The organism is Streptomyces sp. NPDC028368 (assembly GCF_055565615.1).
In genome coordinates this window covers 111672-162281 of sequence record NZ_JBVHTY010000020.1, presented here as the reverse complement: position 1 = coordinate 162281, position 50610 = coordinate 111672, and the positions used below count along the sequence as shown (strand labels likewise).

Annotated in this window: 58 protein-coding genes, 4 tRNA genes and 1 pseudogene (1 of these 63 cut by a window edge); 6 read left to right on the top strand and 57 right to left on the bottom strand. The window is 67.2% G+C overall.

Going from position 1 to position 50610, the window contains the following annotated elements; translation table 11 throughout:
- From ACZ4S3_RS34935 to ACZ4S3_RS34715, 45 genes and pseudogenes are all read right to left on the bottom strand, one after another.
- A pseudogene (locus tag ACZ4S3_RS34935) lies at window positions 1–261 on the bottom strand (DNA-directed RNA polymerase subunit alpha); the annotation flags it as partial.
- Window positions 262–394: 133 nt separating this feature from the next.
- Window positions 395–1021, bottom strand: a complete 627-nt coding sequence (gene rpsD / locus ACZ4S3_RS34930; RefSeq protein WP_467941834.1) for a 30S ribosomal protein S4 — start codon at window positions 1019–1021, stop codon at window positions 395–397.
- 27 nt (window positions 1022–1048) lie between these two features.
- Window positions 1049–1453, bottom strand: coding sequence for a 30S ribosomal protein S11 (gene rpsK / locus ACZ4S3_RS34925; protein ID WP_004571845.1), 405 nt, complete (start codon window positions 1451–1453; stop codon window positions 1049–1051).
- A 63-nt stretch (window positions 1454–1516) separates the two neighbouring features.
- Window positions 1517–1897: a 30S ribosomal protein S13 gene (gene rpsM / locus ACZ4S3_RS34920; protein WP_006604894.1), complete on the bottom strand. Its 381-nt coding sequence runs from the start codon at window positions 1895–1897 to the stop codon at window positions 1517–1519.
- A gap of 199 nt (window positions 1898–2096) precedes the next feature.
- A complete protein-coding gene (gene rpmJ, locus ACZ4S3_RS34915) occupies window positions 2097–2210 on the bottom strand; it encodes a 50S ribosomal protein L36 (protein WP_003956441.1) in 114 nt (37 codons plus the stop codon).
- A 60-nt stretch (window positions 2211–2270) separates the two neighbouring features.
- A complete protein-coding gene (gene infA, locus ACZ4S3_RS34910; protein ID WP_014047798.1) occupies window positions 2271–2492 on the bottom strand; it encodes a translation initiation factor IF-1 in 222 nt (73 codons plus the stop codon).
- Window positions 2493–2643: 151 nt separating this feature from the next.
- Window positions 2644–3480 carry a type I methionyl aminopeptidase gene (gene map / locus ACZ4S3_RS34905; protein WP_467941830.1) on the bottom strand — a complete coding sequence of 279 codons (837 nt, stop codon included), beginning with the start codon at window positions 3478–3480 and terminating at the stop codon, window positions 2644–2646.
- Window positions 3481–3595: 115 nt separating this feature from the next.
- On the bottom strand, window positions 3596–4249 hold the full coding sequence (locus ACZ4S3_RS34900) for an adenylate kinase (RefSeq protein WP_467941828.1): 654 nt from the start codon (window positions 4247–4249) through the stop codon (window positions 3596–3598).
- On the bottom strand, window positions 4249–5562 hold the full coding sequence (gene secY / locus ACZ4S3_RS34895) for a preprotein translocase subunit SecY (RefSeq protein WP_467941826.1): 1314 nt from the start codon (window positions 5560–5562) through the stop codon (window positions 4249–4251). Before secY ends, ACZ4S3_RS34900 begins: the two co-directional genes overlap by 1 nt.
- 227 nt (window positions 5563–5789) lie before the next feature.
- The gene (gene rplO / locus ACZ4S3_RS34890) at window positions 5790–6245 is read right to left on the bottom strand and encodes a 50S ribosomal protein L15 (RefSeq protein WP_467941824.1); all 456 of its coding nucleotides are present in this window, start codon (window positions 6243–6245) and stop codon (window positions 5790–5792) included.
- A gap of 1 nt (window position 6246) precedes the next feature.
- Window positions 6247–6429, bottom strand: a complete 183-nt coding sequence (gene rpmD, locus ACZ4S3_RS34885; RefSeq protein ID WP_467941822.1) for a 50S ribosomal protein L30 — start codon at window positions 6427–6429, stop codon at window positions 6247–6249.
- The gene (rpsE, locus tag ACZ4S3_RS34880; RefSeq protein ID WP_381679244.1) at window positions 6429–7031 is read right to left on the bottom strand and encodes a 30S ribosomal protein S5; all 603 of its coding nucleotides are present in this window, start codon (window positions 7029–7031) and stop codon (window positions 6429–6431) included. The genes rpmD and rpsE overlap by 1 nt, the downstream gene beginning before the upstream one ends.
- A 46-nt stretch (window positions 7032–7077) precedes the next feature.
- Window positions 7078–7461, bottom strand: a complete 384-nt coding sequence (gene rplR / locus ACZ4S3_RS34875) for a 50S ribosomal protein L18 (protein WP_046927450.1) — start codon at window positions 7459–7461, stop codon at window positions 7078–7080.
- 3 nt (window positions 7462–7464) lie between these two features.
- Window positions 7465–8004: a 50S ribosomal protein L6 gene (gene rplF / locus ACZ4S3_RS34870; protein WP_467941819.1), complete on the bottom strand. Its 540-nt coding sequence runs from the start codon at window positions 8002–8004 to the stop codon at window positions 7465–7467.
- A 22-nt stretch (window positions 8005–8026) separates the two neighbouring features.
- Window positions 8027–8425 carry a 30S ribosomal protein S8 gene (gene rpsH, locus ACZ4S3_RS34865; RefSeq protein ID WP_467941817.1) on the bottom strand — a complete coding sequence of 133 codons (399 nt, stop codon included), beginning with the start codon at window positions 8423–8425 and terminating at the stop codon, window positions 8027–8029.
- 239 nt (window positions 8426–8664) lie between these two features.
- Window positions 8665–8850 (bottom strand): type Z 30S ribosomal protein S14, encoded by a 186-nt coding sequence (locus ACZ4S3_RS34860; protein ID WP_003956452.1) that lies wholly within the window; start codon window positions 8848–8850, stop codon window positions 8665–8667.
- Window positions 8851–8855: 5 nt separating this feature from the next.
- Complete coding sequence (rplE, locus tag ACZ4S3_RS34855) at window positions 8856–9416, bottom strand: 50S ribosomal protein L5 (protein ID WP_030062891.1); 561 nt, start codon at window positions 9414–9416, stop codon at window positions 8856–8858.
- On the bottom strand, window positions 9416–9739 hold the full coding sequence (gene rplX, locus ACZ4S3_RS34850) for a 50S ribosomal protein L24 (protein WP_382972592.1): 324 nt from the start codon (window positions 9737–9739) through the stop codon (window positions 9416–9418). Before rplX ends, rplE begins: the two co-directional genes overlap by 1 nt.
- A 3-nt stretch (window positions 9740–9742) precedes the next feature.
- Window positions 9743–10111 (bottom strand): 50S ribosomal protein L14, encoded by a 369-nt coding sequence (gene rplN, locus ACZ4S3_RS34845; protein ID WP_003998823.1) that lies wholly within the window; start codon window positions 10109–10111, stop codon window positions 9743–9745.
- Between the two features lie 103 nt (window positions 10112–10214).
- Window positions 10215–10496, bottom strand: coding sequence for a 30S ribosomal protein S17 (gene rpsQ, locus ACZ4S3_RS34840; protein WP_248865559.1), 282 nt, complete (start codon window positions 10494–10496; stop codon window positions 10215–10217).
- Window positions 10496–10720: a 50S ribosomal protein L29 gene (gene rpmC / locus ACZ4S3_RS34835; protein ID WP_397843743.1), complete on the bottom strand. Its 225-nt coding sequence runs from the start codon at window positions 10718–10720 to the stop codon at window positions 10496–10498. Before rpmC ends, rpsQ begins: the two co-directional genes overlap by 1 nt.
- Complete coding sequence (gene rplP, locus ACZ4S3_RS34830) at window positions 10720–11139, bottom strand: 50S ribosomal protein L16 (RefSeq protein ID WP_006604880.1); 420 nt, start codon at window positions 11137–11139, stop codon at window positions 10720–10722. Before rplP ends, rpmC begins: the two co-directional genes overlap by 1 nt.
- A gap of 5 nt (window positions 11140–11144) precedes the next feature.
- The gene (gene rpsC / locus ACZ4S3_RS34825) at window positions 11145–11975 is read right to left on the bottom strand and encodes a 30S ribosomal protein S3 (RefSeq protein ID WP_159481491.1); all 831 of its coding nucleotides are present in this window, start codon (window positions 11973–11975) and stop codon (window positions 11145–11147) included.
- Entirely contained in the window at window positions 11975–12322 is a 348-nt protein-coding gene (gene rplV, locus ACZ4S3_RS34820; RefSeq protein WP_006604878.1) for a 50S ribosomal protein L22, read from the bottom strand. The genes rpsC and rplV overlap by 1 nt, the downstream gene beginning before the upstream one ends.
- Before the next feature lie 43 nt (window positions 12323–12365).
- On the bottom strand, window positions 12366–12647 hold the full coding sequence (gene rpsS / locus ACZ4S3_RS34815) for a 30S ribosomal protein S19 (RefSeq protein ID WP_018090899.1): 282 nt from the start codon (window positions 12645–12647) through the stop codon (window positions 12366–12368).
- A gap of 12 nt (window positions 12648–12659) precedes the next feature.
- Window positions 12660–13496: a 50S ribosomal protein L2 gene (gene rplB, locus ACZ4S3_RS34810; RefSeq protein ID WP_006604876.1), complete on the bottom strand. Its 837-nt coding sequence runs from the start codon at window positions 13494–13496 to the stop codon at window positions 12660–12662.
- A 39-nt stretch (window positions 13497–13535) separates the two neighbouring features.
- Window positions 13536–13859, bottom strand: coding sequence for a 50S ribosomal protein L23 (rplW, locus tag ACZ4S3_RS34805; protein WP_467941813.1), 324 nt, complete (start codon window positions 13857–13859; stop codon window positions 13536–13538).
- A complete protein-coding gene (gene rplD / locus ACZ4S3_RS34800) occupies window positions 13859–14509 on the bottom strand; it encodes a 50S ribosomal protein L4 (RefSeq protein WP_467941811.1) in 651 nt (216 codons plus the stop codon). The genes rplW and rplD overlap by 1 nt, the downstream gene beginning before the upstream one ends.
- Before the next feature lie 8 nt (window positions 14510–14517).
- Window positions 14518–15162: a 50S ribosomal protein L3 gene (gene rplC / locus ACZ4S3_RS34795; RefSeq protein WP_030986140.1), complete on the bottom strand. Its 645-nt coding sequence runs from the start codon at window positions 15160–15162 to the stop codon at window positions 14518–14520.
- A gap of 14 nt (window positions 15163–15176) precedes the next feature.
- Complete coding sequence (gene rpsJ, locus ACZ4S3_RS34790; protein WP_004571821.1) at window positions 15177–15485, bottom strand: 30S ribosomal protein S10; 309 nt, start codon at window positions 15483–15485, stop codon at window positions 15177–15179.
- A gap of 420 nt (window positions 15486–15905) precedes the next feature.
- A complete protein-coding gene (tuf, locus tag ACZ4S3_RS34785) occupies window positions 15906–17099 on the bottom strand; it encodes an elongation factor Tu (RefSeq protein ID WP_052859607.1) in 1194 nt (397 codons plus the stop codon).
- A gap of 155 nt (window positions 17100–17254) precedes the next feature.
- Complete coding sequence (fusA, locus tag ACZ4S3_RS34780) at window positions 17255–19375, bottom strand: elongation factor G (RefSeq protein ID WP_467941808.1); 2121 nt, start codon at window positions 19373–19375, stop codon at window positions 17255–17257.
- Window positions 19376–19414: 39 nt separating this feature from the next.
- Window positions 19415–19885: a 30S ribosomal protein S7 gene (gene rpsG / locus ACZ4S3_RS34775; protein ID WP_467941806.1), complete on the bottom strand. Its 471-nt coding sequence runs from the start codon at window positions 19883–19885 to the stop codon at window positions 19415–19417.
- A 2-nt stretch (window positions 19886–19887) separates the two neighbouring features.
- The gene (gene rpsL / locus ACZ4S3_RS34770; protein WP_030062899.1) at window positions 19888–20259 is read right to left on the bottom strand and encodes a 30S ribosomal protein S12; all 372 of its coding nucleotides are present in this window, start codon (window positions 20257–20259) and stop codon (window positions 19888–19890) included.
- 374 nt (window positions 20260–20633) lie between these two features.
- Window positions 20634–21128 carry a DUF1707 and DUF4190 domain-containing protein gene (locus tag ACZ4S3_RS34765; protein ID WP_467941849.1) on the bottom strand — a complete coding sequence of 165 codons (495 nt, stop codon included), beginning with the start codon at window positions 21126–21128 and terminating at the stop codon, window positions 20634–20636.
- Window positions 21129–21372: 244 nt separating this feature from the next.
- Window positions 21373–25272, bottom strand: a complete 3900-nt coding sequence (locus ACZ4S3_RS34760) for a DNA-directed RNA polymerase subunit beta' (RefSeq protein ID WP_467941804.1) — start codon at window positions 25270–25272, stop codon at window positions 21373–21375.
- A gap of 106 nt (window positions 25273–25378) precedes the next feature.
- Complete coding sequence (gene rpoB / locus ACZ4S3_RS34755) at window positions 25379–28864, bottom strand: DNA-directed RNA polymerase subunit beta (protein WP_467941802.1); 3486 nt, start codon at window positions 28862–28864, stop codon at window positions 25379–25381.
- A gap of 629 nt (window positions 28865–29493) precedes the next feature.
- A complete protein-coding gene (rplL, locus tag ACZ4S3_RS34750; protein ID WP_467941800.1) occupies window positions 29494–29877 on the bottom strand; it encodes a 50S ribosomal protein L7/L12 in 384 nt (127 codons plus the stop codon).
- A gap of 81 nt (window positions 29878–29958) precedes the next feature.
- Window positions 29959–30510 carry a 50S ribosomal protein L10 gene (gene rplJ, locus ACZ4S3_RS34745; RefSeq protein ID WP_467941798.1) on the bottom strand — a complete coding sequence of 184 codons (552 nt, stop codon included), beginning with the start codon at window positions 30508–30510 and terminating at the stop codon, window positions 29959–29961.
- Between the two features lie 338 nt (window positions 30511–30848).
- Window positions 30849–31712, bottom strand: coding sequence for an SCO4651 family lipoprotein (locus ACZ4S3_RS34740; protein WP_467941796.1), 864 nt, complete (start codon window positions 31710–31712; stop codon window positions 30849–30851).
- Window positions 31713–31880: 168 nt separating this feature from the next.
- A complete protein-coding gene (gene rplA, locus ACZ4S3_RS34735; protein ID WP_467941794.1) occupies window positions 31881–32597 on the bottom strand; it encodes a 50S ribosomal protein L1 in 717 nt (238 codons plus the stop codon).
- 81 nt (window positions 32598–32678) lie between these two features.
- Window positions 32679–33113: a 50S ribosomal protein L11 gene (gene rplK / locus ACZ4S3_RS34730; protein ID WP_127151674.1), complete on the bottom strand. Its 435-nt coding sequence runs from the start codon at window positions 33111–33113 to the stop codon at window positions 32679–32681.
- 192 nt (window positions 33114–33305) lie between these two features.
- Entirely contained in the window at window positions 33306–34184 is an 879-nt protein-coding gene (gene nusG / locus ACZ4S3_RS34725) for a transcription termination/antitermination protein NusG (protein ID WP_467941792.1), read from the bottom strand.
- A gap of 72 nt (window positions 34185–34256) precedes the next feature.
- Window positions 34257–34553: a preprotein translocase subunit SecE gene (gene secE / locus ACZ4S3_RS34720; RefSeq protein ID WP_128507231.1), complete on the bottom strand. Its 297-nt coding sequence runs from the start codon at window positions 34551–34553 to the stop codon at window positions 34257–34259.
- 108 nt (window positions 34554–34661) lie between these two features.
- Window positions 34662–34734 (bottom strand) — tRNA-Trp (locus ACZ4S3_RS34715).
- Between the two features lie 183 nt (window positions 34735–34917).
- On the opposite strand from ACZ4S3_RS34715, the gene ACZ4S3_RS34710 reads away from it, so the two are divergent.
- Together ACZ4S3_RS34710 and ACZ4S3_RS34705 are read left to right on the top strand one after the other, a co-directional pair.
- Entirely contained in the window at window positions 34918–36153 is a 1236-nt protein-coding gene (locus tag ACZ4S3_RS34710) for a pyridoxal phosphate-dependent aminotransferase (protein ID WP_467941789.1), read from the top strand.
- 116 nt (window positions 36154–36269) lie between these two features.
- Complete coding sequence (locus ACZ4S3_RS34705) at window positions 36270–37289, top strand: adenosine deaminase (RefSeq protein WP_467941787.1); 1020 nt, start codon at window positions 36270–36272, stop codon at window positions 37287–37289.
- 75 nt (window positions 37290–37364) lie between these two features.
- Here the strand turns inward: ACZ4S3_RS34705 and ACZ4S3_RS34700 are convergent, their stop codons facing one another.
- The 6 genes from ACZ4S3_RS34700 to ACZ4S3_RS34675 all read right to left on the bottom strand — a co-directional run bounded on the left by ACZ4S3_RS34700 (window position 37365) and on the right by ACZ4S3_RS34675 (window position 39904).
- Window positions 37365–38420, bottom strand: coding sequence for a UDP-N-acetylmuramate dehydrogenase (locus ACZ4S3_RS34700; protein ID WP_467941785.1), 1056 nt, complete (start codon window positions 38418–38420; stop codon window positions 37365–37367).
- 59 nt (window positions 38421–38479) lie between these two features.
- On the bottom strand, window positions 38480–38914 hold the full coding sequence (locus ACZ4S3_RS34695; protein WP_467941783.1) for a MaoC family dehydratase: 435 nt from the start codon (window positions 38912–38914) through the stop codon (window positions 38480–38482).
- A gap of 1 nt (window position 38915) precedes the next feature.
- Entirely contained in the window at window positions 38916–39368 is a 453-nt protein-coding gene (locus tag ACZ4S3_RS34690; protein WP_467941781.1) for an FAS1-like dehydratase domain-containing protein, read from the bottom strand.
- A 90-nt stretch (window positions 39369–39458) separates the two neighbouring features.
- Window positions 39459–39623 carry a 50S ribosomal protein L33 gene (gene rpmG, locus ACZ4S3_RS34685; protein ID WP_030986111.1) on the bottom strand — a complete coding sequence of 55 codons (165 nt, stop codon included), beginning with the start codon at window positions 39621–39623 and terminating at the stop codon, window positions 39459–39461.
- An 89-nt stretch (window positions 39624–39712) separates the two neighbouring features.
- A tRNA-Met gene (locus ACZ4S3_RS34680) sits at window positions 39713–39785 on the bottom strand.
- A gap of 46 nt (window positions 39786–39831) precedes the next feature.
- Window positions 39832–39904, bottom strand: a tRNA-Thr gene (locus ACZ4S3_RS34675).
- Window positions 39905–40088: 184 nt separating this feature from the next.
- Here ACZ4S3_RS34675 and ACZ4S3_RS34670 point away from each other — a divergent pair.
- Together ACZ4S3_RS34670 and ACZ4S3_RS34665 are read left to right on the top strand one after the other, a co-directional pair.
- The gene (locus tag ACZ4S3_RS34670) at window positions 40089–41360 is read left to right on the top strand and encodes an amidohydrolase family protein (RefSeq protein ID WP_467941779.1); all 1272 of its coding nucleotides are present in this window, start codon (window positions 40089–40091) and stop codon (window positions 41358–41360) included.
- Window positions 41361–41425: 65 nt separating this feature from the next.
- Window positions 41426–42088 (top strand): NAD(P)H-binding protein, encoded by a 663-nt coding sequence (locus ACZ4S3_RS34665; protein ID WP_467941777.1) that lies wholly within the window; start codon window positions 41426–41428, stop codon window positions 42086–42088.
- A gap of 547 nt (window positions 42089–42635) precedes the next feature.
- Here the strand turns inward: ACZ4S3_RS34665 and ACZ4S3_RS34660 are convergent.
- Window positions 42636–42717 (bottom strand) — tRNA-Tyr (locus ACZ4S3_RS34660).
- A gap of 189 nt (window positions 42718–42906) precedes the next feature.
- On the opposite strand from ACZ4S3_RS34660, the gene ACZ4S3_RS34655 reads away from it, so the two are divergent.
- Both ACZ4S3_RS34655 and ACZ4S3_RS34650 read left to right on the top strand, forming a co-directional pair.
- The gene (locus ACZ4S3_RS34655) at window positions 42907–43395 is read left to right on the top strand and encodes a YajQ family cyclic di-GMP-binding protein (RefSeq protein ID WP_467941775.1); all 489 of its coding nucleotides are present in this window, start codon (window positions 42907–42909) and stop codon (window positions 43393–43395) included.
- Between the two features lie 133 nt (window positions 43396–43528).
- Window positions 43529–44257: an antibiotic biosynthesis monooxygenase gene (locus tag ACZ4S3_RS34650; protein WP_467941773.1), complete on the top strand. Its 729-nt coding sequence runs from the start codon at window positions 43529–43531 to the stop codon at window positions 44255–44257.
- Between the two features lie 15 nt (window positions 44258–44272).
- On the opposite strand, the gene ACZ4S3_RS34645 is transcribed toward ACZ4S3_RS34650, so the two are convergent.
- From ACZ4S3_RS34645 to ACZ4S3_RS34625, 5 genes are all read right to left on the bottom strand, one after another.
- Window positions 44273–44665, bottom strand: coding sequence for a YccF domain-containing protein (locus ACZ4S3_RS34645; RefSeq protein ID WP_467941771.1), 393 nt, complete (start codon window positions 44663–44665; stop codon window positions 44273–44275).
- Window positions 44666–44765: 100 nt separating this feature from the next.
- The gene (gene htpX, locus ACZ4S3_RS34640; protein WP_467941769.1) at window positions 44766–45629 is read right to left on the bottom strand and encodes a zinc metalloprotease HtpX; all 864 of its coding nucleotides are present in this window, start codon (window positions 45627–45629) and stop codon (window positions 44766–44768) included.
- Between the two features lie 250 nt (window positions 45630–45879).
- A complete protein-coding gene (locus ACZ4S3_RS34635) occupies window positions 45880–47418 on the bottom strand; it encodes an NADH-quinone oxidoreductase subunit N (RefSeq protein ID WP_467941767.1) in 1539 nt (512 codons plus the stop codon).
- On the bottom strand, window positions 47418–49013 hold the full coding sequence (locus tag ACZ4S3_RS34630) for a complex I subunit 4 family protein (protein ID WP_467941847.1): 1596 nt from the start codon (window positions 49011–49013) through the stop codon (window positions 47418–47420). The genes ACZ4S3_RS34635 and ACZ4S3_RS34630 overlap by 1 nt, the downstream gene beginning before the upstream one ends.
- Window positions 49014–49127: 114 nt before the next feature.
- On the bottom strand, window positions 49128–50610 hold the 3' portion of the coding sequence (locus tag ACZ4S3_RS34625) for an NADH-quinone oxidoreductase subunit 5 family protein (protein WP_467941765.1). It continues 515 nt past the right edge of the window; 1483 of the gene's 1998 nt are visible here — the last part of the coding sequence; the start codon falls outside the window, past its right edge; it ends in the stop codon at window positions 49128–49130.

Below are 50610 nucleotides of genomic sequence, written 5' to 3'. Positions count from 1 at the left end.
GGAGGACACGACCAGCTGCTTGATGTTGAGGATCAGGTCGGTGACGTCTTCCTTGACGCCCGGCACGGTGGTGAACTCGTGCAGGACACCGTCGATACGGATGGACGTGACCGCCGCACCCGGGATCGAGGACAGAAGAGTCCGACGCAGAGAGTTGCCGAGGGTGTAGCCGAAGCCCGGCTCCAGCGGCTCGATCACGAACCGGGAGCGGTATTCGTCGACGACCTCTTCGGTCAGAGAGGGACGCTGAGCGATCAGCATGGTGTTTGATCCTTCAGTCGTGGACGCCCGCTATTTGACGCCCGCTGTATTTCAAAGGGTACGGGCGGTACGGCGCCAATGGCTCCGTACCGCCCCCTGTTCCCTGTGCCGGCTTCGCCGGCGGGTTCAGCTCTTACTTGGAGTAGAGCTCAACGATCAGCTGCTCCTGCACCTGGGTGTCAATCACCTGGCGCTCCGGCATGCTGTGCACGAGGACACGCAGCTGCGAGGGGATCGCTTCCAGCCAAGCCGGAACGGTCTTCTCGCCGGCCTCGGCCTGAGCCACCTGGAAGGGGGTCAGGTTCCGGGACTTCTCGCGGACCTCGACGATGTCGTTCACGGACACGCGCGCCGACGGGATGTCGGTCTTGCGGCCGTTCACGTTGACATGTCCGTGACGGACCAGCTGACGAGCGTGGTCACGGGACTTGGCAAAGCCGGCCCGGTAGACCACGTTGTCGAGGCGGGTCTCAAGGATGCGCAGAAGGTTCTCACCGGTCTTGCCGGTCTTCTGGTTCGCTTCCTTGTAGTAGTTCACGAACTGCTTCTCAAGGACACCGTAGATGCGGCTGCACTTCTGCTTCTCACGAAGCTGGAGCAGGTACTCGCTGTCCTTGGTGCGCCCGCGACCGTGCTCACCCGGGGGGTAAGGACGGATCTCGATCGGGCACTTTGCGCTCTCGCACTTGCTGCCCTTGAGGAACAGCTTCTGCTTCTCCCGACGGCAACGCTTGCAGTCGGCCCCGGTGTAACGCGCCATTGTCTAGTTGTCTCCTACTTCAGGTGGTCAGACGCGGCGACGCTTGGGCGGGCGGCATCCGTTGTGCGGAGTGGGGGTGACGTCCTGGATCGAGCCGACCTCAAGACCGGTCGCCTGCAGCGAACGGATGGCCGTCTCGCGACCCGAACCCGGGCCCTTGACGAAGACGTCGACCTTGCGCATGCCGTGCTCCTGCGCGCGGCGGGCGGCCGACTCGGCGGCCATCTGCGCGGCGAAGGGGGTGGACTTGCGCGAGCCCTTGAAGCCGACATGGCCGGCAGAGGCCCAAGAGATCACGTTGCCCGTGGGGTCCGTGATCGAAACGATCGTGTTGTTGAACGTGCTCTTGATGTGAGCGTGCCCGTGGGCGACGTTCTTCTTCTCCTTGCGGCGCACCTTCTTGGCGCCGGCCGTACGGCCCTTCGGAGGCATGTATTTCTCCCGTGGAGGTGGTCGGTCCTACAGCGAAGACCGCTGATAAGCGTCCGCTGAGGACTACTTCTTGCCCGGCTTCTTCTTGCCGGCGATCGCGCGACGCGGACCCTTGCGGGTACGGGCGTTCGTGCTGGTGCGCTGACCGTGCACCGGCAGACCGCGACGGTGACGCAGACCCTGGTAGCAGCCGATCTCGACCTTGCGGCGGATGTCGGCCTGGATCTCGCGACGGAGGTCACCCTCGGTCTTGAGGTTGTTGTCCACGTACTCGCGGATCTTGACCAGGTCTTCCTCGGCCAGGTCGCGAACACGGGTGTCCGGGTTCACGCCGGTGGCGGCGAGGGTCTGCTGCGACAGCGTGCGCCCGATACCGAAGACGTAGGTGAGGGCGACCTCGACGCGCTTTTCGCGCGGGAGATCAACGCCTGCGAGGCGTGCCATTGATGTGGCTCCTGATGGCTATTCGGAGGTCTTCCACAGCACCGTTCCCGTAAGACTCTTCAGAATTACGAGCCGGGTCCCCGGCCTCCGAGCCGGGGGTATCGTCCCCACGCAAGTGATGCGGGGGTCGGGTGTCTGCGTATGTACGTTTTACGTGCGTCGCGCGAAAAACTGCGAAATGCAGGTTGGTCGGCGTGCGTCAGCCCTGGCGCTGCTTGTGGCGCAGGTTGTCGCAGATGACCATGACCCGGCCGTGGCGGCGGATCACCTTGCACTTGTCGCAGATCTTCTTGACGCTCGGCTTGACCTTCATGGGATGTGAGGTTCTCCGGGTCAGTGCCGTCACCCCACGGGAGCGGGGCGCCGACAAGATCTACTTGTAGCGGTAGACGATCCGGCCACGCGTCAGGTCGTACGGAGAGAGCTCCACCACGACCCGGTCATCCGGGAGGATACGGATGTAGTGCATCCGCATCTTGCCACTGATGTGCGCGAGGACCTTGTGACCGTTCTGGAGCTCTACTCGGAACATTGCGTTCGGCAGAGACTCGATCACGGTGCCCTCGATCTCGATGGCACCTTGCTTCTTGGCCACGCTTCGCCTTTCGAATCGGCTACCTTGATCGACACTCGTTATCACGGATGACACCTATCTGGGCACACGGATGCACGAGAGCCGACGCGTCAGTCTACGCCAGTGCCTGTGAAAAGACGAATCCAGGATTATTGCCCACCAGGCGTGATCCTTATGCCAGGGGGTCCGGCGCCGCCGTGATCCCCAGCTCCGCCAGCTTGGCCTTGCCGCCGTCCGGCGCGGTCAGCACCAGCGGGCCCTCCTCGGTCAGCGCGACCGAGTGCTCCCAGTGCGAGGACCAGCTGCCGTCGTTCGACTTGACCGTCCAGTCGTCCTCGAGGACGTGAGTCTTGGCGGTGCCGAGATTGACCATCGGCTCGATCGCGATGCAGAAGCCCGGCACCAGCTTGGGGCCGCGGCCGCGCTTGCGGTCGACGTAGTTCAGCAGATGCGGGTCCATGTGCATCTGCGAGCCGATGCCATGGCCGCCGTAGTCCTCGACGATGCCGTACTTACCGCTGGCGGGCCGGGGCTGGCGACGGATGTAGCCCTCGATCGCCTTGGAGATGTCGACCAGACGGTTGCCCTTGGCGACCGCGGCGATGCCCGCCCACATCGACTCCTCGGTGACGCGGCTGAGCTCGACCAGCTGCGCGGAGTGACCGGACCCGACGAAGGCGGTGTACGCGGCGTCGCCGTGCCAGCCGTCGATGATCGCGCCGCAGTCGATGGAGATGATGTCCCCGTCCTGGAGGACCGTCTCGGTGTCGGGGATGCCGTGGACCACGACGTCGTTCACCGAGGTGCAGATCGTCGCGGGGAACCCGCCGTAACCGAGGAAGTTCGACTTCGCGCCGTGCTCGGCCAGCACCTTGCGCGCCGCGTCGTCCAGGTCCTTGGTCGTGGCGCCGGGCACCGCAACCTTCCGGGTCGCCGCGTGAATGGCGGCGACCACCAGCCCCGCCTCGCGCATCTTCGCGATCTGGTCCGGGGTCTTGATCTCCACCATGGCCGTGTCTTCCGCCTTCGTTCTCGTCCGTCGGTCCGTGCTGCTCGAAACAACAGTACGGCCGCGGTGCCCACCAGGACACCGCGGCCGTACAGAGCTGCTGAGAGCTGCTGACTTACTCGCCGGCCTTCAGCGCGGCCATCGCCCGCTCCGTCACCTCGGACACCTTACCGAGCGCCGGGATCGTGACGACCAGATCCTGGGCCTTGTAGTAGTCGATGATCGGCTCGGTCTCCGTGTGGTAGACCTCCAGCCGCTTGCGGACGGTCTCCTCACGGTCGTCCTCGCGCTGGTACAGCTCGCCGCCGCAGGCGTCGCAGACACCCTCGGTCTTCGGCTTGTTGTACTCCGCGTGGAAGACGTGGCTGCTGTCCTTGCGGCAGATCCGCCGGCCCGCGATCCGCTTGACGACCTCGTCCTCGGGGACCTCAAGGTCCAGGACGGCGTCCAGCTTGAGGTTCTTGGCCTTGAGGTAGTCGTCCAGCGCCTGGGCCTGGCCCAGGTTGCGCGGGAAGCCGTCGAGCAGGAAGCCCTCGGTGGCGTCCTCGTGCTCCATGCGGTCCTCGGCCATGCCGATGGTCACCGAGTCCGGTACGAGGTTCCCCGCGTCCATGTAGGACTTCGCCTCGACACCCAATGGCGTGCCCTGGCTGATGTTCGCGCGGAACAGGTCCCCCGTGGAAATGTGCGGGATCCCGAGGTTCTTGGCGAGGTACGCGGCCTGCGTACCCTTCCCGGCCCCCGGAGGTCCGACGAGGACGATTCGCATCAGCGGAGGAACCCTTCGTAGTTGCGCTGCTGAAGCTGACTCTCGATCTGCTTAACGGTCTCCAGGCCCACACCCACGATGATCAGGATGCTCGTCCCGCCGAACGGGAAGTTCTGGTTCGCGTTGAACAGCACCAACGCCACTGTTGGTACGAGTGCGATCAGCCCCAGGTACAGCGAGCCCGGCCACGTGATCCGGTTGAGCACGTAGCTGAGGTACTCGGCCGTCGGGCGACCAGCCCGGATACCCGGGATGAAGCCACCATACTTCTTCATGTTGTCGGCAACTTCTTCGGGGTTGAAGCTGATGGCGACGTAGAAAAAGGCGAAGAAGACGATCAGCAGGAAGTACGTAACGATGTAAACCGGGTGATTTCCCTTGGTGAAGTTGGTGGCGATCCAGGTCGCCCATCCCGCCTTCGACCCGCTGAACTGTGCAATGAGGGCCGGAATGTAGAGCAGCGATGACGCGAAGATGACGGGAATCACACCCGCCTGATTCACCTTGAGCGGGATGTACGTGGACGTACCGCCATAGGACCGGCGGCCGATCATCCGCTTCGCGTACTGCACCGGAATGCGCCGCTGCGCCTGCTCGACGAAGACCACCAGGGCCACCATCGCCAGGCCCACGACGATCACGCCGAAGAACTCGATCCAGCCGTCGGCGAGCTTGCCGGTGAGCTTGATCTGCCACAGGGCACCAGGGAAGCCGGCAGCGATCGAGATGAACATCAGGATCGACATGCCGTTGCCGATACCGCGGTCGGTGACGAGCTCACCGAGCCACATGATCAGGCCCGTACCGGCGGTCATCGTGATGACCATCGTGATGGTGGTGAAGATGGAGTCGCTGGGCACGATCTCGCTGGCGACCGGGCAGTTCTGGAAGAGCGCGCCGCTGCGGGCGGTGGCCACCAGGCCGGTGCCCTGCATGATGGCGAGCGCCACGGTCAGATAGCGGGTGTACTGAGTGATCTTCGCCTGGCCGGACTGCCCCTCTTTCTTGAGGGCCTCCAGCCGCGGGATCACCACGGTCAGCAGCTGGAGGATGATGCTCGCCGTGATGTACGGCATGATCCCCAGCGCGAAGATCGTGATCTGGAGCAGCGCACCACCGCTGAACATGTTCACCAGGGCGAACAACCCGCTGTTGCCGCCGGCCTGCTTCATGCAGGTCTCGACGTTCGCGTAGTTCACCCCCGGGACCGGGACGTGCGCCCCGATCCGGTAGAGCACCACGATGCCCAACGTGAACAGCAGCTTCTTGCGCAGGTCGGGCGTCTTGAACGCTCGGGCGAACGCGGTGAGCACGGTGCCTCCTGCGCCTCCCGCCTCGTAAGCGAGAGGTGACGGTCTTGAGGATCGACGAATACTTGGCGGCCAAAACCACACAGGCGGGGCCCGCGCGGCGGGGGTCCGGGGCAAAGCCCCGGAAAACAACAGTGCCTGCCACCTTACCGGCGACCGTACCCCCCATGGAACGACCAACCGGGGATGCCCCAATCAATGGGCATCCCCGGTCAGTTGAACCAACGAACTCAGATGAGCTCGGTGACGGTGCCGCCGGCAGCGGCGATCTTCTCCTTGGCGGAGCCGGAAACGGCGTCAACCGTCACCTGCAGCGCCACGGAGACCTCGCCGGCGCCAAGCACCTTGACGAGCTCGTTCTTGCGCACCGCGCCCTTGGCGACCAGGTCGGCCACCGTAACCTCGCCACCCTGCGGGTAGAGCTCGGCCAGCTTGTCCAGGTTCACGACCTGGAACTGCTTGTGCGCGGGGTTCTTGAAGCCCTTCAGCTTCGGGAGGCGCATGTGGAGGGGCATCTGCCCGCCCTCGAAGCGCTCCGGAACCTGGTAACGGGCCTTCGTGCCCTTGGTACCACGACCAGCGGTCTTACCCTTGGACGCCTCACCACGACCGACACGGGTCTTGGCGGTCTTGGCGCCCGGGGCGGGCCGGAGGTTGTGGACCTTCAGCGGGTTGTTCTCCGCCATGTCAGTCGACCTCCTCAACCGTCACGAGGTGGCGGACGGTGTGCACCATGCCGCGGAACTCGGGGCGGTCCTCCTTGACAACCGAGTCGTGCAGGCGCTTGAGCCCGAGCGACCGAAGGGTGTCACGGTGGTTCTGCTTGCTACCGATGAAGGACTTCGTCTGCGTGATCTTGAGGTGCGCCATTACGCGGTCACCCCGGCACGCGCCCGCAGCAGAGCGGCGGGAGCAACGTCCTCCAGCGGCAGGCCACGACGGGCCGCGATCTCCTCGGGGCGCTGAAGGCCCTGAAGCGCGGTCACCGTGGCGTGCACGATGTTGATCGGGTTCGACGAACCGAGCGACTTGCTCAGCACGTCGTGGATGCCCGCGCACTCCAGAACGGCGCGCACCGGGCCACCGGCGATCACACCGGTACCGGGGGAAGCCGGCTTGAGCAGGACGACGCCCGCAGCCTTCTCGCCCTGGATGGGGTGCGGGATGGTGCCCTGGATACGCGGGACCTTGAAGAAGCTCTTCTTGGCCTCTTCCACGCCCTTGGCGATGGCCGCGGGAACTTCCTTGGCCTTGCCGTATCCGACACCTACGGTGCCGTCACCGTCGCCCACCACGACCAGCGCGGTGAAGCTGAAACGGCGACCACCCTTGACAACCTTGGCGACGCGGTTGATCGCGACAACGCGCTCAACGTACGCGGTCTTCTCGGCGGCAGCGCCACCGTCGCGACCCTTCCGGTCCCGCCGCTCGCCGCCACCGGCACCGCTTCCGCGGCGCTGGGGTCCAGCCATTGGATTTACCTCTCTCTGTTACGTCCGCTAGCTCCGGAACCGGGGCTTAGAACTTCAGCCCGGCTTCGCGGGCGGCGTCGGCCAGAGCGGCAATCCGCCCGGCGTACTGCTTGCCACCACGGTCGAACACGACGGCCTCGACACCGGCGGCCTTAGCACGCTCGGCAACCAGGGCGCCAACCTTCTTGGCCTGAGCGCTCTTGTCGCCCTCGCCACCACGGATGGACGCGTCCAGGGTCGACGCGGAGGCCAGCGTGTGGCCCGCGATGTCGTCGATGACCTGCGCGGTGATGCCGCGGTTGGAACGCGTCACCACCAGACGCGGACGCGCCGGCGTACCCGAAATCCGCTTACGGATGCGGATGTGGCGACGCTTAGCGGCAGCGCGCTTGTAGGCGTTACCCTTAGCGATCTTCACACCGTATGCCATGGCTTACTTACCAGCCTTTCCGACCTTGCGGCGGATGACCTCGCCGGCGTACTTGACGCCCTTGGCCTTGTACGGGTCAGGCTTGCGCAGCTTGCGGATGTTCGCCGCAACCTCGCCGACCTTCTGCTTGTCGATGCCCTCGACGCTGAGCTTGGTCGGGGACTCGACCTTGAAGGAGATCCCCTCGGGGGCCTCGATCAGGATCGGGTGGCTGTAGCCCAGCGCGAACTCCAGGTTGGAGCCCTTCGCCTGGACGCGGTAACCGACACCGCTGATCTCGAGCGCCTTGCTGTAGCCCTGGGTCACGCCGGTGATCATGTTCGCCACCAGCGTGCGGGACAGGCCGTGCAGGGCCTTGTTCTGACGCTCGTCGTTCGGGCGGGTGACGGCGATGACGCCGTCCTCACCCTTGGCGACCTCGATGGGCGCGGCGACGGTGTGCTCAAGGGAGCCCTTGGGACCCTTGACCGACACCTTGCGGCCCTCGATGGTGACGTCCACACCAGCGGGAACCTGGATGGGCAGCTTGCCAATACGCGACATTAGCTATTCCTCCGTTCCCTGGTTACCAGACGTAGGCGAGGACTTCCCCACCCACGCCCTTCTTGCTGGCCTGCTGGCCGGTCAGGAGACCGTGGGACGTGGAGATGATCGCCACGCCCAGGCCGCCGAGGACCTTCGGCAGGTTGGTGGACTTTGCGTAGACCCGAAGGCCCGGCTTCGAGATTCGCTTGATGCCGGCGATCGAGCGCTCGCGGTTCGGGCCGAACTTCAGCTCGAGGGTGAGGTTCTTGCCGACCTCAGCGTCCTCGACGCGCCAGCCGGTGATGTAACCCTCCTGCTGGAGGATCTCCGCGATGTGCGACTTGATCTTGCTGTGCGGCATCTCGACGGTGTCGTGGTACGCCGAGTTCGCGTTCCGCAGACGGGTCAACATGTCTGCGATGGGATCAGTCATGGTCATGAATTGGCCTTCGGCCTCTCTCGCCGGGGTTTCCTATGTGCGCCATCCCTCTCCCCGATCAGAGTCGGGACGGGTGCGGCGCGGGGACCTACGGCGTAGTAAGCGACGTTATGCGGGCTTCGCCCGCGGTCGGTCTCGGGCGGCGGGGCGCCCAAACCCCTCCACTCTACGGGAGAAGGGGCGGGGCGCCCGCCGACCGGTTGCTTACCGAGAGCCTCCAGGTAATCCCAACTAGGGGATTACCAGGAGCTCTTGGTCACGCCCGGCAGCTCGCCACGGTGAGCCATCTCACGAAGGCACACGCGGCACAGGCCGAACTTACGGTAAACGGAGTGCGGGCGGCCGCAGCGCTGGCAGCGCGTGTACGCACGCACACCGAACTTCGGCTTGCGAGCAGCCTTGGCAATCAGAGCCTTCTTCGCCATCTCGCTCACGCCTCCTTGAACGGGAAGCCGAGGTGACGAAGGAGGGCCCGGCCCTCGTCGTCGTTGGTCGCCGTGGTGACCACGGTGATGTCCATACCCCGGGTACGGTCGATCTTGTCCTGGTCGATCTCGTGGAACATGACCTGCTCCGTGAGACCGAAGGTGTAGTTGCCCCGGCCGTCGAACTGCTTCGGGGACAGACCACGGAAGTCGCGGATGCGCGGCAGCGCGAGCGACAGCAGGCGGTCCAGGAACTCCCACATACGGTCACCACGGAGGGTGACGTGGGCACCGATCGGCTGGCCCTCACGCAGCTTGAACTGCGCGATGGACTTACGGGCCTTGGTGACGGCCGGCTTCTGGCCGGTGATCGTGGTGAGGTCCTTGATGGCACCCTCGATCAGCTTGGAATCGCGGGCGGCGTCGCCCACACCCATGTTGACCACGATCTTGGTCAGACCGGGGATCTGCATGACGTTCTCGTAGGAGAACTCGTCCTTCAGCTTCCCGGCGATCTCTTCGCGGTAGCGCTGCTTGAGACGCGGCGCGTTGGTGGTGGCAGTCATCAGATGTCCTCACCGGTCCGCTTGGCAACGCGGATCTTGTTGCCTTCGTCGTCGAAGCGGTATCCGACGCGGGTGACAACCTTCTGGCCGTCCTTCTCCACGACCAGCTGAACGTTGCTGATGTGGACAGGGGCCTCGGTCGTCACGATGCCGCCGGTCTTCGAACCACGGGCCGTCTGACCGGCCTTGGTGTGCTTCTTGACCCGGTTGACACCCTCGACCAGGACACGGTCCTCGCGGGGGAAGGCCTGAATGACCTTGCCCTGCTTGCCCTTGTCCTTACCGGTGATGACCTGGACCAGGTCGCCCTTCTTGATCTTCATCGGTTACAGCACCTCCGGCGCGAGCGAGATGATCTTCATGAACTTCTTCTCGCGCAGCTCACGGCCCACGGGGCCGAAGATACGGGTGCCGCGGGGGTCGCCATCGTTCTTGAGGATGACGGCCGCGTTCTCGTCGAAGCGGATGTACGAGCCGTCCGGACGGCGGCGCTCCTTGACGGTGCGAACGATGACGGCCTTGACGACGTCACCCTTCTTCACGTTGCCACCGGGGATCGCGTCCTTCACGGTGGCGACGATGACGTCACCGATGCCCGCGTAGCGGCGACCCGAGCCACCGAGAACACGGATGCAAAGGATTTCCTTCGCACCAGTGTTGTCGGCGACGCGCAGTCGCGACTCCTGCTGGATCACGTCTATCTCCTGAATGTCTGCCGGTTCCCGGCGAGAAGCGCGAGTGTTCACGCTTCTCGCCGAGCCTGGCGGAACTGTTCCTAGGGGGTCCCCCTAGGAGGGATTACTTGGCCTTCTCGAGGATCTCGACGATGCGCCAGCGCTTGGTGGCGGACAGCGGCCGGGTCTCCATCAGGAGGACGCGGTCGCCGACACCGGCAGCGTTCTGCTCGTCGTGCGCCTTGAGCTTGTTGGTACGGCGGATGACCTTGCCGTACAGCGCGTGCTTGACGCGGTCCTCGACAGCGACGACGACGGTCTTGTCCATCTTGTCGCTGACGACGAGACCCTCACGGGTCTTGCGGAAACCGCGGTCGTTGGTCTCAGTCACATTCTTCTCGCTCATCAGGCGCTCTCCACCGTCTCGATGCCCAGCTCGCGCTCACGCATCAGGGTGTAGATCCGGGCGATGTCCTTACGGACGGACTTGAGCCGACCGTGGTTCTCGAGCTGCCCGGTCGCCGCCTGGAAGCGGAGGTTGAACAGCTCTTCCTTGGCCTCACGGAGCTTGGCGACGAGGTCCTCGTCGTTCAGCTCGCGCAGCTCGGACGCCTTGGTAACGGCCGACATCACGATTCACCTGCCTCGCGCCGAACGATGCGGCACTTCATCGGAAGCTTGTGGGCGGCGCGGGTCAGCGCCTCCTTAGCAACCTTCTCGTTCGGGAAGGACAGCTCGAACATCACCCGACCGGGCTTGACGTTCGCGACCCACCACTCCGGAGAACCCTTACCGGAACCCATGCGGGTTTCGGCCGGCTTCTTCGTGAGCGGGCGGTCCGGGTAAATGTTGATCCAGACCTTGCCGCCACGCTTGATGTGACGGGTCATCGCGATACGAGCGGACTCGATCTGACGGTTCGTCACGTAAGCCGGGGTCACGGCCTGGATGCCGTACTCACCGAAGGCCAGCTCGGTGCCACCCTTGGCCATACCACTGCGCTTCGGGTGGTGCTGCTTGCGGTGCTTGACCCTGCGAGGGATCAGCATGTCGGTCAGGCCTCCGTTCCGGGGGTCTCCGCCGGAGCAGCGGCAGCGGCCTCGGCCTTGGGGGCCTCGGCAGCGGCGCTCTGCTGCTGCGGCTTACGGCCACCGCGGCCACCGCGCTCGCCACCACCGCGACGCGGGCGGTCGTTGCCGCCACCGCGAGCCGGGCGGTTACCCGCACGGGCGGCAGCGTTCTCGGCGCGAACCTCGGCGATGTTCTTGACGTCGCCCTTGTAGATCCAGACCTTCACACCGATACGGCCGAAGGTGGTCTTGGCCTCGAAGAAGCCGTAGTCGACGTTCGCACGGAGCGTGTGCAGGGGCACACGGCCCTCGCGGTAGAACTCCGAGCGGGACATCTCGGCGCCGCCGAGACGACCGCCGCACTGGATCTTGATGCCCTTAGCGCCGGCCTTCATCGTCGACTGCATGCTCTTACGCATGGCGCGACGGAAGGAGACGCGGGACGAGAGCTGCTCGGCAACGGCCTGGGCCACCAGCTGAGCATCGGTCTCGGGGTTCTTGACCTCGAGGATGTTCAGCTGGACCTGCTTGCCGGTCAGCTTCTCCAGCTCGCCGCGGATGCGGTCCGCCTCGGCGCCGCGGCGGCCGATGACGATGCCCGGACGAGCGGTGTGGATGTCAACGCGGACGCGCTCACGGGTGCGCTCGATCTCAACCTTCGAGATACCGGCGCGCTCCATGCCCTTCGTCATCATGCGACGAATGGCGACGTCTTCCTTGACGTAGTCCTTGTACAGCTTGTCGGCGTACCAGCGCGACTTGAAGTCGGTGGTGATGCCGAGCCGGAACCCGTGCGGGTTTACCTTCTGGCCCATTACCGGGTTCCTTCCTTGCTGCTGACGACCACGGTGATGTGGCTGGTCCGCTTGCGGATCCGGTAGGCACGGCCCTGGGCACGCGGCCGGAACCGCTTCAGGGTCGGGCCCTCGTCGACGTACGCCTCGGAAATCACGAGGCTGCCGGCGTCGGTGTGGTCGTAGTTGTGTGCAGCGTTGGCAATGGCGCTGTCCAGCACCTTGCCAACCGGCACGCTCGCGGCCTGCGGGGCGAAACGCAGGACCGCCTGAGCCTCCGTGGCATCCATGCCACGGATAAGGTCCACCACGCGGCGGGCCTTCATGGGCGTGACGCGGATGTACCGCGCCTGGGCCCTGGCTTCCATGGTTGTCCCTTCGGTGTCAGTCATAGTCTTCGCACTCCGCCGATCAACGACGCCGCGACTTGCGGTCGTCCTTCTCGTGGCCGCGGAAGGTGCGGGTCGGCGCAAACTCGCCGAGCTTGTGGCCGACCATCGACTCGGTGACGAACACCGGGACGTGCTTGCGGCCGTCGTGCACCGCGATCGTGTGGCCGAGCATGGCCGGGACGATCATGGAGCGGCGGGACCAGGTCTTGATGACGTTCTTGGTGCCAGCATCGTTCTGAACATCCACCTTCTTGGAAAGGTGGTCGTCGACGAAGGGCCCCTTCTTGAGACTGCGCGGCATCTAAACCCGCTCCTAGCGCTTCTTGTTCGTCTTGCGGCGGCGGACGATGTACTTGTTGCTCGCCTTCTTCGGCGAACGAGTACGACCCTCCTTCTGACCCCACGGCGAGACCGGGTGGCGACCACCGGAGGTCTTGCCCTCACCACCACCGTGCGGGTGGTCGACGGGGTTCATCACGACACCACGCACGGTCGGGCGGACGCCCTTCCAGCGCATACGGCCGGCCTTGCCCCAGTTGATGTTCGACTGCTCGGCGTTGCCGACCTCGCCAACAGTGGCGCGGCAGCGGACGTCGACCAGGCGGATCTCACCGGACGGCATACGAAGGTGGGCCATCGCGCCCTCCTTCGCCAGCAGCTGCACGGAGGCACCGGCCGAGCGGGCGAACTTCGCACCGCCGCCCGGACGCAGCTCGATCGCGTGGATGGTCGTACCCACGGGGATGTGGCGCAGCGGCAGGTTGTTGCCCGGCTTGATGTCGGCGCCAGGGCCGTTCTCAATCCGAGCACCCTGGGCCAGGCCACGGGGCGCGATGATGTAGCGCTTCTCGCCGTCTGCGTAGTGCAGCAGCGCGATGCGCGCGGTGCGGTTGGGGTCGTACTCGATGTGCGCGACCTTGGCCGGCACGCCGTCCTTGTCGTGACGACGGAAGTCGATCACTCGGTAGGCGCGCTTGTGGCCACCGCCCTGGTGGCGAACGGTCACACGACCGGCGTTGTTACGGCCGCCCTTGCTGTGCAGCGGGCGGACCAGCGACTTCTCCGGCGTGGACCGCGTGATCTCGACAAAGTCGGCGACGCTGGAGCCACGACGGCCCGGGGTCGTCGGCTTGTACTTGCGGATACCCATTTCTCAGTCCTCGTCCGATTCCGGACGACTCGACCTCCGTCAGGAGGTCGGGCCGCCGAAGATGTCGATACGGTCGCCCTCGGCGAGGGTCACGATGGCGCGCTTGGTGTTCGCGCGCTTGCCGAAACCGGTCTTGGTGCGCTTGCGCTTACCCTGACGGTTGATCGTGTTGACCCCGGTGACCTTGACCGAGAAGACCGCCTCGACGGCCTGCTTGATCTGGGTCTTGTTGGCGCGCGGGTCGACGACGAACGTGTACTTGTTCTCGTCCAGCAGCGCGTAGCTCTTCTCGGAAACCACCGGCTTGACCAGAAGGTCGCGCGGGTCCGTGAAGGTCTTGCTGGTGACGACGGCCTCAGTCATCAGGCCTCGCTCCCTTCGGTCTCAGCGGCCTTGGGGCCAGACACGAAGGACTCGAAGGCGGCCTTGGTGAAGACCACGTCGTCCGAAACGAGCACGTCGTACGTGTTCAGCTGGCCCGGCTCCAGGAGGTGAACCTGGGGCAGGTTACGGGCGGACAGCCACGCGGCCTCGTCGCTGCGCTCGACGACCAGGAGCACGTTCTTGCGCTCGCTGACCTTGCCGAGGAGAGTCTTGGCGGCCTTGGTGGAGATGTCGCCCTCGACCACGCCGGAGACGACGTGGATGCGGCTGTTGCGGGCCCGGTCGGTGAGGGCACCGCGCAGGGCGGCAACCTTCATCTTCTTCGGGGTCCGCTGGCTGTAGTCACGCGGCACGGGGCCGTGGACAACGCCACCGCCGGCGAACTGCGGCGCACGGGTCGAACCCTGGCGCGCGCGGCCGGTGCCCTTCTGGCGGTACGGCTTCTTGCCACCGCCGCGGACCTCGCCACGGGTCTTGGTCTTGTGCGTGCCCTGACGGGCAGCGGCCAGCTGTGCGACAACGACCTGGTGGATCAGCGGAATGCTGACCTTGGCGTCGAAGATCTCCGTGGGGAGCTCGACGGTACCGGCCTTGTCGCCTGCCGGCGAAAGGATGTCAATGGTGCTCATCGGTTACCTCAGGCCCCCTTGGCCGCGGTACGGACCAGGACGAGGCCGCCGTTCGGACCAGGAACTGCGCCCTTGATGAGCAGCAGGCCCTTCTCCGCGTCAACGGCATGGACGGTCAGGTTCTGGGTGGTGACCCGCTCATTGCCCATACGGCCGGCCATCCGCATGCCCTTGAACACGCGGCCCGGGGTGGCGCAGCCACCGATGGAGCCAGGCTTACGGTGCACGCGGTGGGCACCGTGGGACGCCTTGCCGCCATGGAAGCCGTGACGCTTCATGACGCCGGCGAAGCCCTTGCCCTTGCTCTTGCCGGTCACATCCACCTTGACGCCGGACTCGAAGGTCTCAGCGGTCACTTCCTGGCCGAGGGTGTACTCACCGGCATCGGTGGTACGGACCTCGACGAGGTGGCGACGGGGGGTGACGTCGGCCTTCGCGAAGTGGCCCTTGAGGGGCTTGTTCACCTTGCGCGGGTCGATCTCGCCGAAGGCGATCTGGACGGAGTCGTAGCCGTCCTGGTCATTGGTGCGCACCTGGGTAACGACACAGGGGCCGGCCTTCACCACGGTCACCGGGACGACACGGTTGTTCTCGTCCCAGACCTGGGTCATGCCGAGCTTCTCGCCCAGGATGCCCTTGATCTGCTTTGCCATCTCTTCCGCGCCTCTCAGAGCTTGATCTCGATGTCAACGCCGGCCGGAAGGTCCAGGCGCATCAGCGAGTCAACGGTCTTGGGCGTCGGGTCGAGGATGTCGATCAGGCGCTTGTGCGTGCGCATCTCGAAGTGCTCGCGCGAGTCCTTGTACTTGTGCGGCGACTTGATGACGCAGTACACGTTCTTCTCAGTGGGCAGCGGCACCGGGCCCGCGACCGACGCACCAGTACGGGTCACCGTCTCGACGATCTTCTTCGCCGACGTGTCGATGACCTCGTGGTCGTAGGCCTTGAGCCGGATGCGGATCTTCTGTCCCGCCATGGCTACTTCGTAGTCCTGTCTCTCGTAACGCTCTGGGACCCGGCAGGTTCGCGTCCTTCTCCGACCCACGCGGTCGGGCGTGTCGCGCCCCTTCCCGTAAATCTCCGCAAGGGAGATCCTTCAAGAAGGAGAAAGCGGGGGAAGAACACCCACCGGGCGCCTGGCCGAGGCACCCCGCTGACGCTTCCCGGAAGATTCCCGTATTTCCGGCCCTGAGAAGGGACGACGAATACCTGGGACTCGCTTCCAGTCCTCCCGGCGGGAGGCGCGCAGCATCGGCACTCAACCGAGCAACCTGGACAGTGTGCCATAGGTGGGATGCGTAAGGCCAATCGAGGCCCAACTGTCAAGGAGCCCCGCCCACCTAATGGTGGACGGGGCTCCCTGACTGAGCTGTTACCGGGTCTCCCCGATCAACAATTACTTGTTGATCTTGGTGACCTGGCCGGCGCCGACGGTCCGGCCACCCTCACGGATGGCGAACTTCAGGCCCTCCTCCATGGCGACCGGCTGAATCAGCTCGACCGTCATCTCGGTGTTGTCGCCCGGCATGACCATCTCGGTGCCCTCGGGGAGGGTCACGACGCCGGTCACGTCCGTGGTACGGAAGTAGAACTGCGGGCGGTAGTTGTTGAAGAACGGGGTGTGACGGCCACCCTCGTCCTTCGACAGGATGTACGCCTGGGCCTCGAACGAGGTGTGCGGCGTGACCGAACCCGGCTTGATGATGACCTGGCCGCGCTCGACGTCCTCGCGCTTGATGCCACGGAGGAGCAGACCGACGTTCTCACCGGCCTGGCCCTCGTCGAGGAGCTTCCGGAACATCTCGATACCGGTGACCGTGGTGGTGGTCTTCTCGGTCTTGATGCCGATGATGTCGACGGTCTCGTTGACCTTGAGGACACCACGCTCAATACGACCGGTGACAACGGTGCCACGGCCGGTGATCGTGAAGACGTCCTCGATCGGCATCAGGAACGGCTTGTCGACGTCACGCTCGGGCTGCGGGATCGACTCGTCGACGGCCTTCATCAGGTCGAGGACGGACTTGCCCCACTCGGCGTCGCCCTCGAGCGCCTTGAGCGCCGAGACCTTGACGACCGGAACGTCGTCGCCGGGGAACTCGTACTCGGAGAGGAGCTCACGGACCTCGAGCTCGACGAGCTCCAGGATCTCCTCGTCGTCCACCATGTCGGCCTTGTTCAGGGCGACAACGATGTAGGGAACGCCGACCTGGCGGGCCAGGAGCACGTGCTCCTTGGTCTGCGGCATCGGGCCGTCGGTGGCGGCAACCACGAGGATGGCGCCGTCCATCTGCGCCGCACCCGTGATCATGTTCTTGATGTAGTCCGCGTGACCGGGGCAGTCAACGTGCGCGTAGTGACGCGACTCGGTCTGGTACTCGACGTGCGCGATGGAGATCGTGATACCGCGCTGGCGCTCCTCAGGAGCCTTGTCGATCTGGTCGAAGGCCGAGGCCTCGTTCAGGTCCGGGTACGCGTCGTGCAGCACCTTGGTAATGGCGGCCGTGAGGGTCGTCTTACCGTGGTCAATGTGACCGATGGTGCCGATGTTGACGTGCGGCTTAGTCCGCTCGAACTTCGCCTTCGCCACTGGTTCCTCCTGAAGTGGTTCTGTACGCCTTACTCATCGGCGCCAGGTGATCTTTGCTGGGATGCCGGCTGCCGGGGCATTCCTCACGGATTGCGGGGATTACCCCGGCAGACGGTGTCAAGCCTAAAGCGTGTTCCGGCTCTCGAGAGACGGACCTATTCGCCCTTGGCCTTCGCGATGATCTCCTCGGCGACGTTCCGGGGAACCTCGGCGTAGGAGTCGAACTGCATCGAGTAGCTTGCGCGACCCGAGGTCTTGCTGCGGAGGTCTCCGACGTAGCCGAACATCTCCGACAGGGGGACCAGGCCCGTGACGAGCTTGGCGCCGCTGCGCTCTTCCATGGACTGGATCTGACCACGGCGGGAGTTGATGTCGCCGATCACATCGCCCATGTAGTCCTCGGGCGTGGTGACCTCGACCTTCATCATCGGCTCGAGCAGGGCCGGGGAGGCCTTGCGGGCGGCCTCCTTGAAGGCCATCGAACCGGCGATCTTGAAGGCCATTTCCGACGAGTCGACCTCGTGGAAGGCACCGTCGAGGAGGGTGACCTTGACGCCCGTCAGCGGGTAGCCGGCGAGCACACCGAACTCCATGGCCTCCTGGCAGCCCGCGTCCACGGACGGGATGTACTCCCGCGGGATACGGCCACCGGTGACCTTGTTCTCGAACTCGTACCCGTCGCCCTCGAGCGGCGCGATCGCGATCTGCACCTTCGCGAACTGGCCGGAACCACCAGTCTGCTTCTTGTGCGTGTAGTCGAGACGCTCGACGGCCTTGCGCAGGGTCTCGCGGTACGCGACCTGCGGCTTGCCGACGTTGGCCTCGACCCGGAACTCACGGCGCATACGGTCGACCAGCACGTCGAGGTGCAGCTCGCCCATACCCGCGATGATGGTCTGGCCGGTCTCCTCGTCGGTGTGGACCTGGAACGACGGGTCCTCTTCGGCGAGGCGCTGGATGGCGACACCCAGCTTCTCCTGGTCGCCCTTGGACTTGGGCTCAATGGCGACCTGGATGACCGGGGCCGGGAAGTCCATCGACTCCAGGATCACCGGGTGCGCGGAGTCGCAGAGGGTCTCACCGGTGGTGGTCTGCTTCAGACCCATGACGGCGACGATGTCACCGGCACCCACCGACTCGATCTCCTCACGCTTGTTCGCGTGCATCCGGTAGATCTTGCCGATGCGCTCCTTCTTGCCCTTCACCGAGTTCTGCACCTGCGAGCCGGCCTCGAGGCGGCCCGAGTACACGCGGATGAAGGTGAGCTTGCCCAGGTGGGGGTCGCTCGCGATCTTGAAGGCAAGAGCGGACAGCGGCTCGTCGTCGGACGGCTTGCGCACGAGAACCTCGTCCGCGTCCTTGACCGACTGACCCTCGACGGCGCCGACGTCCAGCGGCGACGGGAGGTAGCGGGCCACGCCGTCGAGCAGGGGCTGGACGCCCTTGTTCTTGAAGGCGGTACCGCAGAAGACCGGAGTAACGGTCGTGGTGCCCTGGCCGGTGGAGGCGAGGGTGATACGACGGATGGCGGCGTGCAGCTGCTCCTCGGTGGGCTCCTGGCCCTCCAGGTACAGCTCCATCATGGCCTCGTCGTTCTCCGCGACGGCCTCGAGGAGCTTGCCGCGCCACTCGTCGGCAGCCTCGGCGTGCGACGCCGGGATCTCGACGGTGTCGTACATCTCGCCCTTGGCGGCCTCGGCGGACCAGACGAGCGCCTTCATCTTTACGAGGTCGACGACGCCCTTGAAGTCCATCTCGGTGCCGATCGGCAGCTGCATGACCAGCGGCACCGCGCCCAGGCGGTCCGAGATCATGTCGACGCAGCGGTGGAACTCCGCGCCGGTCCGGTCGAGCTTGTTGACGAAGCAGATACGCGGAACGCCGTAGCGGTCCGCCTGACGCCAGACGGTCTCGGACTGCGGCTCAACACCGGCAACGCCGTCGAACACCGTCACGGCACCATCGAGGACGCGCAGGCAGCGCTCCACCTCGACGGTGAAGTCGACGTGGCCCGGGGTGTCGATGATGTTGATGGTGTGGTCGACGTTGTTCAGCGGCCAGTGGCAGGTCGTCGCGGCAGACGTGATCGTGATGCCGCGCTCCTGCTCCTGCTCCATCCAGTCCATCGTGGCAGCGCCGTCGTGGACTTCACCGATCTTGTAAGAGACACCGGTGTAGAACAGGATCCGCTCGGTGGTGGTCGTCTTGCCCGCGTCGATGTGGGCCATGATCCCGATGTTGCGGACCTTGGCCAGGTCAAGCGAAGTGGTGGCCATATCGGCTCAATCTTCTCTCGGTCTCGATGTGGGTTGCGACTACCAGCGGTAGTGCGCGAAGGCCTTGTTGGACTCGGCCATCTTGTGCGTGTCCTCACGCTTCTTGACCGAAGCGCCGAGGCCGTTGGAGGCGTCGAGCAGTTCGTTCATGAGGCGCTCGGTCATGGTCTTCTCGCGACGGGCACGGGAGTAGCCCACGAGCCAGCGGAGCGACAGGGTGGCGGCGCGGCCGGGCTTCACCTCGACCGGGACCTGGTAGGTCGCGCCACCGACACGGCGGGACTTGACCTCAAGGGTCGGCTTGATGTTCTCGAGCGCGCGCTTGAGCGTGATGACCGGGTCGTTACCGGTCTTCTCGCGCAGACCCTCCATGGCGCCGTAAACGATGCGCTCGGCGGTGGAGCGCTTGCCGTTGAGCAGCACCTTGTTGATGAGGGAGGTCACCAGAGGAGAGGCGTAGACCGGGTCAATGATGACCGGGCGCTTCGGGGCGGGGCCCTTACGAGGCATTCTTACTTCTCCTTCTTGGCGCCGTAGCGGCTGCGAGCCTGCTTGCGGTTCTTGACGCCCTGCGTGTCGAGGGAGCCGCGGATGATCTTGTAACGAACACCCGGCAGGTCCTTCACACGGCCACCGCGCACGAGCACGATCGAGTGCTCCTGCAGGTTGTGCCCCTCACCCGGGACGTAGGCAGTAACCTCGATCCCACTGCTCAGCTTGACTCGCGCAACCTTGCGGAGGGCCGAGTTCGGCTTCTTGGGGGTGGTCGTGAAGACACGCGTGCACGTACCACGACGCTGAGGCGACCCCGCCAGTGCGGGTGTCTTGTTCTTCTCGACCTTGTCCTGGCGGCCCTTTCGGACCAGCTGCTGGATCGTAGGCACCGTTTCTCCGGTTTCTTGTCTCGGTACAACTAACCTGGAACGTCGCCGACCCACGCGGTCGGGTGTGTCGAATACTGTCGACCGATCCCTCGCGAACGAGAGAGGCGACAGATTGCGGTGTCGAGACCCGGCTTCCGTGCTCCTGCGCTCTCCCCCGGCCGAAGCTGGGACGGTTGCGCGCACGGCAGCCTAGGGACACCCCAGGCACAAGGTCAGAGCGTACCTACCGCATGGGCTACGGTCAAAACAAATGCACACGCGAAGGACACGCCGGACTCCTCACGGCGTTGCCGCCACCGTAGTGGCATCGATGGCCAGGGGGAAGAAGGCCGCGCGCCATCCCCGACGGCCGCCGACGCTCCGCCCTACGGCACTCAGTGCCCGGTGGCGGCCAGCAGAAGGAACACCAGGAAGAACAGCGCCCAGGCGCCGATTCCCAGCCAGCCCAGCACGATCCCCGCGACGGCCTGACCGTCCCCGCGCTCGCCGGTACGGCGAATCTCCGCGCGCGCCTTGTGGCCGAGAATGACCGCCGGAATCGACGTCATCCCCCACGTCATCGGCGTCAGAATCCCGCAGACCAGCGCCCCCGTCGCCGAGCTGTTGGTGTGCACCGGCACCGGCATCTGCATCGGCATCTGCATGGGCATCTGCGTGAACGTCGCCGGCACCGGCCGCGGCGCGAACTGCGCCTGCGGCACCGGCCCCTGCGGGAGATCCGCAACCAGCATCTGCAGCTCGGCGTGGGTCTGCGCCTGATAGGCCCGGGTCATCCGCTGCTCGTACTCGGCCTGCTGAAGCCGCCCCTCGGCGAATCCGGCCTTCAGCACATCGACCGCACGCTCACGATCCGCATGCGAGGCACGCATCACCGGCATCTGATTCGCCGGCTGAACGGGCTGCCCACCCTGCCACGGCTGGAATGCCACTTCGCGAACCTCCCCCCGCTCGACAGTTCTCCCCATCTTCTCATCAGAGACGCAGAGATGGGAGGACAAGTTCCCTCGGGCGGCCGAACGTCACAGGCGAACGTCACAGCCGACCCCGGACCCGCAACGCCGCAGGGCGGCCACCCCGGTGGGGTGACCGCCCTGCGGTTGATGCGTATACGGCTTACTGGTTGTACGGACCGTAGTCGTAGTCCTCCAGCGGGACCGCCTGGCCGGAGCCGGTGCCGAAGGGCGAGTAGTCGATGTCGTCGTAACCGACGGCCGAGTACATCGCGGCCTTGGCCTCCTCGGTGGGCTCGACCCGGATGTTGCGGTAGCGGGACAGGCCCGTACCGGCCGGGATGAGCTTACCGATGATGACGTTCTCCTTGAGGCCGATCAGGGAGTCCGACTTGGCGTTGATCGCCGCGTCGGTCAGAACCCGGGTCGTCTCCTGGAAGGACGCCGCCGACAGCCAGGACTCGGTGGCCAGCGAAGCCTTGGTGATACCCATCAGCTGCGGACGGCCGGAGGCCGGGTGGCCGCCTTCCGCCACGACCCGACGGTTCTCGCCCTCGAACTTCGTGCGCTCCACCAGCTCGCCCGGCAGCAGCTCCGCGTCGCCGGACTCGATGATCGTCACACGGCGCAGCATCTGCCGGATGATGATCTCGATGTGCTTGTCGTGGATCGCCACGCCCTGGCTGTTGTAGACCTTCTGGACCTCGCCGACCAGGTGGACCTGGACGGCACGCTGGCCGAGGATCCGCAGCACGTCGTGCGGGTTGACGGCACCGACGGTCATCGGCTGGCCGACCGTGACGTGGTCACCCTCGCCGACCAGGAGACGGGCACGCTTGGAGACGCCGTAGGCCATCTCGTCGCTGCCGTCGTCCGGGGTGACGACGACCTTCTTGGTCTTCTCGGTCTCCTCGATCCGGACGCGGCCGGCCGCCTCCGAGATCGGGGCGACACCCTTGGGCGTACGGGCCTCGAAGAGCTCGACGACACGCGGCAGACCCAGGGTGATGTCGTCACCGGCCACACCACCGGTGTGGAAGGTACGCATCGTCAGCTGGGTGCCGGGCTCACCGATGGACTGGGCGGCGATGATGCCGACCGCCTCACCGATGTCGACCAGCTTGCCGGTGGCCAGCGAACGGCCGTAGCAGTAGGCACAGGTGCCGACCGCCGACTCACAGGTCAGGACCGAGCGGGTCTTGACCTCCTCGACGCCGTTGGCGACCAGCGCGTCGATGAGCACGTCACCGAGGTCGACGTTGGCCGGGGCGACGACCTTGCCGTCCACCACAACGTCCTCGGCGAGCATCCGCGCGTACACGCTGGACTCGACGTCGTCCGCCTTGCGCAGGACGCCGGCGGCGTCCTTGGACGCGATCCGCAGCTTGAGGCCACGCTCCGTGCCGCAGTCCTCCTCGCGAATGATGACGTCCTGGGAGACGTCGACCAGACGACGGGTGAGGTAACCGGAGTCGGCGGTACGCAGAGCGGTGTCCGCCAGACCCTTACGGGCACCGTGCGTGGAGATGAAGTACTCCAGCACGGTCAGGCCCTCGCGGAACGACGCCTTGATCGGACGCGGGATGGTCTCGTTCTTCGCGTTCGACACCAGACCACGCATACCGGCGATCTGCCGCATCTGCATCATGTTTCCTCGGGCACCCGAGTCAACCATCATGAAGATGGGGTTCGTCTTGGGGAAGTTCGCGTTCATCGCCTCGGCGACCTCATTGGTCGCCTTGGTCCAGATGTTGATCAGTTCCTGAGTGCGCTCGTCCTTGGTGATCAGACCGCGCTCGTACTGCTTCTGGACCTTCTCGTCCTGGGCCTCGTAGCCCGCGACGATGGCCTTCTTGGCCTCCGGCACGACGATGTCCGAGACGGCGACGGTGACGCCGGAACGGGTCGCCCAGTGGAAGCCGGCCGCCTTCAGGTTGTCGAGCGTCGCCGCCACGATGACCTTCGGGTAGCGCTCGGCCAGGTCGTTGACGATCGCGGAGAGCTGCTTCTTGCCCACCGAGTAGTCGACGAACGGGTAGTCCTCGGGCAGCAGCTCGTTGAAGAGCGCGCGGCCCAGGGTCGTCCGCAGGCGGAAGCTGTCACCCTGCTGCCACTCGGGCTCGCCCTCCTCCGGAACCGGCGGGGTCCAGCCACGGGGCGGGACGGTGCCGATCGGGAAGCGGATGTCGACCTTCGCCTGGAGCGAGAGCTCCTTGGCGTCGAACGCCATGATCGCCTCGGCGGCCGAGCCGAACGCACGGCCCTCACCGATGACCTTGCGCTCCTCTTCATCCGTGGTGAGGAAGAAGAGACCGAGCACCATGTCCTGGGTCGGCATGGTGACCGGACGGCCGTCGGCCGGCTTGAGGATGTTGTTCGAGGACAGCATCAGGATGCGGGCCTCGGCCTGGGCCTCCGCGGACAGCGGGAGGTGGACGGCCATCTGGTCACCGTCGAAGTCCGCGTTGAACGCGGTGCAGACGAGCGGGTGAATCTGAATGGCCTTGCCCTCGACCAGCTGCGGCTCGAAGGCCTGGATGCCCAGACGGTGCAGGGTGGGCGCACGGTTCAGCAGCACCGGGTGCTCGGCGATGACCTCTTCGAGGACGTCGTACACGACGGTGCGGCCACGCTCGACCATGCGCTTGGCCGACTTGATGTTCTGCGCGTGGTTGAGGTCCACCAGGCGCTTCATCACGAACGGCTTGAAGAGCTCCAGCGCCATGGCCTTGGGCAGACCGCACTGGTGCAGCTTGAGCTGCGGGCCGACGACGATGACGGAACGCGCCGAGTAGTCGACTCGCTTACCGAGCAGGTTCTGACGGAAACGACCCTGCTTGCCCTTGAGCATGTCGCTCAGGGACTTCAGCGGGCGGTTACCGGGACCGGTGACCGGGCGACCACGACGACCGTTGTCGAAGAGGGCGTCCACGGCCTCCTGGAGCATGCGCTTCTCGTTGTTCACGATGATCTCGGGCGCACCGAGGTCGAGAAGCCGCTTCAGGCGGTTGTTGCGGTTGATCACACGGCGGTACAGGTCGTTCAGGTCGGAGGTCGCGAAGCGGCCACCGTCCAGCTGCACCATCGGACGCAGGTCCGGCGGGATCACCGGGATGCAGTCCAGCACCATGCCCTTGGGGCTGTTGCGGGTCTGCAGGAAGGCGGAGACGACCTTGAGGCGCTTGAGCGCACGGGTCTTCTTCTGGCCCTTGCCGGTACGGATGATCTCGCGGAGGCGCTCGGCCTCCTCGTCGAGGTCGAAGGTCTCCAGGCGCTTCTGCAGGGCAGCGGCACCCATGGAGCCGTCGAAGTACGTGCCGAAGCGGTCACGCAGCTCGCGGTAGAGCAGCTCGTCGCCCTCGAGGTCCTGGACCTTGAGGTTCTTGAAGCGGTTCCACACCTCGTCGAGACGGTCGATCTCGCGCTGCGCACGGTCGCGCAGCTGCTTCATCTCACGCTCGGCACCCTCGCGCACCTTGCGGCGCACGTCGGCCTTGGCACCCTCGGCCTCGAGCTCGGCCAGGTCGGTCTCGAGCTTCTTGGCGCGGGCCTCCAGGTCGGAGTCGCGGCGCTGCTCGATCTGCTGGCGCTCGACGGAGACGTGCGCCTCCAGCGAGGGCAGGTCACGCGTACGGCGCTCCTCGTCCACCCACGTGATCATGTAGGCGGCGAAGTAAATGACCTTCTCGAGGTCCTTGGGCGCCAGGTCCAGCAGGTAGCCCAGCCGGCTCGGGACACCCTTGAAGTACCAGATGTGGGTAACGGGAGCGGCAAGCTCGATGTGGCCCATCCGCTCACGACGCACCTTGGCGCGAGTGACCTCGACGCCGCAGCGCTCGCAGATGATGCCCTTGAAGCGGACGCGCTTGTACTTACCGCAGTAGCACTCCCAGTCCCGGGTCGGACCGAAGATCTTCTCGCAGAAGAGTCCGTCCTTTTCGGGCTTGAGGGTGCGGTAGTTGATGGTCTCGGGCTTCTTGACCTCGCCGTGGCTCCACTGACGGATGTCGTCAGCGGTGGCCAGACCGATCCGGAGCTCATCGAAGAAGTTGACGTCGAGCACTATGCGTCAATCCCTCTCAGGGTTGTAAGTCTTAGGGGTCTGAAACGGGGGTCCTGGGGCCGGCCGGGGGACTCAGCTCGTCGCTGAGTCCCCGGCCGAACTCCCGTCAGACCTCTTCGACGCTGCTCGGCTCGCGCCGGGACAGGTCGATGCCGAGCTCCTCCGCTGCGCGGAAGACGTCCTCGTCGGTGTCACGCATTTCGATGGACATACCGTCGCTGGACAGCACCTCCACGTTGAGGCAGAGAGACTGCATCTCCTTGATGAGCACCTTGAAGGACTCGGGGATGCCGGGCTCGGGGATGTTCTCGCCCTTGACGATGGCCTCGTAGACCTTCACGCGGCCGGTCACGTCGTCGGACTTGATCGTCAGCAGCTCCTGGAGGGCGTATGCGGCGCCGTAAGCCTCCAGCGCCCACACCTCCATCTCACCGAACCGCTGGCCACCGAACTGAGCCTTACCACCCAGCGGCTGCTGGGTGATCATCGAGTACGGACCGGTCGAACGCGCGTGCAGCTTGTCGTCGACCAGGTGGTGCAGCTTGAGGATGTACATGTACCCGATCGAGATCGGGTCCGGGAACGGCTCACCGGAGCGGCCGTCGAACATCCGCGCCTTGCCGGAGCCCTTGACCATGCGCTCGCCGTCCCGGTTCGGGATCGTCGACTCGAAGAGACCGGAGATCTCGTCCTCGCGCGCACCGTCGAACACCGGAGTGGCGACGTTGGAGCCGGCGGCGACCTCGTCGGCACCGATGGAGTGGAGACGCTTCTTCCACTCCTCCTCGGCGCCCTCGACCTTCCAGCCCTGGCTGGCGAGCCAGCCGAGGTGGATCTCCAGGACCTGTCCCGGGTTCATTCGGGACGGGACACCCAGCGGGTTGAGGATGATGTCGACCGGGGTGCCGTCCTCCAGGAACGGCATGTCCTCGACCGGCAGGATCTTGGAGATGACGCCCTTGTTGCCGTGACGGCCGGCGAGCTTGTCACCGTCGGTGATCTTGCGCTTCTGGGCGACATAGACGCGGACCAGCTGGTTCACGCCCGGGGGAAGCTCGTCGCCCTCTTCGCGGTCGAAGACGCGGACGCCGATGACCTTGCCGATCTCACCGTGCGGCACCTTCAGCGAGGTGTCGCGCACCTCGCGCGCCTTCTCACCGAAGATCGCGCGGAGCAGGCGCTCCTCGGGGGTCAGCTCGGTCTCACCCTTGGGCGTGACCTTGCCGACGAGGATGTCGCCGGCGACGACCTCGGCACCGATACGGATGATGCCGCGCTCGTCGAGGTCGGAGAGGACCTCCTCGGAGACGTTCGGGATGTCCCGGGTGATCTCCTCGGGGCCGAGCTTGGTGTCACGGGCGTCGACCTCGTGCTCCTCGATGTGGATCGAGGAGAGGACGTCGTCCTGCACGAGGCGCTGCGACAGGATGATCGCGTCCTCGTAGTTGTGACCCTCCCACGGCATGAACGCCACGAGCAGGTTCTTGCCGAGGGCCATCTCGCCCTCTTCGGTGGACGGGCCGTCGGCGAGGACCTGGCCCTCGATGACGCGCACGCCCTCGTCCACGACGACCTTCTGGTTGAAGGAGGTGCCCTGGTTGGAGCGGGTGAACTTGGCGACGCGGTACGTGGTGTACGTGCCGTCGTCGTTGGCGACGGTGATGTAGTCCGCGGAGACCTCCTGGACCACACCGTCCTTCTCCGCCTTGATGACGTCACCGGCGTCGACCGCACAGCGGTACTCCATGCCGGTGCCGACCAGCGGCGCCTCCGCCTTGATCAGCGGAACGGCCTGGCGCATCATGTTCGATCCCATGAGCGCACGGTTGGCGTCGTCGTGCTCGAGGAACGGGATCATGGCGGTCGCGGCCGACACCATCTGGCGCGGCGAGACGTCCATGAAGTCCACCTCGTCGGCGGGGACGAGGTCGACCTCGCCGCCACGACGGCGGACCAGCACACGCTGCTCGGAGAACCGCATGTCGTCGCTGAGCTTGGCGTTGGCCTGGGCGATCAGGAAGCGGTCCTCCTCATCGGCGGTGAGGTAGTCCACCTCCTCGGTGACCTGACCGTCGACGACCTTGCGGTACGGGGTCTCGATGAAGCCGAAGACGTTGACCCGGCCGTACGACGCGAGCGAACCGATCAGACCGATGTTGGGACCTTCAGGGGTCTCAATCGGGCACATGCGGCCGTAGTGCGAGGGGTGCACGTCACGGACGTCCAGGCCGGCCCGCTCACGGGAGAGACCACCCGGGCCCAGCGCCGACAGACGACGCTTGTGGGTCAGACCCGACAGCGGGTTGGTCTGGTCCATGAACTGCGACAGCTGGCTGGTGCCGAAGAACTCCTTGATGGAGGCGACGACCGGCCGGATGTTGATCAGGGTCTGCGGCGTGATCGCCTCGACGTCCTGAGTCGTCATGCGCTCACGCACGACGCGCTCCATACGGGCAAGACCCGTACGGACCTGGTTCTGGATGAGCTCGCCGACGTTGCGCAGACGGCGGTTGCCGAAGTGGTCGATGTCGTCGGTCTCGACGACGATCGACCGGCCGGACTCGCCCATCGTCTCGGTCTCGCCCGCGTGCAGCTTGACCAGGTACTTGATCGTCGCGATGACGTCATCGGTGGTCAGCACGCCGGCGTCGAGCGGCTCGTCGCCGCCGAGCTTCTTGTTGACCTTGTAGCGGCCGACCTTGGCGAGGTCGTAGCGCTTGGGGTTGAAGTAGAGGTTCTCGAGCAGCGTCTGCGCGGCCTCGCGGGTCGGCGGCTCACCCGGACGCAGCTTGCGGTAGATGTCCAGCAGCGCGTCGTCCTGGCCCTGGGTGTGGTCCTTCTCCAGGGTGGCGCGCATGGACTCGTACTCGCCGAACTCCTCGAGGATCTGCTCGGTGGTCCACCCGAGCGCCTTGAGCAGGACGGTGACGGACTGCTTGCGCTTACGGTCGATGCGCACACCGACCATGTCGCGCTTGTCGATCTCCATCTCCAGCCAGGCACCCCGGGACGGGATGATCTTGGCGGAGAAGATGTCCTTGTCGGACGTCTTGTCGATGGAGCTGTCGAAGTAGACACCCGGCGAGCGGACCAGCTGCGAGACGACGACACGCTCGGTGCCGTTGATGCAGAAGGTGCCCTTGTTGGTCATGAGCGGGAAGTCGCCCATGAAGACCGTCTGAGACTTGATCTCGCCGGTCTCGTTGTTGGTGAACTCGGCAGTGACGAACAGCGGAGCCGCGTACGTGAAGTCGCGCTCCTTGCACTCGTCGATGGAGTTCTTCGGGGGCTCGAAGCGGTGGTCGCGGAACGTCAGCGACATCGACCCGGAGAAGTCTTCGATCGGCGAGATCTCTTCAAAGATCTCTTCGAGACCGGACTTGGTGGGAACTTCCTGCCCACTCTCCAGCGCAGCCTCGACGCGACCCTTCCATGCGGCATTGCCGAGCAGCCAGTCGAAGCTTTCGGTCTGCAGCGCAAGGAGGTTCGGAACCCCGAGGGGCTCCTTGATCTTCGCAAAAGAGATGCGCAGCGGGGCAGTGCTGTCGCCGTTGTTCGTATTGGCAGTCGAGGCGTTGCGCGAGGCGGCCAAGAGGGGGTCCTTCCGAGGGCTCGGACTCACTACGCGCGTACCGGTCCCGAACGAGCAGAGTGAGAGAAAGCCCAGGTCAGGGCGTATCATTCAGCAATGCTCAGGCTCGGGTATGCCCCTGGTGACGGGCAGGGAGCAGCTAACAGGCAGCGCAAAGGGTCAGTGTAGCCACTTGGCACACTGATGTCCAGAGCGAGTTTCCGGAGACCGGTTCATCGCCGTGATACCGATCTTCTCCCTCCGGGAGGGCGTGTCCTCCTCGCCGGAGGGGCCCCTCGTTGTTCTTCTCTTCGCCCAATGCCCTGCGCCTGCCGAAAGCCCTTGCGCCAGTGGCGCACACCGATGCTTCCCTCTTCGTCCGCGATCCATGCCTCGAACCCTGGATCGCTTCTGCGTCGCGTCCCGAGAATTGCGCGCCGCGTGCGGTTCGTCAAGGCCCCCCACCTCAGGGAGATCGTCACATGGGGGCACGTCCGGGCAACGAAGATCACCATACTCGCACTCCACCGCGAGGCAACGCAGCCGTGGCGAGCACGCCGAAGGGCGACCACCCGCATGGGTGATCGCCCTTCGCAGTGTCCAGAGGCGCCACAGGCGCTCAGGACGTGAGCCCGAGGCTCACACTGGGGTCACTTGACCTCGACGGAGGCGCCGGCGCCCTTGAGGGCCTCGGCGGCCTTCTCCGCGGCGTCCTTGGCGACCTTCTCGAGGACCGGCTTCGGGGTGCCGTCGACGAGGTCCTTGGCCTCCTTCAGGCCCAGGGAGGTCAGCTCACGCACGACCTTGATGACCTGGATCTTCTTGTCGCCGGCGCCGGTGAGGATGACGTCGAACTCGTCCTGCTCCTCGACCTCGGCGACCGGGGCGCCCGGGGCACCGGCGGCAGCAACGGCGACCGGGGCGGCAGCCTCGACGTCGAACTTCTCCTCGAAGAGCTTCACGAACTCGGAGAGCTCGATGAGGGTCATCTCCTCGAACTGCGCGAGCAGGTCTTCCTGGCTGAGCTTCGCCATGGTGGCGGTCCTTCCACTAATTCGGCTGGTGCCGGATGTACATGAATGGCGGGCGTACGGGCCCGCTGGGCAACCGAGTGGTTACTCGGCAGCCTCGGCGGGAGCCGGCGTACCGGCACCGCCCTGCTCGACCTTGCTGCGAAGCGCCTCCGCGGTGCGGACGAACTTCGTGAGCGGGGCCTGGAAGGTCGCCGCGGCCTTGGCCATGGACGCCTTCATGCCACCCGCCAGCTTGGCGAGCAGAACCTCGCGGGACTCGAGGTCCGCAAGCTTCTTGATCTCGTCGGCGGTCAGCGCCTTACCGTCAAGGACACCGCCCTTGATGACGAGATTCGGGTTCTCCTTGGCGAAGTCACGAAGACCCTTCGCCGCCGTGACCGGGTCACCGGTCACGAAGGCAACTGCGGTCGAGCCCTTGAGGTGCTCGTCCAGCGTGATCCCGGCCTCATTGGCCGCAATCTTGGTCAGCGTGTTCTTCACCACACGGTACTGAGCGTTGTCACCGAGCGAACGGCGCAGCTCCTTGAGCTGCGCAACGGACAGTCCGGTGTACGCGGTCACAACAGCGGCGTTGGAGTTACGGAACTTGTCCGTGATCTCCTCGACAGCTGCGACCTTGTCGGGCCTCGCCATGAGCCTCGGCCTCCTTCCGGGTGATGAGGACCGCGCAGAAGGGGCTGGGCAAAACAAACGCCCCGGCGCAGGCGCACGGGGCGTACTCGACCGGAACGGTATCCGTCCGGGAGTTCATCCATACACACCTGCGCAGGCCGTCCGCAGCTAGCGGATCCTTCGGCCGCCACACGCCCGATATCGGACGCGCAGAGACAACCAGCGGTCTTTGGCTTCGTCGGAAGGGTACGGGAACGGCCCGCGGTCAGGCAAATCGGCGGAGCGGGGGCATCCTCGACGCCCCCGCTCCGCTACTGCTCGCTACGCGCGGTACTGCCCGTGTACCGCTGGCGTACGGCCTACTTGTAGTCCATCGTGTCGCCGGCCGGGGGCAGCGTCACCGTGACCTTGGTGCCGTAGTGCGAGTAGTACACCGTCGAGTCGTACGGGCTCTTGCCCTGCAGCTGCTCGCGCTTCTTGACCAGCAGGTTGCCCGAGTCGACCCACAGGTCGATGGTCTCGGTCGTCGCGCCGGACTGCTTCAGCTGCTGCTCGAGCGCCTTGAGGTTCGCCTCGCTGACGTTCTTGGACTGCATACGGGTCAGCTCGCTCACCGACAGCGTGCCGGTGTAGTGGGTCGCCTGCACGCCGCGGACGTCCTCCTTGCCGACCGCCTTGACCTTGCCGGAGGCCACCAGGAGGTCCACCGACCTGCCCGGGTTGTTGTTCTGCATCATGTCCTTGAGCACGGCGCCCGACGGGCCCAGCTTCTTGGCCATGACGTCGTAGTCGTACTTGATCCAGGACTTGCCGCCCATCGGCACGCCCATGTTCATGTACATCGCGTCCGGGGTGTAGAGCGCCTTCGCGGGCTTGCCCGAGCCCATGGCCCCGGCACCCTTCGTCGTGATGTCCACGGTCATGTTCATGCCGTTGGACCAGTCCATCGCGCCCTTCATGGACTGCGTGACCGGACCGTTCTTGGTCGTGCCCTCGATCTCGGCGGACTTCTTGCCGTTCGTCTGCTCCGAGGCCGTCTTCAGCGAGGCCAGGGCGGCGTCCAGCGGAGACTTGCCCGCCGCGTCGCTCCCACCGCTGCTGCTGCCACTGCCGCTGCCGCTGCCGCTGCCGGCAGCCTTGCCACCGCCGTCGTTACAGGCGCTCAGACCGGCGACCATGATGACAACCCCCGCCGCGATGGCGGTGATACGAGTGCTACGCACTTGAGGCTCCCCCTTAGTTCTCCTCTACGGACCTCGGGGGCGACTGTAGTGCAGCGCACTGACAGGGAACGCGTCAGGCCCCGCTTTCCCTACGGAAAGCGGGGCCTGACGACAAGGATCACGCGCTACGAAGCGCCATCGTCCCGTCGGTCAAAAGGACCGGAGAGATCAGACGGCGTCGTCCTCGGCGAGGAGGTTGCGGGTGCGGTTGGCGTCCAGCGGGATGCCGGGGCCCATCGTGGTGGTGATGACCGCCTTCTTGATGTAGCGGCCCTTCGCGGCGGACGGCTTGAGACGGTTGATCTCCTCAAGCGCCGCGGCGTAGTTCTCCACCAGCTTGGTGTCGTCGAAGGACACCTTGCCGATGATGAAGTGGAGGTTCGCGTGCTTGTCCACGCGGAACTCGATCTTGCCGCCCTTGATGTCGGTGACAGCCTTGGCGACATCCGGGGTGACGGTGCCGGTCTTCGGGTTCGGCATCAGACCACGGGGACCGAGCACGCGGCCGAGGCGGCCGACCTTGCCCATGAGGTCCGGGGTGGCGACGACGGCGTCGAAGTCCAGACGGCCCTTGGAGACCTCGTCGATCAGTTCGTCCGAGCCGACGATGTCGGCGCCGGCGGCTTCCGCGGCCGCAGCACGGTCACCGGTCGCGAAGACCAGGACCCGGGCGGTCTTACCGGTGCCGTGCGGGAGGTTCACGGTGCCACGGACCATCTGGTCGGCCTTGCGCGGGTCGACACCCAGACGCATGGCAACCTCGACGGTCGCGTCGAACTTGGCGGCGGAGGTGTCCTTGGCGAGACGGACGGCCTCGAGCGGGGCGTACTGACGCTCCCGGTCGATCTTCGCGTCCGCGTTGCGAAGAGTCTTGCTGCGCTTCACTTCTGCTCCTGATGCAGTGGGGTGGAGTCGTGGTGCGGACCAGCGCCTGGTCCTGCCACGGGTTGCCTATAAGGGCTGGGATCAGCCCTCGACCGTGATGCCCATGGAACGGGCGGTGCCGGCGATGATCTTCGACGCGGCGTCCAGGTCGTTGGCGTTCAGGTCGGGCATCTTGGTGGTGGCGATCTCGCGGACCTGCGCCTCGGTGATCTTGGCGACCTTGGTCTTGTGCGGCTCGCCGGAGCCCTTCTCCACGCCCGCGGCCTTCAGGATGAGCTTCGCGGCCGGCGGGGTCTTGGTGATGAAGGTGAAGGAACGGTCCTCGTAGACCGTGATCTCCACCGGCACGACCATGCCACGCTGCGACTCGGTCGCGGCGTTGTAGGCCTTGCAGAACTCCATGATGTTGACGCCGTGCTGGCCCAGCGCGGGGCCGACCGGCGGAGCCGGGTTGGCCGCGCCGGCGCTGATCTGGAGCTTGATAAGCCCCGTGACCTTCTTCTTCTTGGGAGGCATGCTCTCTCCGGGTCCTAGTGAGAGGTGGTTCGCCCCGCAATCCGGTCATCCGGATGGAGGCATACCGCACAACGATAACGGGTATAGTCGCGCGGCCAAAAACCGAGCAGGTCAGACCGTCCCCCGCAAGCGGGAGGTGCCCCCAGTAGAGGCGCGGTCTGACCTGGTCGGTGGCTGGTGTTCCGGAAGAACTCAGTTCTTCTGGATCTGGTCGAAGCTGAGCTCGACCGGGGTCTCGCGGCCGAAGATCTCGACCAGGCCCTTGACCTTCTTCGAGTCGGCGTTGATCTCGTTGATCGTCGCCTGCAGCGTCGCGAACGGGCCGTCGGTGACGGTGACGGAGTCGCCCACCTCGAAGTCGAGCACCTGGACCTCGACCTTGCGGGACGGCGCCGGCCTGCCCTCGGCCGCGGCGGCCTCCTTGGCGGCCTTCTCCTCGGCCTCCGGGGCGAGCATCTTGACGATCTCGTCCAGCGTCAGCGGGTACGGGTCGTAGGCGTTGCCGACGAAGCCGGTAACACCCGGGGTGTTACGGACGACGCCCCAGGACTCGTTCGTCAGGTCCATGCGCACGAGCACGTAGCCAGGGAGCTTGTTCTGGCGGATGGTCTTGCGCTCGCCGTTCTTGATCTGAGCGACCTCTTCCTGCGGCACCTCGGCCTGGAAGATGTAGTCCTCGACGTTCAGCGAGACGGCGCGCTGCTCAAGGTTGGTCTTCACGCGGTTCTCGTAACCCGCGTAGGTGTGAATGACGTACCACTCACCGGGGAGACCACGCAGCTCGTCACGGAGAGCGGCCACCGGGTCGACCGGCTCCTGCTCCTCCTCGGGCTCGGCGACCTCGGCGTCGTCCTCGACGTGTACGGCGGCGGATTCCGCGGGCTCACCGGCGGCGTCGTCCTCGGCGTCGAGCTCGTCGACGTCATCGGCGCTCACAACGATGTCCGCAGCAGCCTCGTCATCAGCGATGGCCGCGGCGTCTTCCTCGACCTCAGCCGGGACGGCCTCGTCAACCTCGGCCTCTGCGGCCGCGGCGGGCTTGGCGGCGTCGTTCAGGTTCGGGTCAGACACGTGGCTGCTTCTTCCTTGCTTCAAGGGGTTGAACGTGCGAAAGGCCGCCCGCTGAAGGCACCCTCCGCGGGATCAGCCGAAGACGTACCCGACGACTCGGTTGATTCCCAAGTCAATCACGGTTACGAGACCGATGATGATGACGACGAAGACGATCACCACACTGGTGTACGTCGACAACTGGCTGCGCGATGGCCAGACGACCTTGCGGAGCTCCGCCACGACCTGGCGGTAGAAGAGCGCGAGACGCGCAAAGGGCCCCTTCTTGCCGCGCTTACCGCCGCGACGGGGCTTCTTCTGGGATTCTGCGGTCTCGTCCTCGGAACGACCGCGCTCAGGCATGTCGATGGAGCCCAGGGCGTCCGTCACTCGTCCTCACCTGAATCCGGGTCGTGGCCGTGCCGCGCCCGGTTGAGCCGCACGGCGGTGCATTTCATACGTACGCGTGCACGCACTTTTGGTGAGAAGTGCGTGTAGCAGGGCCGGAGGGACTTGAACCCCCAACCGCTGGTTTTGGAGACCAGTGCTCTACCAATTGAGCTACGACCCTTTGTGGTTCCCCCAACCTACCGCATACGACCGACTGCACTAAGTGCGTGGGTCGCGGCGGCTCGTTGAGGGCCAACGGTCAGCGAGTGTACGTGCTTCGGAGCCAGGCGTCGAACAGAAACCCCCCGAGCGGTGCCCGCAAACCCGTGTGCCGGGCTCCGTGGCGGTCTGCGACGATGCCTGTATGAGCGCTGCCACTCCTTCTGCATCGTCCCCCACCGAGCGCCGGGTCTCCGCCCGCATCGGTGCGATCTCCGAGTCCGCCACCCTCGCCGTCGACGCCAAGGCCAAGGCCCTCAAGGCCGCCGGGCGTCCGGTGATCGGCTTCGGCGCCGGTGAGCCCGACTTCCCCACGCCCGACTACATCGTCGAGGCGGCCGTCGAGGCCTGCCACAACCCGAAGTTCCACCGCTACACCCCGGCCGGCGGCCTCCCCGAGCTCAAGTCCGCGATCGTCGAGAAGACCCGCCGCGACTCGGGCTACGAGATCGAGGCCGCCAACGTCCTGGTCACCAACGGCGGCAAGCAGGCCATTTACGAGGCGTTCGCGGCCATCGTCGACCCGGGCGACGAGGTCATCATCCCGGCGCCGTTCTGGACCACCTACCCCGAGTCGATCCAGCTCGCGGGCGGTGTGCCGGTCCCTGTGGTCGCCGATGAGACGACCGGCTACCGCGTGACCGTCGAGCAGCTGGAGGCCGCTCGTACGGAGAACACCAAGGTGCTGGTGTTCGTCTCGCCGTCGAACCCGACCGGTGCCGTCTACCCCCGCGAGCAGGTCGAGGCGGTCGGCCGTTGGGCCGCCGAGCACGGCCTGTGGGTGCTGACCGACGAGATCTACGAGCACCTGGTCTACGGCGACGCGGAGTTCTCCTCGCTGCCGGTGGTCGTGCCCGAGCTGCGCGACAAGTGCATCGTCGTCAACGGCGTGGCGAAGACGTACGCGATGACCGGCTGGCGGGTGGGCTGGGCGATCGGCCCCAAGGACGTCATCAAGGCCGCCGCGAACCTCCAGTCGCACGCCACCTCCAACGTCTCCAACGTCGCGCAGGCCGCGGCGATCGCGGCGGTCTCCGGCGATCTCACGGCCGTGGAGGAGATGAAGGTCTCCTTCGACCGCCGCCGCCGCAAGATCGTGCAGATGCTCAACGAGATCGACGGCGTGCTCTGCCCCGAGCCCGAGGGCGCGTTCTACGCGTACCCGTCGGTGAAGGGGCTGCTGGGCAAGGAGATCCGCGGCAAGCGCCCGCAGACCAGCGTCGAGCTGGCCGAGCTGATCCTGGAGGAGGCCGAGGTCGCGGTCGTCCCGGGCGAGGCCTTCGGCACCCCCGGCTACCTGCGTCTTTCGTACGCGCTGGGCGACGAGGACCTGGTCGAGGGCGTCTCGCGTCTGCAGAAGCTGCTGGCCGAGGCCAAGTAGGCAGCCGGCTGATGAGCGGGGCCGGAACATGTTCCGGCCCCGCTCGCGCTTTCGGCAGACCCTTCGTTCGGGGTGAGGCCTACCCGCATGCCGCCCGCATACGGCAAGATCTGCGGATGGAGAGCGTGCGTGATCTGCGTCAATTGCCGAAGGCCCACCTGCACCTGCACTTCACCGGGTCGATGCGGGCCACGACCCTGCTGGAGCTCGCCGACAAATACGGCGTCCATCTGCCGGACGCGCTCAGGGGCGGCGAACCGCCCCGGCTGCGCGCCACCGACGAACGCGGCTGGTTCCGCTTCCAGCGCCTGTACGACATCGCCCGGTCGTGTCTGCGCTCGCCGGAGGACATCCAGCGGCTGGTGCGCGAGGCCGCCGAGGAGGACGTCCGGGACGGGTCGGGATGGCTGGAGATCCAGGTCGACCCGACCTCGTACGCGCCCCGGCTGGGCGGGCTGATCCCGGCGCTGGAGATCATCCTGGACGCGGTGCAGCGCGCCTCCCGCGACACCGGCCTGGGCATCCGCGTCCTGGTGGCCGCGAACCGCATGAAGCACCCGCTGGACGCCCGGACGCTCGCCCGGCTCGCGGTGCGCTATGCCGACCAGGGCGTCGTCGGCTTCGGCCTGTCCAATGACGAACGCCGGGGTTTCGCCCGGGACTTCGACCGGGCCTTCGCCATCGCCCGGGAGGGCGGCCTGCTGGCGGCGCCGCACGGCGGCGAGCTGTCCGGCCCGGCGAGTGTGCGGGACTGCCTGGACGATCTGCACGCGGGCCGGGTGGGGCACGGCGTACGGGCGGCGGAGGACCCCGCGTTGCTGCGGCGGCTGGCCGAGCGCGGGGTGACGTGCGAGGTGTGCCCGGCGTCGAATGTGGCGCTCGGGGTGTACGAGAAGCCGGAGGACGTGCCGCTGCGGGTGCTCTTCGATGCGGGGGTGCCGATGGCGCTGGGCGCGGACGATCCGCTGCTGTTCGGTGCGCGGCTGGCCGCCCAGTACGAGATCGCCCGGACCGCACACGGCTTCACGGACGCGGAACTGGCCGAGCTGGCCCGCCAGTCGGTCCGTGGCTCGCAGGCCCCGCAGGAAGAGCGGGAGCGGCTACTGACGGGCATCGACGCCTGGCTGACGGCGTAGGAGCCGTGAGCGTCCATGGGTGCTGGTAAGCGCCCGTGAGCGTCCATGGGTGCCGTAGGCGCCGTGAGCGCCCGCCTAGAGGCTGACGCCGACCGTCACCGGCTCGTTGACCAGGGTGACGCCGAAGGCCGCCTGCACGCCGTCACGGACCTCGCGGGCCAGCGCCAGAAGGTCCTCGGTGGTGGCCGTGCCGCGGTTGGTGAGGGCCAGGGTGTGCTTGGTGGAGATACGGGCCGGGCCGCTGCCGTAGCCCTTGGTGAAGCCGGCGCGGTCGATGAGCCAGGCGGCGGAGGTCTTCACCAGGCCGTCGCCGGCCGGGAACGCGGGCGGTGCGACGTCGGGGCCGAGGCGGCCGTGGACGCGCTCCAGGAAGGCGGCGTGCTCGGCCTCGGTGAGGATCGGGTTGGTGAAGAAGGAGCCGGCCGACCAGGTGTCGTGGTCCTCGGCGTCCAGCACCATGCCCTTGCCGGCGCGCAGTGCCAGCACGGTCTTGCGGGCGACGGCGGCCGGGACCCGCTCGCCCGCCTCGACGCCGAGGGCGCGGGCCGTCTCGGGGTACTTCAGGGGCGCGGAGAGGCCTCCGGCGTCCTCCAGGGCGAAGCGCACCCGCAGCACCACGAACCGGTCGGGGTGCTGCTTGAAGCGGCTGTGGCGGTAGGAGAAACCGCAGTCCTCGTTGGGGATCGTGACGGTCTCGCCCGCCCGGCGGTCATAGGCGACGACCTCGGTGATCGTGGCGGAGACCTCCTGGCCGTACGCGCCGACGTTCTGGATCGGCGTGGCACCGGCCGAACCGGGGATGCCGGCCAGGCACTCGATGCCGGCCAGCCCGGCCTCGACCGTGCGGGCGACCGCGTCGGACCAGTTCTCGCCCGCGGCCAGCTCCAGGGCCGTGCCCTGGAGCGCGAAGCCGGAGGTGGCGATGCGCAGGGCCGTGCCGTCGAAGCCCTTGTCGCCGATGACGAGGTTGCTGCCGCCGCCGATGATCAGCAGCGGGGTCCCGGCGTCGTCGGCCGCGCGGACGGCCGCGATCACCTCGTCGTCGGTGGTGGCCGTGACGAGACGGGTCGCCGGGCCGCCGAGGCGGAAGGTGGTCAGCGGGGCGAGGGGGGCGTCATGGAGTTCCTGCACGCGCCCAAGGGTACGGGGACGGTCCGGCAAAGCCCGGCCGGCCGCCCCCGCTCCTGCCATCAGGCCAGGCGGACCACGGCGCGGGACATGCCCAGCACCTTCTGGCCCGCGCTCCTCGCGGTGAGGTCGACGCGCACCGTACGGGCGTCGTCGTCCAGCTTTGCGGCCACCTTGGCGCTGACCTCGATCAGCGCGCCGGTCTCGTCGTTGGGGACGACGACGGGCTTGGTGAAGCGCACGCCGTACTCGGCGACCGCGCCCGGGTCGCCGGCCCAGTCGGTGACCACGCGGACCGCCTCGGCCATGGTGAACATGCCGTGTGCGATGACGTCCGGCAGCCCGACCTCCTTGGCGAACTTCTCGTTCCAGTGGATCGGGTTGAAGTCGCCGGAGGCGCCCGCGTACTGGACGAGTATGGCGCGGCTCACAGGGAACGACTGCGCCGGGAGTTCGGTGCCGACCTCGACCTCGTCATAGGAAATCTTGGCGGTCATCTCAGGCCTCCCGGGCGGCGCGGGCCACCAGCTTCGTGAGAGCGGTCACCACATGTTCGCCGGCCTCGTCGTGGACCTCGCCGCGGATGTCGATGATGTCGTTGCCCGCCATGGACTTGATGGCCTCGATGGTGGAGGTGACGGTCAGCCGGTCACCGCTGCGCACCGGCCGGGTGTACACGAACTTCTGGTCGCCGTGCACCACCCGGCTGAAATCCAGACCCAGTTGCGGGTCCTCGACGACCCGTCCCGCGGCCTTGAATGTGATGGCAAACACAAAAGTCGGCGGCGCGATCACATCGAGGTGCCCGAGCGCTTTGGCGGCTTCGGCATCCACGTATGCGGGGTTGGTGTCGCCGATCGCCTCGGCGAATTCGCGGATCTTTTCCCGTCCGACCTCGTACGGGTCGGTGGGCGGGTACGTGCGCCCCACAAAAGACTGGTCGAGCGCCATGGGCTCGCAACTCCCTGTACTGATGCGTCGATGGTGATAACGCCGCGAGGCCGCCCCCAAATTGGGGACGGCCTCACGAACGAGCCTGGGTTATCGCGTCTCGCGGTGCGCGGTGTGCGACTTGCAACGAGGGCAGTGCTTCTTCATCTCAAGACGGTCCGGGTCGTTACGCCGGTTCTTCTTGGTGATGTAGTTCCGCTCCTTGCACTCCACGCAGGCCAGCGTGATCTTCGGGCGGACGTCGGTGGCAGCCACGTGAGTGCTCCTTGGACGGACGGGTGGTCGGATTAACGCATAAAAGAGTAGCCGATCGGAGGACCGACCCCACAATCGGCTACTGTCAGTAGCGGTGACCGGACTTGAACCGGTGACACAGCGATTATGAGCCGCTTGCTCTACCGACTGAGCTACACCGCTGCGATGCGAGTGGAACCCGCCCGAAGGCGGGTGCCTCACACATCAGAGCCCCAATACGGAATCGAACCGTAGACCTTCTCCTTACCATGGAGACGCTCTGCCGACTGAGCTATTGGGGCGAGCGATGAAGACATTACACGGCCCGCAGCCAAAGGTGAAATCCGTATCCGGGCCGCGCACCAACCGCCCCGCACACCACACCGGTACGACTATTTCGCGCCTGCGCGAAGCTCTCCCGGCGGCCCCCTAGTCTCGGAACACCGCTGCGTGATCTTGCACGCCCGTGTGCCTTCGAGGAGCGCGATGTCCGACAGCAGTTCACCGCAGCAGCCACAGCCGGGGAAGCGGGGAAAGCCGAACAAGGGCCGGCAGGCCAGGTCGGACGCGGGCGCGTTGGTCCTGTGCGGCGCCCGGTTGGCCGACGGCCGGACGGTGGACGTACGACTCGGCGGCGGGCGCATCGAGGCCGTGGGGACGGCCGGCAGCCTCGCCCCGCAGGGATCCCGCGTCGACCTCGCCGGCTATCTGCTGCTCCCCGCCCCCGCCGAACCGCACGCGCACTGCGACACCGCACTGACCGCGGACTCCGAGGGCCCCGCGTCCGACTCCCCCGAGGACGTTCAACGGCGCACGACGGAGGCCGCGCTGCTGCAGCTGGGGCACGGCGCCACCGCCTCCCGCAGCCATGTCCGGATCGGCGACGTCCAAGGGCTGCGCTCGCTGCAGGCGGTGCTGCAGGCCCGCAGGTCGTTGCGGGGGCTCGCCGATCTGGCGGCGGTCGCGGTGCCACGGGTGCTGACCGGGGTGGCCGGTGCGGACGGGCTGGCGATGCTGCGGGACGCCGTCAAGATGGGCGCCTCGGTCATCGGCGGCTGCCCGGACCTCGATCCCGATCCGGCCGGGTATGTCGAGACGGTCCTGGACGTGGCGGGCGAGCACGGCTGCCCGGTGGATCTGCATACGGACGGTGACGATCCCGCCCGGCTGTCCCGCTTCGCGGCGATGGCCGGCGGGCTGCGCCCCGGGGTGGCACTCGGGCCGTGCGCCGGGATGGCCCGGATGCCGCGCAGCGTGGCGGCCAGGGTCGCCGAACAGCTCGCCGCCGCCGATGTCGCCGTCGTCTGCCTGCCGCAGGGGGACTGCACGGGCCTGGAGCGCCACGGCTCGCGGGTGTCCCGGCCGGCCCCGGTACGGCTGCTGCGCGCCGCCGGAGTGCGGGTCGCGGCGGGCAGCGGGGCGCTGCGGGATGTGGCGAACCCGGTGGGGCGCGGCGACCCTCTGGAGGCCGCGTATCTGCTGGCGTCCCTCGGGGAGGCCACGCCCGAAGCCGCGTACGAGACGGTGAGCGCGGCGGCGCGGGCGACGCTGGGCCTGCCGGAGGTGCGGGTCGAGGCGGGCTTTCCGGCGGAGCTGCTGGCCGTACGGGGTGAGCGGATCGCCGGGGTGCTCTCGCTCGCGTACAGCCGCGTCGTGGTGCACCGGGGCCGGGTGGTCGCGCGGACAAGTGCGGTGCGCGAGTACTGCGACTCGGCGGTGGAAGTGGCGCTGGATCTGCCGCGCCAGTCGCAGCGTTGACGCACTGAGGCGCCCACCGCCGGGTCCCGCGGTGTGCGGGGGCACTTCGGCGTACGGTCGGGTTCATGCGCATTGTCATCGCAGGTGGACATGGTCAGATCGCGCTGCGGCTGGAGCGTTTGCTCGCCGGGCGCGGGGACGAGGTCGCGGGCATCATCCGCCGGCCGGAACAGGCCGGCGACGTGCTGGCCGCGGGCGGCGAACCGGTGGTCTGCGATCTGGAGTCGGCGACGGTGGAGGATGTGGCACGCCATCTGCAGGACGCGGATGCGGCCGTCTTCGCGGCGGGCGCGGGGCCGGGCAGCGGCGCCACGCGCAAGGACACCGTGGACCGCGGCGCGGCGTCACTCTTCGCGGACGCGGCCGAGGCGGCGGGCGTACGCCGCTTCCTCGTCGTCTCCTCGATGGGCGCGGACCGTGAGCCGCCGGAGGGCACCGACCCGGTCTTCGCGGCGTATCTGCGGGCCAAGGGCGCCGCGGACGCGGACGTACGGGCCCGCGCCGGCCTCGACTGGACGATCCTGCGGCCGGGCGGGCTGACGAACGACCCCGGAACCGGCCTGGTGACGCTCGCCGATGCGACCGGCCGCGGCCAGGTGTCCCGCGACGATGTGGCCGCCGTCCTGGCGGAGCTGCTCATCCAACCGGCCACCGCGGGGCGGACGTTGGAGCTGATCAGCGGGGATGTGCCGGTGGCGGAGGCGGTGCGGAACGTGGCGGCGCACTGACGGCGGAGCGCTCCGGGGCCCGGGTGCGCTGCGGTGGATCGGGGCCCGTCGCTACTTGTTGATGAGGTCGCCGAAGTCCCGGCCGGCGAACGTGAAGCAGTACCGCTGCCACGTGCCCTTGCGGCCGGGACTCTGCGTCGGCACCGCGCAGACCGTGACGTGGAAGGTCCGGCCGAGCGGCAGCCAGGAGGTGCTCCGGTCGCGGGGGCGGTGGTGGCGGCTTGGCCGTGCTGCTGGTACGCGGTGCGCCACTGCTGAAGACGGCTGTGGAAGTCGACAAGCCCCGGAAGCAGCCCCCCCCGGCGGCCCCCATCAGCGCGAATATCCACAGACCCACGGACACCCCCGGCCGTCATCGCGTTGCACGAAGTATCCGCCGCATGCAACCGCCCATCAGAATGTCAGGCGTGGAGCCCAGGCGTCAGCGGGCTGCGGCGTACGATCTCGCCTCCTGCGGCCTGAGCCACGTCGTCCACAGTCCGTGAGGTTCCGGGCATACGAAAGGGGCCCGGATCGTATTGCTACGATCCGGGCCCCTTTACACCTGTGGCGGCGCCAGGATTCGAACCTGGGAAGGCGAAGCCGGCAGATTTACAGTCTGCTCCCTTTGGCCGCTCGGGCACACCGCCAGGGTTTGCTGCCGGGAGATCCGCTGTGGGGCGGTGCTCTGTGGCAACGACGTAAACCATACCCGATGGCTGGGGGTGGTTCGCCACCCGATTCCGAAGCGCTGGATCTTGGACGGGTGGCTAGGCTTGGCTGGCGGTCCGGGATGGGCCGTACCCCTGACGGATCTACGTACGAGGAGCCAACTCAACATGGCCGACTCCAGTTTCGACATCGTCTCGAAGGTCGAGCGGCAGGAGGTCGACAACGCCCTCAACCAGGCCGCCAAGGAGATCTCGCAGCGCTACGACTTCAAGGGCGTGGGTGCTTCGATCGAGTGGTCGGGCGAGAAGATCGAGATGCGGGCCAACGCCGAGGAGCGCGTGAAGGCCGTACTCGACATCTTCCAGTCCAAGCTGGTCAAGCGCGGGATCTCGCTGAAGGCGCTGGACGCCGGCGAGCCGCAGGCCTCGGGCAAGGAGTACAAGATCTTCGCCTCGATCGAGGAGGGGATCTCGCAGGACAACGCCAAGAAGGTCGCCAAGATCATCCGCGATGAGGGCCCGAAGGGCGTCAAGGCGCAGGTGCAGGGCGATGAGCTGCGGGTCAGCTCGAAGAGCCGGGATGACCTGCAGGCGGTGCAACAGCTGCTGAAGGGCAAGGACCTGGACTTCGCCGTTCAGTTTGTGAACTACCGGTAGGGATCCGGTTTTCGGGTGCCCGTGGATGGGGCGACACGCTTCGGCGTGCCGCCCCACCGGTGTTCCCGGGGAAGGTTCCGGGCCTCCCTGCGGGACTTGACCTCAATTTTGGTTGAGGTTGCAGGGTGATGCCATGACATCACAGCAGAGCACGCACCGGCCGAGCACGCACCGTGAGTTCCTGACGGACGCGTTCCCCGAGATCCGGCGGCCGGATGTCGGCGCCGTACTGATCAGTGAGTGGGACGCGGGCGGCCCCGAGGGCCAACGGGCCGTCGTGGAGGGCGTGGCTCGCGCCTGGGCACGGACCCCGCTGCCGGCGGGCTTTCTCTCGCGGGTGCTGTTCACCGGGACGGACGGCTCGAGCGTCCTCAATTACGCGCAGTGGACCAGCGATGCGGCGCACCAGGAGTTCGTACGGACCGAGGACACCGGGCTGCGCGAGCGGATCGCGGCGGCCCTGGACAGCGTCGGGGACGTCGGCAATACGGGGCCGGGCCGCTTCCGGCTGTACCGCAGCCTGCTGGCCGAGGGAGTGCCGGGCACGCCGGGCTGCGTCGTACGGGTCGCCTTCCGGACGTCGGGGCACGACGCGGCCCGGCGGCTCGTCGACGGCCTGATGGACATGTTCGACGGCCGCCAGGGCGGCGACGGCGCGTTCGGCTCCCACTTCCACATCAGCGAGGACGGGCGCCAGGTCGTCAATTACAGCGAGTGGACGCGCGCGGAGGCCCATCAGCGCCAGGTCGAGGCCGCACTGCAGGGCGACGGGGCGGTGATGGGCTTCATCGCGAGCCTGGAGGGCGTGCAGCCGCTGGGGTTCAAGCGGTTCGTGGGACCTCGCGGGCTCGTACGGCGGTGAGGGCGGCCGGGGCCGTCAGCGGGTGGCGAACGGCTGGTCGGTGGGGACGATCTCGCGGCCGAGGGGCATCAGGGAGATCGGGATCATCTTGAAGTTGGCGATGCCCAGGGGGATGCCGATGATCGTCACGCACTGGGCGATGCCGGTGACGATGTGGCCCAGGGCCAGCCACCAGCCCGCGAAGACGATCCAGATGATGTTGGCGATCGCCGATCCGGCGCCGGCGTCGCGCCGTTCGACCGTGGTGCGGCCGAACGGCCACAGGGCGTAGCCCGCGATGCGGAAGGAGGCGATGCCGAAGGGGATGGTGATGATCAGGACGCAGCAGATGATGCCCGCGATGACATAGCCGATCGCCAGCCAGAAGCCGCTCAGGACGAGCCAGATGACGTTGAGGATGAGCTTCATGATCGGCAGCCTTCCACGGCACTCGAAAGTGCGCTCGAGAATGTGTCTGCCCTGATAGACGCACGGAGTGTGCCGAAACGTTGCGCGGGATCGGCACCCGTCAGGGGCGGTGGCCCGCCATCTCTTCGAGGCGGGTGATGCGTTCGCACATCGGGGGGTGGGTGGAGAACAGCTTGGACAGTCCCTCGCCCGGCCGGAATGGGTTGGCGATCATCATGTGACTGGCGGTCTCGATCCGCGGCTCGGGCGGGAGCGGCAGCTGCTGGGTGCCCACTTCCAGCTTACGCAGGGCCGAGGCGAGGGCCAGCGGGTCGCCGGTGAGCTGGGCCCCGGAGGCGTCCGCCTGGTACTCGCGGGAGCGGCTGACGGCCAGCTGGATGAGCGAGGCCGCCACCGGGCCGAGGATCATGATCAGCAGTATGCCCAGAAGGCCGGGGCCCTCGTCGTCCTCCGACCGTCCTATGGGGATCAGCCAGGCGAAGTTGACGAGGAACATCACGACGGAGGCCAGCGCGCCCGCGACGGAGGAGATGAGGATGTCGCGGTTGTAGACGTGGCTGAGCTCATGGCCGATGACGCCGCGCAGTTCGCGTTCGTCGAGGAGCTGGAGGATGCCGTCGGTGCAGCAGACGGCGGCGTTGCGGGGGTTGCGGCCGGTGGCAAAGGCGTTGGGGGCCTGGGTCGGGGAGATGTACAGGCGCGGCATGGGCCGGCGGGCGGCCGTCGAGAGCTCGCGGACCATGCGGTAGAGCTGCGGGGCCTCGAATTCGCTGACGGGGCGGGCGCGCATGGCCCTGAGGGCGAGTTTGTCGCTGTTCCAGTACGCGTAGGCGTTGGTGCCCAGGGCGACGAGAACGGCGATGATCAGGCCCGTACGGCCGAAAAGGCTGCCGATGACGATGATGAGCGCGGACAGTCCTCCGAGGAGTACAGCGGTCCTTAGCCCGTTGTGCCGGCGGTGCACGGTACGCCCTCCAAGCGGTGCGGCAGGGGAACCCTGTGCTGCGTTTCTCCACTCTCCAGTGGACCCTTACTCACTGGTCAACGCGAGATGGCGAGGGCTGGTTCCCCGGTGCACGCGCGGCGGCGCCGGGCGGGGTACGGGAGGGCGCCCGGTGGGGCCTTACGGCCGTACGGGGTGCGGCGAGGCCTCGGAGGACGCCTGGACCCCCGTACGACCGGAGATACGGCCGTGGATACGGCCGGCGATACGGCTAGAGGAGCGCCCCGGAGGCGAAGCGCAGGACGAGCTGGGGGGCGCCGGAGAGGGCGATGCCCAGGGCCGTGGCGAGGGCGATGGCGGTGGTGAGGGCGGCCGGGATCCTGGCGTGCGGCACGGGCCGGCCCGCGGGCGTGGCCTCGGTGGACTCGGTGGCCTCGGCGCCCCGGAAGAGGATCGCGGTCCACTGGAGGTAGTAGTAGAGCGCGATCACGACATTGATGGCCATGACGACGGCGAGCCAGGCCAGGCCCGCGTCGACCGCCGCGGAGAACACCGTCACCTTGGCGAAGAGGCCGATGATGCCCGGCGGCAGACCCGCGAGGCAGAGCAGGAAGAAGCCGAGGGCGAGCGCCGCCAGGGGACGCCGGGCGTACAGGCCCCGGTAGTCGGTGATGCGGTTGGCGGGGCTGGTACGGGCCACCAGGGCGGCGATGGCGAAGGCGCCGAGGTTCACCGCGCCGTACATCAGGGCGTAGGCGACGGTGGAGCCGATGGCGTGCGCCGGGTTGTCGCTGTAGCCGGCCGCCGCGATGGGGACCAGGAGGTAGCCGGCCTGGCCGACCGAGGACCAGGCGAGCAGGCGTACGGCGCTGTGCGCGCGGCGCGGGTCCTGGCGGAGCGCGGCGACATTGCCGACGGTCATGGTGAGCGCGGCCAGGACGGCCAGCGCCGGGCCCCAGACGTTCGCGTACGAGGGGAAGCCCTGGACCGTGACGAGGATCAGGCCGGAGAAGCCGACGGCCTTGCCGATCACGGAGAGGTACGCGGCGATCGGCAGCGGCGCGCCGACGTAGGTGTCGGGCACCCAGAAGTGGAACGGGACGGCCGCGGTCTTGAAGGCGAAGCCGACCAGGGTGAGCGCGACGCCCACGGTGGCAAGTGTCGCGAGCCGGGGGTCGGGCAGGTCGGTGAGGGTGTGCGCCACCCGGGAGAGGTGCAGGCTTCCGGTGGCGGCGTACAGGAAGCTCACGCCGAGCAGCATCACGGCGGTAGCGGCCACCGAGGAGAGGAAGAACTTGAGCGCCGCCTCGGAGGAGAGCCGGTCGCCGCGTCGCAGCCCGACCAGCGCGAAGGCGGGCAGCGAGGCCACTTCGAGGGCGATGACCAAGGTGGCGAGGTCCCGGGAGGCGGGCAGCAGGGCGGCGCCGGCCGCCGAGGAGAGCAGCAGGAACCAGTACTCGCCGGTGGGCAGGTCGTGGTCCTTGATGGTGTCGATGGACAGCAGGGCGGTCAGCAGCGCCCCGGCCAGCACCAGGAACTGGATGACGAGGGCGAACGGATCGGCCACGTAACTGCAGACGTCCGGGTGACCGGTGAGGCAGAAGGTGCGGCGGTCGCCGTTCAGGAGGGGGAGCAGGGAGAGGGCGGCCAGCGCGAGGCCGGCGGTCGCCACCCAGCCGAGCAGCGGCTTCCTGGTGGCGGGCAGGAAGAGGTCGGCGACGAGCACCACCAGGGCGACGGCCGCGGCGATGGTGGGCGGCGCGACGGCGAGCCAGTCGACGGACTGGACCAGAGAGGTGACCGAGCTCATCACTTACCGCCTCCGAGGAGCTGCTGGACGGCCGGGTTCGTGAGGCCGAGGAGGGCCGCGGGCCACAGTCCGGCGAGGACGGTGAGAACGGCGAGGGGGGTCCAGGCCGCGTATTCATGGCGCGCGATGTCGGGGATGACGGGCACGGGCGTTTCCATGGACACCGGCTCTTCGCCGGGTGCCGCCTCGGCGACCAGGTGGCCGCCCATGCAGATGCGGCGGACGACGAGCAGCAGGTAGGCGGCGGTCAGCAGGGTGCCGAGGCCGGCCAGGACCATGAAGGTCAGGAAGGCGGGGCGGCTGAGGCCCGCGGCGGGGCGGAAGGCGCCGAACATCGCGAGCATCTCGCCCCAGAAGCCGGCGAGTCCGGGGATGCCGAGCGAGGCGACGGCCGCGAAGGCGAGGAGTCCGCCGAAGCGGGGGGCCTTGCCGTACAGGGCGGCGCCGGTGCTGCCCGCGAGGGTGTCGAGGTCGGTGCTGCCGGTGCGGTCCTTGAGGGCGCCGACCAGGAAGAACAGCAGGCCGGTGATCAGGCCGTGGGCGATGTTGGCGAACAGCGCGCCGTTGACGCCGGTGGGGGTCATGCTCGCGATGCCGAGCAGGACGAATCCCATGTGGCCGACGGAGCTGTACGCGATCAGCCGCTTGAGGTCGCCCTTGGCGCCCTTGCGGACGAGGGCGAGGCAGGCGAGGGATCCGTAGATGATGCCGATGGCGGCGAACGCGGCGAGGTACGGCGCGAAGGTGTGCATGCCTTCGGGCGTGATCGGCAGCGCGATGCGGACGAACCCGTACGTGCCCATCTTCAGCAGGACGCCGGCCAGCAGCACGGAGCCGACGGTGGGGGCCGCGGTGTGCGCGTCCGGCAGCCAGCTGTGCAGCGGCCACATCGGGGCCTTGACGGCCAGTCCGATGCCGATGGCGAGCACCGCCAGAAGCTGAACTGTATGGCTGAGCTGGGCTTTCGGACCGTTGTCAGTGGCCAGTGCGACCATGTCGAACGTGCCGGATTTCACGCCGATGAGGAGGAGGCCGAGCAGCATCACGACCGAGCCGAGCAGCGTGTAGAGGATGAACTTCCAGGCCGCCGCCTGCTTCCCGGCGCCGCCCCAGCGGGCGATGAGGAAGTACATCGGGATGAGGACCATCTCGAAGGCGAGGAAGAACAGCATCAGGTCGAGGACGGCGAAGGCGGCGAGGGTGCCTGCCTCAAGGGTGAGCAGCAGGGCCACAAATGCCTTGGGTGACGGGCCCGTTGGCATCTTGAAGTAGCTGTAGAGCGCGCAGAGGAAGGTCAGCAGCGCGGTCAGGACGACAAGGGGGAGCGAGATGCCGTCGACGCCGAGATGGATGCGGATGTCGAGCGCCGGGATCCAGCTGATGTCGGTGGTGGCCTGCATACGGGCCGGGTGGTCGTGGTCGAAGCCGATGGCCAGCGCGAGGGCGGCGGCGAGGACGACGCCGGTGACGGTCACGCCGTGGCGCAGTACGGCCTGGTCGGGGTTGCGGCCGCGGAGGCCGGGCGGGGCGGGGAGCAGGGCGGCGGCCGCGCCCAGAAGGGGGAGCACGATGAGCGCCGCGAGGAGGAATTGCAGAGCGGTGGGGTTCACGGGTCAGGCCCTCCTCAGGGTTTCGGCTCCGGCGAGCTCGGCCGCGAGGAGTGTGGGTCGGCGGTGCGGGGCGCGTGCCCCGGGCGTGTACGGCATCGGTCAGGCTCCCGTGCCCGTAGCGACGAGGACAGCGGCGACGGCCAGGACGAGCGAGCCCGCGAGCAGCGCGCCGAGGTAGGTCTGCACGTTGCCGGTCTGGGCGCGGCGGACGGCGGCGCCCAGCCAGCGGGGGGCGGCGCCCGCACCGCGCACGTAGGTGTCGACGACCTCGCGGTCGAGGAAGCGGACGAGCGTGGCGGCGGCGCGTACGGGCCGGACGAACAGCGCGGAGTAGACGGCGTCGAGATGGAAGCCAACGGCCGCGTGGCGGTGGAGCGGGCCGAGGAGAACCCGGCCGGGGTCGGCCGGGTCCGGGGCGCCGGCGACGTCACCGTAGGCGGGGGCGTGGCTCTCGATGGCCAGCTCCTCGGCGAGGGCGGGCGTGGCGTCCGGGGCGACGGCGACCGCGCCGAGGGGGACGCGGGCCGCGAGGGCGCTGGTGTGGCGCCAGGTCGCGTAGGTGACCAGGCCGCCGACGAGAGCGACGCCGGTGCCCAGGACGGAGGTGGTGAGCTCGGGGGTGAGCGAGCGCCCGTCGAACCAGTCGGGCAGATAGGGGCCCGCCAGGCCGAGCGCGACGGTGGGGAGGAACAGGACCCACAGCATGGCGTTCATGACGATGGGCTGGGGGCCGTGGTCGGGGACCTCGGTGCCCTTGCCCTTGAAGGCGAGCAGCCACAGGCGGGTGGCGTAGCTCGCGGTGAGGAGAGCGGTGAGCAGTCCGGAGATCAGTACGGTCCAGCCGGCCGCGCCGGGAATACCGTGCGCGTCACCGGTGGCGGCGTGCTCGGCGGCGCCCAGGACGGCTTCCTTGGAGAAGAAGCCGGCGAACGGCGGGATCGCGGCGAGCGCGAGCAGCGCGACGGTGACGGTCCAGTAGGCGTCCGGGATGCGCCGGGCCAGGCCGCTCATCCGGGACATGGCGGCCAGCGAGTTCGTCCCCGCGGCGTGGATGATCACGCCCGCGCCGAGGAAGAGCAGGGCCTTGAACGCGCCGTGCGTAAGGAGGTGGAAGACGGCGGCACCGCGGTCGCCGACGGCCAGCGCGCCGGTCATGTAGCCGAGCTGACCGACCGTCGAATAGGCCAGTACGCGCTTGATGTCGTCCTGGGCGAGCGCGGCCAGACCGGAGCCGACCATGGTGATCGCGGCCATGACGGCGAGCACGACCAGCGCGGCCGCGGAGGCGGCGAAGACGGGGAGGAGCCGGGCCACGACATAGACACCGGCGGCCACCATCGTCGCGGCGTGGATGAGCGCCGAGACGGGCGTCGGGCCGGCCATCGCGTCCGGGAGCCAGGTGTGCAGCGGGAACTGCGCGGACTTGCCCGCGACGCCGGCCAGCAGCAGCAGCGCGATCAGCGTCGGGTGGTCCAGTCCCCCGGCGGCGACGTGGCCGAGGATGCCGGTGATCCGGAACGTACCGGCGTCGGCGGCCAGCGCGAAGATGCCGAAGAGGAAGGGGACATCACCGAGCTTGGTG

Bases quoted from the DNA above. Each gene is read 5' to 3' on its own strand.
- rpsD (WP_467941834.1), bottom strand. From the start codon at position 1,021: ATGGCGCGTTACACCGGGGCCGACTGCAAGCGTTGCCGTCGGGAGAAG.
- rpsK (WP_004571845.1), bottom strand. From the start codon at position 1,453: ATGCCTCCGAAGGGCCGTACGGCCGGCGCCAAGAAGGTGCGCCGCAAG.
- rpsM (WP_006604894.1), bottom strand. From the start codon at position 1,897: ATGGCACGCCTCGCAGGCGTTGATCTCCCGCGCGAAAAGCGCGTCGAG.
- rpmJ (WP_003956441.1), bottom strand. From the start codon at position 2,210: ATGAAGGTCAAGCCGAGCGTCAAGAAGATCTGCGACAAGTGCAAGGTG.
- map (WP_467941830.1), bottom strand. From the start codon at position 3,480: ATGGTGGAGATCAAGACCCCGGACCAGATCGCGAAGATGCGCGAGGCG.
- ACZ4S3_RS34900 (WP_467941828.1), bottom strand. From the start codon at position 4,249: ATGCGAATCGTCCTCGTCGGACCTCCGGGGGCCGGGAAGGGTACGCAG.
- rplO (WP_467941824.1), bottom strand. From the start codon at position 6,245: ATGGCGGAGAACAACCCGCTGAAGGTCCACAACCTCCGGCCCGCCCCG.
- rpmD (WP_467941822.1), bottom strand. From the start codon at position 6,429: ATGGCGCACCTCAAGATCACGCAGACGAAGTCCTTCATCGGTAGCAAG.
- rpsE (WP_381679244.1), bottom strand. From the start codon at position 7,031: ATGGCTGGACCCCAGCGCCGCGGAAGCGGTGCCGGTGGCGGCGAGCGG.
- rplR (WP_046927450.1), bottom strand. From the start codon at position 7,461: ATGGCATACGGTGTGAAGATCGCTAAGGGTAACGCCTACAAGCGCGCT.
- rplF (WP_467941819.1), bottom strand. From the start codon at position 8,004: ATGTCGCGTATTGGCAAGCTGCCCATCCAGGTTCCCGCTGGTGTGGAC.
- rpsH (WP_467941817.1), bottom strand. From the start codon at position 8,425: ATGACCATGACTGATCCCATCGCAGACATGTTGACCCGTCTGCGGAAC.
- ACZ4S3_RS34860 (WP_003956452.1), bottom strand. From the start codon at position 8,850: ATGGCGAAGAAGGCTCTGATTGCCAAGGCTGCTCGCAAGCCGAAGTTC.
- rplE (WP_030062891.1), bottom strand. From the start codon at position 9,416: ATGACTGCCACCACCAACGCGCCGCGTCTCAAGCAGCGCTACCGCGAA.
- rplX (WP_382972592.1), bottom strand. From the start codon at position 9,739: ATGAAGATCAAGAAGGGCGACCTGGTCCAGGTCATCACCGGTAAGGAC.
- rpsQ (WP_248865559.1), bottom strand. From the start codon at position 10,496: ATGAGCGAGAAGAATGTGACTGAGACCAACGACCGCGGTTTCCGCAAG.
- rpmC (WP_397843743.1), bottom strand. From the start codon at position 10,720: ATGTCGGCCGTTACCAAGGCGTCCGAGCTGCGCGAGCTGAACGACGAG.
- rplP (WP_006604880.1), bottom strand. From the start codon at position 11,139: ATGCTGATCCCTCGCAGGGTCAAGCACCGCAAGCAGCACCACCCGAAG.
- rpsC (WP_159481491.1), bottom strand. From the start codon at position 11,975: ATGGGCCAGAAGGTAAACCCGCACGGGTTCCGGCTCGGCATCACCACC.
- rplV (WP_006604878.1), bottom strand. From the start codon at position 12,322: ATGGAAGCCAGGGCCCAGGCGCGGTACATCCGCGTCACGCCCATGAAG.
- rpsS (WP_018090899.1), bottom strand. From the start codon at position 12,647: ATGCCGCGCAGTCTCAAGAAGGGGCCCTTCGTCGACGACCACCTTTCC.
- rplB (WP_006604876.1), bottom strand. From the start codon at position 13,496: ATGGGTATCCGCAAGTACAAGCCGACGACCCCGGGCCGTCGTGGCTCC.
- rplW (WP_467941813.1), bottom strand. From the start codon at position 13,859: ATGACTGAGGCCGTCGTCACCAGCAAGACCTTCACGGACCCGCGCGAC.
- rplD (WP_467941811.1), bottom strand. From the start codon at position 14,509: ATGAGCACCATTGACATCCTTTCGCCGGCAGGCGACAAGGCCGGTACC.
- rplC (WP_030986140.1), bottom strand. From the start codon at position 15,162: ATGGCAAAGCAGATCAAGGGCATCCTGGGCGAGAAGCTCGGCATGACC.
- rpsJ (WP_004571821.1), bottom strand. From the start codon at position 15,485: ATGGCGGGACAGAAGATCCGCATCCGGCTCAAGGCCTACGACCACGAG.
- fusA (WP_467941808.1), bottom strand. From the start codon at position 19,375: ATGGCCACCACTTCGCTTGACCTGGCCAAGGTCCGCAACATCGGGATC.
- rpsG (WP_467941806.1), bottom strand. From the start codon at position 19,885: ATGCCTCGTAAGGGCCCCGCCCCGAAGCGCCCGGTCATCATTGACCCG.
- ACZ4S3_RS34765 (WP_467941849.1), bottom strand. From the start codon at position 21,128: ATGCGTGCCTCGCATGCGGATCGTGAGCGTGCGGTCGATGTGCTGAAG.
- rplL (WP_467941800.1), bottom strand. From the start codon at position 29,877: ATGGCGAAGCTCAGCCAGGAAGACCTGCTCGCGCAGTTCGAGGAGATG.
- rplJ (WP_467941798.1), bottom strand. From the start codon at position 30,510: ATGGCGAGGCCCGACAAGGTCGCAGCTGTCGAGGAGATCACGGACAAG.
- rplK (WP_127151674.1), bottom strand. From the start codon at position 33,113: ATGCCTCCCAAGAAGAAGAAGGTCACGGGGCTTATCAAGCTCCAGATC.
- ACZ4S3_RS34710 (WP_467941789.1), top strand. From the start codon at position 34,918: ATGAGCGCTGCCACTCCTTCTGCATCGTCCCCCACCGAGCGCCGGGTC.
- ACZ4S3_RS34705 (WP_467941787.1), top strand. From the start codon at position 36,270: ATGGAGAGCGTGCGTGATCTGCGTCAATTGCCGAAGGCCCACCTGCAC.
- ACZ4S3_RS34695 (WP_467941783.1), bottom strand. From the start codon at position 38,914: ATGACCGCCAAGATTTCCTATGACGAGGTCGAGGTCGGCACCGAACTC.
- ACZ4S3_RS34690 (WP_467941781.1), bottom strand. From the start codon at position 39,368: ATGGCGCTCGACCAGTCTTTTGTGGGGCGCACGTACCCGCCCACCGAC.
- ACZ4S3_RS34670 (WP_467941779.1), top strand. From the start codon at position 40,089: ATGTCCGACAGCAGTTCACCGCAGCAGCCACAGCCGGGGAAGCGGGGA.
- ACZ4S3_RS34665 (WP_467941777.1), top strand. From the start codon at position 41,426: ATGCGCATTGTCATCGCAGGTGGACATGGTCAGATCGCGCTGCGGCTG.
- ACZ4S3_RS34655 (WP_467941775.1), top strand. From the start codon at position 42,907: ATGGCCGACTCCAGTTTCGACATCGTCTCGAAGGTCGAGCGGCAGGAG.
- ACZ4S3_RS34650 (WP_467941773.1), top strand. From the start codon at position 43,529: ATGACATCACAGCAGAGCACGCACCGGCCGAGCACGCACCGTGAGTTC.
- ACZ4S3_RS34645 (WP_467941771.1), bottom strand. From the start codon at position 44,665: ATGAAGCTCATCCTCAACGTCATCTGGCTCGTCCTGAGCGGCTTCTGG.
- ACZ4S3_RS34635 (WP_467941767.1), bottom strand. From the start codon at position 47,418: ATGAGCTCGGTCACCTCTCTGGTCCAGTCCGTCGACTGGCTCGCCGTC.